General features: G+C 56.1%; 50 protein-coding genes and 5 tRNA genes (1 of these 55 running past the window's edge). 23 read left to right on the forward strand and 32 right to left on the reverse strand.

Features of this window, described 5'->3' with window-relative positions; genetic code table 11:
* From ACJBF3_RS17900 to ACJBF3_RS17920, 5 genes are all read right to left on the reverse strand, one after another.
* The coding region (locus tag ACJBF3_RS17900; RefSeq protein ID WP_032439543.1) for a GTP-binding protein at positions 1 to 232 on the reverse strand (232 nt) is incomplete at its 3' end.
* A 118-nt stretch (positions 233 to 350) separates the two neighbouring features.
* A tRNA-Thr gene (locus tag ACJBF3_RS17905) sits at positions 351 to 426 on the reverse strand.
* Positions 427 to 432: 6 nt separating this feature from the next.
* Positions 433 to 507: transfer RNA gene (locus ACJBF3_RS17910), tRNA-Gly, on the reverse strand.
* Positions 508 to 624: 117 nt separating this feature from the next.
* Positions 625 to 709, reverse strand: a tRNA-Tyr gene (locus ACJBF3_RS17915).
* A gap of 8 nt (positions 710 to 717) precedes the next feature.
* Positions 718 to 793 (reverse strand) — tRNA-Thr (locus tag ACJBF3_RS17920).
* A gap of 317 nt (positions 794 to 1,110) precedes the next feature.
* Here ACJBF3_RS17920 and coaA point away from each other — a divergent pair.
* Positions 1,111 to 2,061, forward strand: coding sequence for a type I pantothenate kinase (gene coaA / locus ACJBF3_RS17925; protein WP_045331922.1), 951 nt, complete (start codon positions 1,111 to 1,113; stop codon positions 2,059 to 2,061).
* Positions 2,062 to 2,104: 43 nt separating this feature from the next.
* On the opposite strand, the gene dppF is transcribed toward coaA, so the two are convergent.
* From dppF to ACJBF3_RS17995, 14 genes are all read right to left on the reverse strand, one after another.
* Entirely contained in the window at positions 2,105 to 3,118 is a 1,014-nt protein-coding gene (dppF, locus tag ACJBF3_RS17930) for a dipeptide ABC transporter ATP-binding subunit DppF (protein WP_032644494.1), read from the reverse strand.
* Positions 3,115 to 4,098, reverse strand: coding sequence for a dipeptide ABC transporter ATP-binding protein (gene dppD / locus ACJBF3_RS17935; protein WP_045331924.1), 984 nt, complete (start codon positions 4,096 to 4,098; stop codon positions 3,115 to 3,117). Before dppD ends, dppF begins: the two co-directional genes overlap by 4 nt.
* A 10-nt stretch (positions 4,099 to 4,108) precedes the next feature.
* On the reverse strand, positions 4,109 to 5,011 hold the full coding sequence (dppC, locus tag ACJBF3_RS17940; protein WP_045331926.1) for a dipeptide ABC transporter permease DppC: 903 nt from the start codon (positions 5,009 to 5,011) through the stop codon (positions 4,109 to 4,111).
* 9 nt (positions 5,012 to 5,020) lie between these two features.
* On the reverse strand, positions 5,021 to 6,040 hold the full coding sequence (gene dppB, locus ACJBF3_RS17945) for a dipeptide ABC transporter permease DppB (protein WP_014882057.1): 1,020 nt from the start codon (positions 6,038 to 6,040) through the stop codon (positions 5,021 to 5,023).
* A gap of 176 nt (positions 6,041 to 6,216) precedes the next feature.
* Complete coding sequence (gene dppA / locus ACJBF3_RS17950; protein ID WP_045331928.1) at positions 6,217 to 7,824, reverse strand: dipeptide ABC transporter periplasmic-binding protein DppA; 1,608 nt, start codon at positions 7,822 to 7,824, stop codon at positions 6,217 to 6,219.
* A gap of 620 nt (positions 7,825 to 8,444) precedes the next feature.
* Positions 8,445 to 8,521: transfer RNA gene (locus ACJBF3_RS17955), tRNA-Pro, on the reverse strand.
* A gap of 91 nt (positions 8,522 to 8,612) precedes the next feature.
* Positions 8,613 to 10,307: a kdo(2)-lipid A phosphoethanolamine 7''-transferase gene (gene eptB / locus ACJBF3_RS17960; RefSeq protein WP_406545234.1), complete on the reverse strand. Its 1,695-nt coding sequence runs from the start codon at positions 10,305 to 10,307 to the stop codon at positions 8,613 to 8,615.
* A gap of 253 nt (positions 10,308 to 10,560) precedes the next feature.
* A complete protein-coding gene (gene lpfE, locus ACJBF3_RS17965) occupies positions 10,561 to 11,088 on the reverse strand; it encodes a long polar fimbrial protein LpfE (protein WP_045331931.1) in 528 nt (175 codons plus the stop codon).
* A gap of 5 nt (positions 11,089 to 11,093) precedes the next feature.
* On the reverse strand, positions 11,094 to 12,170 hold the full coding sequence (lpfD, locus tag ACJBF3_RS17970) for a long polar fimbrial protein LpfD (RefSeq protein WP_045331933.1): 1,077 nt from the start codon (positions 12,168 to 12,170) through the stop codon (positions 11,094 to 11,096).
* Positions 12,171 to 12,187: 17 nt separating this feature from the next.
* Positions 12,188 to 14,716 carry an outer membrane usher protein LpfC gene (gene lpfC / locus ACJBF3_RS17975; RefSeq protein ID WP_045331935.1) on the reverse strand — a complete coding sequence of 843 codons (2,529 nt, stop codon included), beginning with the start codon at positions 14,714 to 14,716 and terminating at the stop codon, positions 12,188 to 12,190.
* A 22-nt stretch (positions 14,717 to 14,738) separates the two neighbouring features.
* Entirely contained in the window at positions 14,739 to 15,437 is a 699-nt protein-coding gene (gene lpfB, locus ACJBF3_RS17980; RefSeq protein WP_045331937.1) for a long polar fimbrial biogenesis chaperone LpfB, read from the reverse strand.
* Between the two features lie 85 nt (positions 15,438 to 15,522).
* A complete protein-coding gene (lpfA, locus tag ACJBF3_RS17985) occupies positions 15,523 to 16,047 on the reverse strand; it encodes a long polar fimbrial major subunit LpfA (RefSeq protein WP_045331939.1) in 525 nt (174 codons plus the stop codon).
* Between the two features lie 356 nt (positions 16,048 to 16,403).
* Positions 16,404 to 17,606, reverse strand: a complete 1,203-nt coding sequence (locus ACJBF3_RS17990; RefSeq protein ID WP_045331942.1) for an MFS transporter — start codon at positions 17,604 to 17,606, stop codon at positions 16,404 to 16,406.
* A gap of 238 nt (positions 17,607 to 17,844) precedes the next feature.
* Complete coding sequence (locus ACJBF3_RS17995) at positions 17,845 to 18,543, reverse strand: autotransporter domain-containing protein (protein ID WP_045355346.1); 699 nt, start codon at positions 18,541 to 18,543, stop codon at positions 17,845 to 17,847.
* 162 nt (positions 18,544 to 18,705) lie between these two features.
* On the opposite strand from ACJBF3_RS17995, the gene tag reads away from it, so the two are divergent.
* Together tag and ACJBF3_RS18005 are read left to right on the forward strand one after the other, a co-directional pair.
* Positions 18,706 to 19,287 carry a DNA-3-methyladenine glycosylase I gene (gene tag, locus ACJBF3_RS18000; protein ID WP_045328480.1) on the forward strand — a complete coding sequence of 194 codons (582 nt, stop codon included), beginning with the start codon at positions 18,706 to 18,708 and terminating at the stop codon, positions 19,285 to 19,287.
* Positions 19,265 to 19,711 (forward strand): N-acetyltransferase, encoded by a 447-nt coding sequence (locus ACJBF3_RS18005; RefSeq protein WP_045328482.1) that lies wholly within the window; start codon positions 19,265 to 19,267, stop codon positions 19,709 to 19,711. The genes tag and ACJBF3_RS18005 overlap by 23 nt, the downstream gene beginning before the upstream one ends.
* Here the strand turns inward: ACJBF3_RS18005 and ACJBF3_RS18010 are convergent.
* Entirely contained in the window at positions 19,674 to 21,953 is a 2,280-nt protein-coding gene (locus ACJBF3_RS18010; protein ID WP_045328703.1) for a molybdopterin guanine dinucleotide-containing S/N-oxide reductase, read from the reverse strand. The two genes, ACJBF3_RS18005 and ACJBF3_RS18010, sit on opposite strands and share 38 nt — an antisense overlap.
* Before the next feature lie 212 nt (positions 21,954 to 22,165).
* On the opposite strand from ACJBF3_RS18010, the gene ACJBF3_RS18015 reads away from it, so the two are divergent.
* The 6 genes from ACJBF3_RS18015 to ghrB all read left to right on the forward strand — a co-directional run bounded on the left by ACJBF3_RS18015 (position 22,166) and on the right by ghrB (position 28,174).
* Complete coding sequence (locus ACJBF3_RS18015; RefSeq protein ID WP_045328483.1) at positions 22,166 to 22,828, forward strand: OmpA family lipoprotein; 663 nt, start codon at positions 22,166 to 22,168, stop codon at positions 22,826 to 22,828.
* 135 nt (positions 22,829 to 22,963) lie between these two features.
* Positions 22,964 to 23,980, forward strand: coding sequence for a LacI family DNA-binding transcriptional regulator (locus tag ACJBF3_RS18020; protein ID WP_008502761.1), 1,017 nt, complete (start codon positions 22,964 to 22,966; stop codon positions 23,978 to 23,980).
* 103 nt (positions 23,981 to 24,083) lie between these two features.
* Positions 24,084 to 24,833, forward strand: a complete 750-nt coding sequence (locus ACJBF3_RS18025) for a sugar phosphate isomerase/epimerase (RefSeq protein WP_045328485.1) — start codon at positions 24,084 to 24,086, stop codon at positions 24,831 to 24,833.
* A 3-nt stretch (positions 24,834 to 24,836) separates the two neighbouring features.
* The gene (locus ACJBF3_RS18030; RefSeq protein WP_045328486.1) at positions 24,837 to 25,775 is read left to right on the forward strand and encodes a sugar kinase; all 939 of its coding nucleotides are present in this window, start codon (positions 24,837 to 24,839) and stop codon (positions 25,773 to 25,775) included.
* A gap of 117 nt (positions 25,776 to 25,892) precedes the next feature.
* Positions 25,893 to 27,173: an MFS transporter gene (locus ACJBF3_RS18035; protein WP_045328487.1), complete on the forward strand. Its 1,281-nt coding sequence runs from the start codon at positions 25,893 to 25,895 to the stop codon at positions 27,171 to 27,173.
* Positions 27,174 to 27,199: 26 nt separating this feature from the next.
* Positions 27,200 to 28,174 (forward strand): glyoxylate/hydroxypyruvate reductase GhrB, encoded by a 975-nt coding sequence (gene ghrB, locus ACJBF3_RS18040; protein WP_045328488.1) that lies wholly within the window; start codon positions 27,200 to 27,202, stop codon positions 28,172 to 28,174.
* 58 nt (positions 28,175 to 28,232) lie between these two features.
* On the opposite strand, the gene cspA is transcribed toward ghrB, so the two are convergent.
* The gene (cspA, locus tag ACJBF3_RS18045) at positions 28,233 to 28,445 is read right to left on the reverse strand and encodes an RNA chaperone/antiterminator CspA (RefSeq protein ID WP_003860775.1); all 213 of its coding nucleotides are present in this window, start codon (positions 28,443 to 28,445) and stop codon (positions 28,233 to 28,235) included.
* Between the two features lie 246 nt (positions 28,446 to 28,691).
* Positions 28,692 to 29,402, reverse strand: a complete 711-nt coding sequence (locus ACJBF3_RS18050) for a DUF3053 domain-containing protein (protein ID WP_045328489.1) — start codon at positions 29,400 to 29,402, stop codon at positions 28,692 to 28,694.
* A gap of 332 nt (positions 29,403 to 29,734) precedes the next feature.
* Between ACJBF3_RS18050 and ACJBF3_RS18055 the strand changes: the two genes are divergently transcribed.
* Positions 29,735 to 30,022: an HTH-type transcriptional regulator gene (locus ACJBF3_RS18055; RefSeq protein WP_045328490.1), complete on the forward strand. Its 288-nt coding sequence runs from the start codon at positions 29,735 to 29,737 to the stop codon at positions 30,020 to 30,022.
* A 38-nt stretch (positions 30,023 to 30,060) separates the two neighbouring features.
* Here the strand turns inward: ACJBF3_RS18055 and ACJBF3_RS18060 are convergent, their stop codons facing one another.
* The 4 genes from ACJBF3_RS18060 to ACJBF3_RS18075 all read right to left on the reverse strand — a co-directional run bounded on the left by ACJBF3_RS18060 (position 30,061) and on the right by ACJBF3_RS18075 (position 35,392).
* The gene (locus ACJBF3_RS18060; RefSeq protein ID WP_045328491.1) at positions 30,061 to 31,680 is read right to left on the reverse strand and encodes an ABC-F family ATP-binding cassette domain-containing protein; all 1,620 of its coding nucleotides are present in this window, start codon (positions 31,678 to 31,680) and stop codon (positions 30,061 to 30,063) included.
* A 255-nt stretch (positions 31,681 to 31,935) separates the two neighbouring features.
* Positions 31,936 to 34,005, reverse strand: coding sequence for a glycine--tRNA ligase subunit beta (gene glyS, locus ACJBF3_RS18065; RefSeq protein WP_045328492.1), 2,070 nt, complete (start codon positions 34,003 to 34,005; stop codon positions 31,936 to 31,938).
* A 9-nt stretch (positions 34,006 to 34,014) separates the two neighbouring features.
* On the reverse strand, positions 34,015 to 34,926 hold the full coding sequence (gene glyQ, locus ACJBF3_RS18070; RefSeq protein WP_003860141.1) for a glycine--tRNA ligase subunit alpha: 912 nt from the start codon (positions 34,924 to 34,926) through the stop codon (positions 34,015 to 34,017).
* 160 nt (positions 34,927 to 35,086) lie between these two features.
* Positions 35,087 to 35,392: a YsaB family lipoprotein gene (locus ACJBF3_RS18075; RefSeq protein ID WP_045328493.1), complete on the reverse strand. Its 306-nt coding sequence runs from the start codon at positions 35,390 to 35,392 to the stop codon at positions 35,087 to 35,089.
* Between the two features lie 183 nt (positions 35,393 to 35,575).
* On the opposite strand from ACJBF3_RS18075, the gene ACJBF3_RS18080 reads away from it, so the two are divergent.
* Complete coding sequence (locus ACJBF3_RS18080; RefSeq protein ID WP_045328495.1) at positions 35,576 to 36,571, forward strand: acyltransferase; 996 nt, start codon at positions 35,576 to 35,578, stop codon at positions 36,569 to 36,571.
* Here the strand turns inward: ACJBF3_RS18080 and ACJBF3_RS18085 are convergent.
* From ACJBF3_RS18085 to xylA, 4 genes are all read right to left on the reverse strand, one after another.
* On the reverse strand, positions 36,564 to 37,484 hold the full coding sequence (locus ACJBF3_RS18085) for a GlxA family transcriptional regulator (RefSeq protein ID WP_045328497.1): 921 nt from the start codon (positions 37,482 to 37,484) through the stop codon (positions 36,564 to 36,566). The genes ACJBF3_RS18080 and ACJBF3_RS18085 overlap by 8 nt on opposite strands.
* Complete coding sequence (locus tag ACJBF3_RS18090; protein WP_045328498.1) at positions 37,484 to 38,023, reverse strand: isochorismatase family protein; 540 nt, start codon at positions 38,021 to 38,023, stop codon at positions 37,484 to 37,486. The genes ACJBF3_RS18085 and ACJBF3_RS18090 overlap by 1 nt, the downstream gene beginning before the upstream one ends.
* A gap of 103 nt (positions 38,024 to 38,126) precedes the next feature.
* Positions 38,127 to 39,581 (reverse strand): xylulokinase, encoded by a 1,455-nt coding sequence (gene xylB, locus ACJBF3_RS18095; RefSeq protein ID WP_406545235.1) that lies wholly within the window; start codon positions 39,579 to 39,581, stop codon positions 38,127 to 38,129.
* Between the two features lie 102 nt (positions 39,582 to 39,683).
* Positions 39,684 to 41,006 carry a xylose isomerase gene (gene xylA / locus ACJBF3_RS18100; protein WP_088475397.1) on the reverse strand — a complete coding sequence of 441 codons (1,323 nt, stop codon included), beginning with the start codon at positions 41,004 to 41,006 and terminating at the stop codon, positions 39,684 to 39,686.
* 371 nt (positions 41,007 to 41,377) lie between these two features.
* Between xylA and xylF the strand changes: the two genes are divergently transcribed.
* The 4 genes from xylF (at position 41,378) to xylR (ending at position 46,354) form a co-directional block, all read left to right on the forward strand.
* Positions 41,378 to 42,370, forward strand: coding sequence for a D-xylose ABC transporter substrate-binding protein (gene xylF / locus ACJBF3_RS18105; RefSeq protein WP_045328502.1), 993 nt, complete (start codon positions 41,378 to 41,380; stop codon positions 42,368 to 42,370).
* 72 nt (positions 42,371 to 42,442) lie between these two features.
* The gene (locus ACJBF3_RS18110) at positions 42,443 to 43,984 is read left to right on the forward strand and encodes a xylose ABC transporter ATP-binding protein (protein ID WP_045328504.1); all 1,542 of its coding nucleotides are present in this window, start codon (positions 42,443 to 42,445) and stop codon (positions 43,982 to 43,984) included.
* Positions 43,962 to 45,143: a xylose ABC transporter permease XylH gene (gene xylH / locus ACJBF3_RS18115; RefSeq protein ID WP_045328505.1), complete on the forward strand. Its 1,182-nt coding sequence runs from the start codon at positions 43,962 to 43,964 to the stop codon at positions 45,141 to 45,143. Before ACJBF3_RS18110 ends, xylH begins: the two co-directional genes overlap by 23 nt.
* Before the next feature lie 32 nt (positions 45,144 to 45,175).
* Positions 45,176 to 46,354 (forward strand): D-xylose utilization transcriptional activator XylR, encoded by a 1,179-nt coding sequence (xylR, locus tag ACJBF3_RS18120; protein WP_021242460.1) that lies wholly within the window; start codon positions 45,176 to 45,178, stop codon positions 46,352 to 46,354.
* Between the two features lie 39 nt (positions 46,355 to 46,393).
* Here xylR and ACJBF3_RS18125 read toward each other — a convergent pair whose 3' ends face one another.
* Positions 46,394 to 47,218, reverse strand: a complete 825-nt coding sequence (locus ACJBF3_RS18125) for a protein bax (protein ID WP_045328506.1) — start codon at positions 47,216 to 47,218, stop codon at positions 46,394 to 46,396.
* A gap of 314 nt (positions 47,219 to 47,532) precedes the next feature.
* Between ACJBF3_RS18125 and ACJBF3_RS18130 the strand changes: the two genes are divergently transcribed.
* The 5 genes from ACJBF3_RS18130 (at position 47,533) to ACJBF3_RS18150 (ending at position 54,390) form a co-directional block, all read left to right on the forward strand.
* The gene (locus ACJBF3_RS18130; protein ID WP_045328507.1) at positions 47,533 to 49,563 is read left to right on the forward strand and encodes an alpha-amylase; all 2,031 of its coding nucleotides are present in this window, start codon (positions 47,533 to 47,535) and stop codon (positions 49,561 to 49,563) included.
* A gap of 205 nt (positions 49,564 to 49,768) precedes the next feature.
* Complete coding sequence (gene avtA, locus ACJBF3_RS18135; protein WP_045328509.1) at positions 49,769 to 51,025, forward strand: valine--pyruvate transaminase; 1,257 nt, start codon at positions 49,769 to 49,771, stop codon at positions 51,023 to 51,025.
* Between the two features lie 318 nt (positions 51,026 to 51,343).
* On the forward strand, positions 51,344 to 51,709 hold the full coding sequence (locus ACJBF3_RS18140) for a hypothetical protein (RefSeq protein ID WP_127902842.1): 366 nt from the start codon (positions 51,344 to 51,346) through the stop codon (positions 51,707 to 51,709).
* A 29-nt stretch (positions 51,710 to 51,738) separates the two neighbouring features.
* A complete protein-coding gene (locus tag ACJBF3_RS18145; protein ID WP_223239949.1) occupies positions 51,739 to 52,581 on the forward strand; it encodes a collagen-like triple helix repeat-containing protein in 843 nt (280 codons plus the stop codon).
* A gap of 90 nt (positions 52,582 to 52,671) precedes the next feature.
* A complete protein-coding gene (locus ACJBF3_RS18150; RefSeq protein ID WP_045328512.1) occupies positions 52,672 to 54,390 on the forward strand; it encodes a ShlB/FhaC/HecB family hemolysin secretion/activation protein in 1,719 nt (572 codons plus the stop codon).
* Positions 54,391 to 54,428: 38 nt separating this feature from the next.
* Here the strand turns inward: ACJBF3_RS18150 and yiaJ are convergent, their stop codons facing one another.
* Positions 54,429 to 55,247: an IclR family transcriptional regulator YiaJ gene (gene yiaJ / locus ACJBF3_RS18155; protein WP_021242452.1), complete on the reverse strand. Its 819-nt coding sequence runs from the start codon at positions 55,245 to 55,247 to the stop codon at positions 54,429 to 54,431.
* A gap of 225 nt (positions 55,248 to 55,472) precedes the next feature.
* Between yiaJ and yiaK the strand changes: the two genes are divergently transcribed.
* The 3 genes in view from yiaK to ACJBF3_RS18170 are tightly spaced (at most 33 nt apart) and all read left to right on the forward strand, a layout consistent with a single transcriptional unit that may run on beyond the window.
* On the forward strand, positions 55,473 to 56,471 hold the full coding sequence (gene yiaK, locus ACJBF3_RS18160) for a 3-dehydro-L-gulonate 2-dehydrogenase (RefSeq protein WP_045328513.1): 999 nt from the start codon (positions 55,473 to 55,475) through the stop codon (positions 56,469 to 56,471).
* Between the two features lie 10 nt (positions 56,472 to 56,481).
* Positions 56,482 to 56,949: a YhcH/YjgK/YiaL family protein gene (locus ACJBF3_RS18165; protein ID WP_045328515.1), complete on the forward strand. Its 468-nt coding sequence runs from the start codon at positions 56,482 to 56,484 to the stop codon at positions 56,947 to 56,949.
* A gap of 33 nt (positions 56,950 to 56,982) precedes the next feature.
* Positions 56,983 to 57,671: the 5' portion of a DUF4862 family protein gene (locus tag ACJBF3_RS18170; protein WP_045328516.1), read on the forward strand. Its footprint extends 238 nt past the window's final position; only the first 689 of its 927 coding nucleotides appear in the window; the start codon lies at positions 56,983 to 56,985; its stop codon lies beyond the right edge, outside the window.

Here is a 57,671-nt window from a genome sequence, read left to right on the forward strand (position 1 = left end):
CGTAGTGGCGAGTCGGGGTGTCGTATTCAACGTGGGAAGTGTTGATGGTGATACCACGAGCTTTTTCTTCTGGTGCGTTATCGATCTGGTCGAATGCACGAGCAGAACCACCGTAGGTTTTTGCCAGAACGGTAGTGATTGCAGCGGTCAGCGTTGTTTTACCATGGTCAACGTGGCCGATAGTACCGACGTTAACGTGCGGTTTTGTACGTTCAAACTTTTCTTTAGACATCGATTGTCCCTCTAAGACACGGATAAATCGGTGATATCACCACATCAACCAGGCGAAATGCCTGAATTGTTGAATACAGTAAAATTGAAACAGAGAGAAACGGGAAGGAGAAGTGAAGTGGTGCTGATACCCAGAGTCGAACTGGGGACCTCACCCTTACCAAGGGTGCGCTCTACCAACTGAGCCATATCAGCACGTATTGGAGCGGGCAGCGGGAATCGAACCCGCATCATCAGCTTGGAAGGCTGAGGTAATAGCCATTATACGATGCCCGCATCCTGAAACTCGGCTACCCAGTTCTTTCTGTAACAAAAAAAGAGATTTCTCTCTTTTTCAGTTTGAGCTGGCTAATTTTTCCAACCAGCTCCGGCGGCATTTACGCTGCCAGAAAGTGGTGGTGGGGGAAGGATTCGAACCTTCGAAGTCTGTGACGGCAGATTTACAGTCTGCTCCCTTTGGCCGCTCGGGAACCCCACCGGACTTGATGGTGCCGACTACCGGAATCGAACTGGTGACCTACTGATTACAAGTCAGTTGCTCTACCTACTGAGCTAAGTCGGCATCAAGTAGCGCGCATTCTATGGATCCCTGCGCGGTCATGCAACTAAAAATTTGCATAAAACGTTCTTTCGCTCACATTTTATGCGAAGAGCGCATCAAGCGCTGTAAAAGTAGTCATTCGAGGTCAAATATTCAACATTTCACCGTGATTTGCACCGTATTCACCGTAGCGTGACGGCTTCCGCGTAACGCAGCGCTTTCCATCTTTTTTCTTATTATTCCTGCCATCTGGTGTTAACCTCCTGCCCATTGTCCAAAATTAACTGTGTGATGAGCCACGGTCCGGCAGTATTGAGCGGGCTCACTAAAGCATGCTTATGAGCAAAAAAGAGCAAACGTTAATGACGCCTTATCTTCACTTTAACCGCAGCCAGTGGGCTGCCCTGCGTGATTCCGTCCCTATGACGCTGACGGAAGGTGAAATCGCACGGTTAAAAGGGATAAACGAAGATCTGTCCCTTGAAGAGGTGGCAGAAATTTATCTCCCCCTCTCTCGCTTGCTTAACTTCTATATCAGCTCGAACCTGCGCCGTCAGGCCGTGCTGGAGCAGTTTCTCGGGACGAACGGTCAACGCATTCCTTATATCATTAGCATCGCAGGCAGCGTGGCCGTGGGTAAAAGTACCACCGCGCGTGTCCTGCAGGCGCTGTTGAGCCGCTGGCCGGAGCACCGCAGCGTGGAGCTGATCACGACTGACGGCTTCCTGCATCCGAACGAAGTATTAAAAGAACGCGGCCTGATGAAGAAGAAAGGCTTCCCGCTCTCTTATGATATGCATCGTCTGGTGAAATTTGTCTCTGACCTGAAATCCGGCGTGCCGCACGTCACTGCCCCCGTCTATTCGCATCTGATCTACGATCGCATCCCGGGTGGAGATAAAACGGTGGTCCAGCCGGACATCCTGATTCTGGAGGGTCTGAACGTACTGCAAAGCGGCATGGACTATCCTCACGACCCGCATCACGTATTCGTCTCGGATTTCGTCGACTTCTCTATTTATGTCGATGCGCCGGAAGAGCTGCTGCAGAACTGGTACATCAACCGCTTCCTGAAGTTCCGCGAAGGGGCGTTCACCGATCCTGACTCTTACTTCCATAACTATGCGCAGCTCTCGAAAGAAGAGGCCATCAAGGTAGCCACCGGGCTGTGGAATGAGATCAACTACGTGAACCTGAAAGAGAACATCCTGCCGACGCGCGAGCGCGCGAGCCTGATCCTCACCAAGAGCGAGAAGCACGCCGTCGACCAGATTCGCCTGCGGAAATAATCAGGCAGAGTAAAAAAAACCGGCCTGGCGCCGGTTTTTTTCGTTATGCGTGTGGCTTCTCGCCGTTTTCATCCTGATCGACGGCAAAGCAGGCCACCAGCTGGCCGCCATAATCCTTCAGCTGCGGCTGGAGCTGGGTGCACGGACCAAAGCGGCGGCTGCAGCGGGCGTTGAATGCACATCCCGGCGGTGGATTCAGCGGGCTTGGCAGCTCGCCCGTCAGCTTAATACGCTCACGACGATCGTCCGGGTTCAGACGCGGCGTCGCGGACAGCAGCGCCTGGGTGTACGGATGGCGAGGGTTATTAAAGATCTGGTCTTTGGTTCCCTTCTCCACGCAGCGTCCCAGGTACATCACCATCACCTCATCGGCAATGTGTTCCACTACCGACAGGTCGTGGGAGATGAACACGTAAGAGAGCCCCAGCTCCTGCTGGAGATCCATCATCAGGTTTAGCACCTGCGCACGCACGGAAACGTCGAGGGCGGAGACCGGCTCATCGGCAATCACCACGTCCGGATCGAGCATCAGCCCGCGGGCGATAGCGATACGCTGACGCTGGCCGCCGGAGAACATGTGCGGGTAGCGGTCGTAATGCTCGGTTTTCAGGCCGACCTTTGCCATCATCGCCAGCGCTTTTTCCCGGCGCTGCTCTTTGCTCAGATTGCTGTTAATCAGCAGGGGCTCTTCCAGAATCTGCCCCACTTTCTTACGCGGGTTCAAAGAACCGTACGGGTTCTGGAACACAATCTGGATTTTCTGACGACGCAGCTTCTGCGCCTGCGGATCGTGCTTGAGCAGATCCTGGCCCTGATAATAAAGCTCGCCGCCGGTCGGCACTTCAATCATCGTCAGCAGACGGCCCAGCGTGGATTTCCCGCAGCCCGACTCCCCCACCACCGCCAGCGTTTTACCGCGTTCGAGGTTAAAGGAGACGCCGTCCAGCGCTTTCACCAGGCGTTCAGGGGCAAACAGCCCCTTCTTCACCGGGTAGTATTTTTTCAGATCGATGGCCTGCAGCAGCGGCTGTTGCGTGGTGGCCTGTTGCGTACTCATAGTGTTGGCCTCCCGGCATCATCGAGTGGGTAGTGGCATTTCGACTGACGACCGTCAGCAAGCGTGTTCAGCTCTGGCTCTTCTGCCCGGCACTTGTCCGTTGCATACGGACAGCGCGGATTGAGCAGACAGCCCTGCGGACGGTCATATTTACCCGGTACCACACCCGGCAGCGACGCCAGGCGCGCTTTGTCCTGGGCAAACTCCGGCAGCGCGCGTAAAAGCGCCTGGGTATACGGGTGACGCGGCGCGCGGAAAATATCGTGCGAGCTTCCGGCCTCGACCACCTGGCCGGCATACATCACGATAATCTTGTGCGCGGCTTCGGCCACCAGCGCCAGATCGTGCGTAATCAGCACTAACGCCATATTCTCTTTCTGCTGCAGCTCCAGCAGCAGTTCGATGATTTGCGCCTGAATGGTCACGTCCAGCGCCGTCGTCGGCTCATCCGCAATCAGCAGTTTGGGTCGACAGGCAATCGCCATGGCGATCATCACGCGCTGGCTCATCCCACCGGAGAGCTGGTGCGGGTAAACGTCCAGACGCGACGCCGGGTCAGGAATACCCACCTGGTTCAGCAGGTCGATCGCGCGCTGGCGACGGGTTTTCTTATTCCCGCCCTGATGCACCTTAATCGCTTCCATAATCTGGAAACCCACGGTGTAGCACGGGTTAAGGCTGGTCATCGGGTCCTGGAAAATCATCGCCACTTCGGCGCCCACCAGCTGGCGGCGCTGTTTTTCAGAAATGCGCTTCAGATCCTGACCGTTGAACTGCAGGTTTTCCGCCATCACGCGGCCCGGGTAATCAATCAGCCCCATGATCGCCAGCGAGCTCACTGACTTACCGGAACCGGACTCCCCGACAATGCCCACCACTTCGCCCTGATTTACGCTGTAGCTGATGCGGTCCACGGCGCGAAACGGGGTGCCCTCGTCACCGAAGTGCACCGATAATTTATCTACATTTAATAACGCCATCTCGTGCCTCTTACTGCTTCAGTTTGGGATCAAGCGCATCACGCAGGCCATCACCCATCAGGTTAAATGCCAGCACCGTCAGCAGGATTGCCAGACCCGGGAAGGTGACAACCCACCAGGCGCTTTGTGCGAACTGCAACACGTCGGAGAGCATGGTGCCCCACTCCGGTGTTGGCGGCTGCGCACCCATGCCCAGGAAGCCAAGAGCGGCCATATCAAGAATGGCGTTAGAGAAACCGAGCGACGCCTGAACAATCAGCGGCGCAAGGCAGTTAGGGAAGATATTCACGAACATCTGACGCATCGCCCCGGCGCCCGCGACGCGAGACGCGGTGACGTAATCGCGGTTCACTTCCACCAGCACCGCCGCACGGGTCAGGCGGACGTAGTGAGGAAGCGCCACGAAGGTCAGCGCCAGCGCGGCGTTACCAATCGACGGACCGAAGATCGCCACCAGCACCAGCGCCAGCAGCAGGCTTGGCAGCGCCAGCATGATGTCGACGATACGCATGATGATGTTATCAACGATACCGCCGAAGTAGCCGGCAACCAGGCCGAGTACGACGCCCATGATCAGCGACAGCACAACAACGAGACAGCCTACCAGCAGCGAAAGGCGCGCGCCGTACATCAGGCGCGACAGCACGTCGCGGCCCACGTCATCGGTCCCCAGCAGGTGCGCCAGGCTGCCGCCATCCTGCCACGCAGGCGGGGCGAGCAGCGCATCGCGGAACTGGTCCGCCGGGTTATGCGGTGCGAGGAAGTTCGCAAACACCGCAATCAGGATCATGATAACGACATACACCAGCCCTACTACCGCGCCTTTATTGCGCTTGAAGTAGTGCCAAAATTCCTGCAGCGGCGTCATTGGAACCGGTGCAGCGACCACTTTATTTTGAGTGACTTGTGACATGATGGCCCCTTACTTCTTATGACGAATACGCGGGTTCACCACGCCGTACAGCAAATCGACCAGCAGGTTGACGAGGATAATCATCGTCGCGACCAGCAGCACACCGCCCTGCACAACCGGATAGTCACGGCGCTGCAGCGCGTCAATCAGCCAGCGTCCAAGACCCGGCCAGGAGAAGATGGTTTCGGTCAGGATCGCCCCCGCCAGCAGCGTCCCCACCTGCAGACCGATAACGGTCACCACCGGCAGCATGGCGTTACGCAGCGCATGGACGATAATGACGCGCATACGGGTTAACCCCTTAGCGCGCGCGGTGCGAATATAATCCTCGCCCAGCACTTCCAGCATGGATGAACGGGTCATACGCACGATCACCGCCAGAGGAATGGTGCCCAGCACCATGGCAGGCAGGATCATGTGCGCCACGGCGTCAATGAAGTTGCCCTCTTCACCCCAGATAGCCGTATCAATCAGCATAAAGCCGGTCAACGGATTGGTATCGTCGAGGAAGACCATATCGCTGACGCGCCCGGAGACCGGCGTCAGGTTGAGCTGCACCGAGACCAGCATGATCAGCATCATGCCCCACCAGAAGATAGGCATGGAGTAGCCGGTCAGCGCCAGGCCCACGGCAGTATGGTCAAAAATAGAGCCACGCTTGACGGCCGCCAGAACCCCGACAGGAATACCCACCGCAGTGGCGAAAATCATGGCGCAGACGCCAAGCTCGAGCGTCGCTTTAAAGCGCGGCACGAACTCGTCCCACACCGGAAGACGGCTTTTCAGGGAAATCCCTAAATCACCGTGCAGCACGCCCCAGATATAGTGGAGATACTGCTGCCACATCGGCTTATCGAGACCGAGTTCCGCCAGCAGCTGTGCATGGCGCTCAGGGGAAATACCACGCTCGCCCGCCATAATCATTACCGGGTCGCCGGGGATCATATGGACGAAGGCAAAAGTGAGAAGGGTGATACCGATAAACGTGGGGATAACAAGTCCCAGACGTCGGAGGATGAACTGCAACATAACCCGGATTCTCTCTGATGACGCACGACTCATGGCGTGACGTCTGTATTGCTCACAAATCTTATTCCCTCCCTTTTAGGGAGGGAATAAAGCACTGCTGCCGGGTGGAGCTACGCTTACCCGGCCTACATACCGTAGGCCAGTGCAAGCGCAGCGCCGCCTGGCGTTGCTTTTAATTATTCAACCGATACGTTTTCGAAGTGGTGTTTGCCCAGTGGATCAACCACGTAGCCCTTCACTTCTTTACGCACTGGCTCGTACACGGTGGAGTGAGCAACAATCAGCGCCGGAGCCTGATCGTGCATAACAACCTGAGCCTGCTTGTACAGTTCAATACGTTTGTTGTGATCGTCGGTCGCACGCGCCGGCTGGATCAGATCTTCAAACGGCTTGTAGCACCAGCGGGAGTAGTTAGAACCGTCTTTCGCCGCTGCGCAGCTGAACAGGGTGGCGAAGAAGTTGTCCGGATCCCCGTTATCACCGGTCCAGCCCATCATGACCGCCTGGTGCTCACCCGCTTTGGCGCGCTTCAGGTACTCGCCCCACTCGTAGGTTACAATCTTGGCCTGTACGCCAACCTTCGCCCAGTCAGCCTGAACCATTTCGGCCATACGGCGTGCGTTCGGGTTGTACGGACGCTGTACCGGCATCGCCCACAGCTCAACGGTAAAGCCTTTATCCTGGCCCGCTTCTTTCAGCAGCGCTTTCGCTTTCTCAGGATCGTAGGTGTAGTCCTTAACGTCGTCGTTATAGCCCCACATGGTTGGTGGGATCAGGTTCTTGGCGGCAACGCCCGCGCCCTGATAAACGGCTTTGATGATCGCTTCTTTGTTCACCGCGTAGGTCAGCGCCTGACGCACCTTCACGTCATCAAACGGTTTCTTCTCGGTGTTGAAGGAGAGATAGCCCACGTTCAGGCCAGCCTGCTCCAGCAGGTTGATGTTCTTGTCCTGCTTCATGCGGGCGATATCAGCCGGGTTCGGGTACGGCATCACCTGGCATTCGTTTTTCTGCAGCTTGGCATAACGCACGGAAGCGTCAGGCGTAATGGAGAAGACCAGACGGTCAATCTTCGGCTTGGTGCCCCAGAAGCCTTCGAATGCTTTATACAGAATGCGGGAGTCTTTCTGGTACTGCAGCAGCTGGAACGGGCCGGTACCGATTGGGTTCAGGTCCACTTTTTCCGGCGTACCGGCTTTCAGCATATTGTCCGCATACTCTTTAGAGAGAATAGAGGCGAAGTCCATGGCCAGGTCAGCCAGGAACGGCGCTTCCGGACGCGTCAGCACGAACTGAACGGTGTTATCGTCCACTTTTTTCACTTCTGAGATCAGGTCCGGCAGACCCATCCCTTCGAAGTATTCATAGCTGCCGCCAGACACTTTGTGATACGGGTTCTGGGCATTTTTCTGACGGTCGAAGGAGAACACCACGTCGTCGGCGTTCAGGTCGCGCGTGGGTTTGAAATCTTTGCTGTCCTGCCACTTCACGCCCTGGCGCAGGTGGAAGGTATACGTTTTACCGTCTTCGCTGACGTCCCACTTCTCGGCCAGACCCGGAATCACTTCCGTAGTACCGGTTTTGAATTCAACCAGACGGTTATAGATCGGTACAGAGCTTGCGTCGTACGTCGTACCAGAGGTAAAGAGCTGTGGGTTAAAGCCTTCCGGCGAGCCTTCAGAACAGTAAACCAGGGTTTTTGCCTGTACGCTTGCTGCCACGGTCATAGCCACCAGGCTCAGACCAAGCTTCAGCATCCCTGACTTCTTCAAGGAAATACTCATTATTCTGCTCCAATGTGATGTTTTGCTTTGTTGTGTTACGCCGCCAGACCTTTATTTATTTTTTACCCGGTCCGGTCGGTGGTGCCCGAAGGCAGTAAAGGGATGGAGAATCCTTTCAGAAGAGCGTTTGAGTTGCAGCGCAGATCGTCCCTGAAATGCCCCTCATGCCCTACAATCTGTCAACAGAATGTGAAAACGTCAATACAGGTGACGGGCATTTACGCTGAGTGTGAGAAACCGCAAACAAAGATTAAAAAAACTCTATGCGCCAGTTTTCAGCAGGGAAATTTATGCTACTCACTATCTTGCAGCACAACTATCTTCATATTTCGCAACAATCAGTGATTAACTTTTATTCAGAATGGGTAAATTTTCTTGCAGAATGGTGATTATCTGAGCACTAAATACCGCGAACGTTAAAACGCACAGCGAAAAATGCTGAGGTTATCCATAAGTAACGCGAAAAAAGATCAATCTATATATAAAAAAATACAATGGATTATGTCACAAAATCGTTAACAGGCAGGCTTAAGCGAGGATAAGGGACATTTTGCAGGGTCGAATGGAGTAACCCGCTAATGCAAAAAGGGCTAACCTTACGGTTAGCCCTTTTCAGAATGTGGTCGGCGAGAGAGGATTCGAACCTCCGACCCACTGGTCCCAAACCAGTTGCGCTACCAAGCTGCGCTACTCGCCGAATGCGGAGCGCATCTTACTGCTGAGGTGCGCCCCCGTCAATCCCTTATTTTCAAAAAGCCATTCAACTGGCGATATTCTCGCCAGAGCAGCTACTGCGCGGCTTTTGCGGTGTTATCAGGGAGTTTACACCAGTTGTTGTTTTCGTTAATCCCACCGTTCGGTGAGGTATAGCCGAGACAACCCATAATGGTGTCGTACAGCTCAACGTGACGGCGCGGCACCTTCATTTCCGCCGCTTTCTTCAGCTGAGCAAACATCTTCGCCTTCTCCGGATTTTCCAGATACTTATCAGACATCCACATGATCATCGGCACGCGGAACTGTTCTGGCGGCGCCAGCTTGCGCGGCGTACAGTGCAGATGCTCTTTCTCGTTGATGGATTCACCGTGGTCTGCTGCGTAAATCACAATCGCTTTTTTATCCCGCAGCTGGTCGATGACCCGGCTCAGGAAGGTATCCACGTACAGCACCGAGTTATCATAGGCATTGATCAGCTCCTGCTTGCTGCAGTCTTTGTTAATGCCCACGCACTCCGGCTGCCACTTCGCGAAATCACGCGTATAGCGCTGGTAATAGCTGTAATGCGACCCTTTAGTGTGCAGAATAACCAGATGCTTACCCTGGGGATGGCTCTTGAGGGACTCCGACATCTCTTCCAGCAGCAGCATGTCGTCGACGTTTTTACCGCGGTTACGCGGCTCGGCGCCAATCTGCTCGCGGTACGCGATGTTGTCTGCCAGCGTGTTGGTGTAGAACCACATCTCACTTTGCATAGCGAACAGGTCAGCGCTAAACCCAAGCTGCTTCAGTACGGCAAACACGTTTTGCTCTTTCAGCGTTCGCTGCGGGTTATCGCTCGCACCGCCCTCACGCACAAACATGCAGCGCAGCGAGAGCTTCGTTGCGGTATCGCAGGAGTAGCCACGATAGGCCACCAGGTTCTTTTCCTGCGCCAGCTTCGGCGTGGTATCCCGGCCATAGCCCAAAATGCCCATATGGTCCCAGCGCGTCGTTTCGCCGATGACAAAGACGACGTAGGTATCATCCAGGCCGTCAGACGGGGCCTGATAGGTGAATTTTTTGGTCGGGTTAATCAGTGATTTCACATCGCTGGACTCATCCGCCTGCGCCCAGGCATACAAGCCTAGCGCAGACAGCCAGTTAGACGGCAGATAGGAGTTTGCCACCACGCCGCCATAGCTTGGCATATCCACGCCCGTCGCTTTCTCAAAGCGTTTTTGCTGCGTTTCCATCAGGCGAATAGGCGCCCATACCAGCAGACCGGCCAGCAGCACGATGACGATATTGCGGATCCGCTGTCCACGCGTGCGCAGCTGGCGTAACAGCGTATAGCGGCAGGTATTGCTCCAGATAAAGAACAGCGGGATCAGACAGGTTAAAACCGTCCAGACGATAAAGCCTGTCCCAACCACCTCTTTTGAGAGATCGATATCCGTGGTCATCACCGAGGCCACGATACCGTAACCAATGACCACGTTCATAAAGGTCATGTAATAGCTTGCGGCAGCAGAAATAATCACCACCAGCGAGGCCAGAATTTGCCACGTACGTCGGCCAAAGAGGGAGAGCAGGCGCAACAGGAAGAAGGTCGCCAGAACAGAGCCAAACAGTTCAATCGCCGCGAAAATCCCATTTCGTACGGTGAAGTGTTCTAAATAACCTTCCACTCTTCTGAACAGCACCGCGCCATTCAGAAACAAACCAATATAGACAGCCAGCATCAGACACAATCGCTGCTGGGTAAGAGACCTAATGTATTTCATGCAAACAACCCTGGGGGAAGGGGTATAAAAACCCGCCGAATCTCATCGAGAAAGCAGACAGAGTAAGTAGGTGCTGGAGAAACCGTTATCAGAAACGTCTACAAGCGCGGTAAGTAGACCACAGCGGGGAAAAAAAGTGGCATCAGAGAGTGTGATCGATGAAGATTTTTACAAAAAATCAGAACCCGAAGAAAAAATTCGCGGACGCGAGCGCGTAAAAACGGGAAAGGGCCAGCGTACTGGCCCTCGGTAATTACTCGTATGTGACGCTAAAATTCACCGTTGCATTCGCCTTGCCTACGGTGGCATCAGGCTTCACAGGAACATAGCTGGCGATGTAGTTCAGCTTGTTCGTCCCATCAAACCAGACGGTGTGCTCCACCGGCGTGCTATCCGTACTGGAGGGGAACTGCTGCACCCCACCAGAACTTTGGATTTTCAACGCCACGCCGGTCGCTCCACCGCTATCAAGGGCAAAGAGCGATGGATTGGTGGCATCTGCCGCACCGTCCATCGTGACATAGGCCTTCGAGGCATACTCACAATTTTTTAAACCAATACTAAAGCTTTTCTGGTTCAGCTCCTTACCCACTTTCACCGGACGCTGGAGCACCACGGTATCCATATTGACGTCAATGTTGTCGTTTTCCAGCTCGCAGGTGGCCGCCTTAATGGTGATGGTAAAGTGAATATCACCCGCTGAACCGATATTTGTCGGGGCTGCCATCGCTGAGGCTGTAAACAGCAAACACGCAGGCATAAACGTATGAATGGTTTTCATCCTGCTTACTCCACATCAATACGCATGGTGGCAATCCCTTCGAACTCCCCGGCGGCCGGCACTTTACCGGTAGTGCTGATTGGGTAGGCCGAAATGGTCGTCGAGGCGGTACGGTGCGTATCATCAACCAGAGCAGATACGGTCAGTTGCTGATTAACACTGCTATCATTGGGGACCAGAATTTCACCGTTCGCGCCTTCAATCACTGCGCCGATATCCGGATTACCCATATCAATAGCACTTGAATCATTGACGTTTGGCACGCCCTCAATATGCAGGAAGATTTTTACGCCATCGGAAATATTGGTGCATTTAAACTGCAGCTCTTTGGTGAATTTCGTGGCGTTCTTTGCAATTTGCCCTTTGCGGTCCTTGAAATCGCTGCCCTTAAATTCACCAAACGGTATTTCCAGCGTATTGCCGCTGGAGAGTTCACACCCCTGGGGAACAATAATTGTGCCGCTCAGATTTACCGCAGCAAGAGGTGTAGCACCATAAACACCGCTCTTACGACTACCATATATCTCCCAAATTTTTGTTTGGGGAATGGTCATTTCACCGACGAAAGGGTGGTTAATATACATGGTCAGCTTGCCCTTACCGCCGGTCTCAAACCCCATTCCTGGATCTGAGTTGTCCACATCACATAGCGCTCGATCGGCTCGCTTGTTAGAGATATTGTCGAAGGGGACTTTTTTGTAATCACCTACGCCGCCGCCAATGTAAACCTCAGATGCTATCTGGATATTATTGTTAACAACATAAAAGGTGCTGCTGCCAGAAATATGCCCAATTGGCAGAGATGAAACCGTCTTGTAAAAGAATTCGCTGGTACCTGTTCCTGCTGGACATTCACAGACGCCAGGATACTGCTTACCCAAATTCCATGAATAAAAATCAGGGAAGGTCGCACCTGCAGTATTGTCTTTAATATTCGTCACAGTCTCATTCATTAAAGCACTGAAGATCTGTGTCCCGTTAGTCGGTGAGCATGGCCCCCAGTCAGCCGCCGCCAGCGCCTGGCTTGAGAACAGCGCTGACCCACCTAGCAGGCCAGCAATCATCGTAAGTTTTTTAAACATATTAAAATCCTTCCCTGTTACCGGCAGACGGCCTTCGCCATCACCACGCCGGAGTTATCCTTTTGCTCGGGCAGCGTAAACGCTACTCGGCACTGCTTAGTCTGATCCTTACCCCAACTTACCTGCAGCGCACCTTCATCCGGCATCCCGCTGATGTACAACTGGCCGTCTTCCCCCACGATGCTGCTGGACGCTTTTTTACTGTCCAGAAGCGTGGCGGTGGCACCAAACGGTACCGCTTTGCCGTCGGCCTGCGTGAGGGTCATCAGCACGCGATAGCCCACGCGGGTATCAAAGCGGGCGCGAACAATCGCACCGCGCGTCGGCACCACATTGACGGAAGCGGTATCCAGGTCAACCTGGCTGTTCAGGCTGTCGCTTCGCAGTGAGACCTCGGTTTCGCGATACGGCGTGAGGTAAGGCACCACCGCATTGCCCATCCAGTCCACTTCCACACCGCCGTTGTTGATCACGTGGGCACCCCGTGCGCCCGGCGCGGAGATAATGGCCATCGATTCACCCAGCGGCTGGGAGAGCGTAATGCCTTCACTGTGGGCGATCACCCCGCCGCGCAGACCGTAGTTCACCTGCTGGCCGTCGCGGTTGTAGTTGTAACCCAGGCTGGCGCTACCTACGCCGCCCTGGTAATCCAGGTTCACGCTGCCGCTGTTACCCACGCCGTTGCTGCCGTAGCCTTCCTGCACGCTGTAGTTCAGGTTGCGGTCCTCCAGCGCGGCGCCACTGACGCCCATCTGCTGGTTGGTGCGGCCATGCTGGTCGGTAGTGAGGTGGTAGTTACTCCACATGCTTCCCAATGGAATCGACATCGAGAATGACAGCAAGCGGTCGCTTTCATCCCACTCCGGGCTTTTCGTCCAGGTGTAGGCAATGCTGTAGTTCACGCGTCCAATACGGCCGTTATAACCGGCGTTCAGCGAGCGCTGTTTACCGTTATCGTTCCAGTAGTCCTGCTGCGTGACGTTAAAGTAGACCGAGCCCCAGGTGCCCAGCTGCTGCGTCACGTTGCCCTGGATCTGGCTACGCTTGTGGTACTGGCTGTACGAGCTGTCCGCATCGCTGCGTACATCCGTCGCTTCCTGGAAGGTGTAATAGCCGCTGGTCGAATACTTGTAGCCCAGCAGACGGAAATCAGTACCGCTGTTGAAGCTCTTGGAGTAGAGGAAGCGGTAAGACTGACCTTCCGCGCTCTCATTGTTTGCCAGGTTGCTTTTCGCCTGCGTCACGTCGATGGAGACCGCACCGATATAGCCGAAGTTTTTACCGACACCACCCGCCAGCGAATAGTAGTCGTCGGAGAAGATCGAGCCGCCGTAAACGGTAATGCCGTGCGGCAGACCATACATGGCATCCAGCTGCCCGAACTTCGGCTCGGCGCTGTTATAGTTCCCGGCACGGTATTCCCCTGCGGAGAGGCTGTACTTCAGATGGCCTTCTCGCTGGAGGATTGCCACCGCGGAGAACGGCTGAACGAACTTTTGCTCGCTGCCATCTGCTTCTTTAATCGTGACCGTCAGGTCACCGCTGTTTGAGGTGGGGTACAGGTCATTAATTTCAAACGCACCCGGCTGAACAAACGTACGGTAGATCACGTAGTTGTTCTGCTCGACGGTCACTTCGGCGTTACCTTTAGCAATACCGCGGATCACCGGCGCAAACCCGCGCTGGCTGTCTGGCAGCATCTCTTCGTCGGACGTTAGCTGCGCACCGCGCATCTGGACGCTGTCAAAGATATCCCCGGAGGTGGAGGTATCCCCCAGCGTCAGCTGCGATTTCAGCGGCACAATGGCGCGGCTTAATGAGGTGCCGATGTTATCCCATTTGTTGCTGCCGTCGTTTCGCGTCCAGGTACTGTAGTTACGTAACCGCCATGCGCCCAGGTTCATACCGCTGCGCAGGTTCAGATAGTAGCTGTCGGTGTTGTAGCTGGTATCGCTGTCATGTGCGTCATAGCTGGCGTTGCTGCCGGTGAAGTTGTAATCCAGCAGCAGGGCATTCACCCCTTCGTCCCACTGGGATTCCGGTACCGTACCGCGCGCCGTCTGCTTCATCGCGGCCTGCGGGAAACTCATGATCAGCGTCTGGTCCGCAAAATCGAAATGGCTGGCGGCCTGAGGAATAATGTCGTCAAAGGCGACGCAGGCTTCCGGCGGTGCCATTTTCAGCGCCGGGAAGCTGTCAATACGCACGCCCATGTCCTCAAGCTGCACGCGGCTTAGGCACGGCACCAGGCTTTCACCCATTTTTACGCGCTGAGCCTCGGTCGCGGCCTTAAACTCCAGGGTGCGAGACTCCATTTTTTTATCGTTGACCACGACCGACACGCGGTATTTACCCGGCAGCTGTTCGGCTTTATTGGATTCATACATTGAAAGGTCAACGTGCTGGTCAATACCCGGCACATCTTCCAGAAAGCGCGGGTTAAATGTTCCCGCATACGCGGGGAGCGAGCCCGCTACCATCAGCGCAAGCGCGGATAGTGGGAAACGCGGGGCCTTATTGACCTGAGGAAGATGCGTCCATGGCATAGTAAAAAACCTTCAAAACGGATTAATTAACGCGCTGAGTCAGCATGTCGCCAGCCGTACCGAAATCATTAATAATGTTGTATTTGACTTCGTTTACCTTGCCGGTACCGGATGGCAGTTCAATATTCAACGAGCCTTTTGCAGGCACCATTCCCGCTTTTTCAATATCGCGGCCGTTGACATAAAATTTATTAAAGGTGAGGTTAAAGGCAGAGGGGTTGTTGACTTTGATCTGGTTCGCCCCTGCGTTTGTAAACTGCAGTTTGCTCCAGCCATCCATGCTGTTGCCTTTCAGGCCAGCCGGACGATAGAACAGTTTTAAGCGCGTGCGTACGGCAATTTGCAGAACGTTTTTACCTTCCGCGCCTTCGCTTTGGGCAGGAATAGATTTCACGTTAACCCAGTAAACGGACTCACGATCCTGCGGCAAGGTGTTAGACGTATTCACAATACGCAAAACGTTATTTTTCGTCGGGCTTAACTTAAATAAAGGTGGGGTGATAATAAATGGCGTCTTTTTATTACCATTAGCATCATCAATCCATGACTGAATGAGAAATTCATCCGTCGTGCTTTTGTTATTGACCGTCAGAGAGGCTTCCTTTCTGCTGCCGTCATAAATAACACGCGTACTGCTTAATGCTACGCCGCCTGCAAAACTGTTTTGTGAAATCAGCGCCAGCGCCAGTGCTGCGCAGGATGTCAAACGTGAGCGGTTCATGATTCTCTCCCTGAGTCTCCGCTGGAAAAAATGGCAACGGGATTCCCGTTGCCATTGTGATTGTCTTCTACTGACGAAAAGTCGATTATTCGTAAGACAGGTTGAAGTCCACTTCTGCGTTACCGTAACCGGTAGTCACAGCTGTTTTGGTGGCAACGTAGTTAGCGGTGTAGTACAGCACGGTCTGACCAGCAGCCAGCGTGGTGGTGGATTTACCGGTATTCATATCAACCGCTTTGTTAGCGTTGTCGTAGATACCGATGCCCACACCAGTTGCCGCGCCTGCTTCCGTGTTAACGGAGATCAGCTTCGCGTTGTCTGCATCAGCAACGCCGGTGAAGCTCACGTTCACTTTGGTCTTGGTGCTGATGTCACAGTCTTCCAGTTTGATCTGGAAAGGCTTGGAAACAGACTTGTCGCCAACGGCAGCGAAGGTAGATTTCTTAACCTGACCCAGCACAACTTCCTGGTTCTGAGAGTCAGTAGAAATTACGCATGGCGCGTCAACGATTTCACCGGTGAATTTAACGGTGCCATCACCAGATTGTGCAGCGAAAGCGGAAGTGGAAACAACAGCGAGAGCAGACAGTGCAAAAACAACCTTTTTCATTAAAAACTCCATTTATGACGGTAGATGACAGAATGCATCCTTAGGAATAACCTGCATTCTGTGAGGAAATGGAGTATATAGACGGCAATTTGGATTTTAAAATTAGAAGAAATGAAGCTAACTTTTAGCCAAAGTTAAAACTAAGTAAATTCATAAAGATATAAGACAGTCCGTATAAACAGGCGTTTTATTAGGAATAAACCAATATTATTTATATATTATTTTGGATAATCTATAAATCAGCCAAATGACTTAGCCTCATTATTAAACATTTCTTTTGTGACAGCCCATTATGTATTTGTGCTTAATCAAAAAAAAAGCGCCCAACGGGCGCCTTATGTCTGGCACATCATACGCTATGCATGGACTTCTTTAAAGATTTCGCGCTGCGGCTGACGAATCGTGGTAGAGAGCGCCAGGGAGATAATCAACAAGGCGAAGATCACGCAGAAGGTCACGTAGAACCCGCCGAACAGGGAAGCAATCAGCGAGCCGCAGATACTGCCGATGCCGAAGCCGAGGTAGATAACGCCGTAGTTTTTCGCCAGGTTGTTCAGGCCAAAGAACTCGCTCACCAGTGACGGGAAGACGGTAATGGTGCCGCCAAAGTTGAAGGCCACGCAGGCAATCGCCGCGAAGAAGGTGGCTTCATTCAGCGGAGCGAACAGCAGCGCCGCCATACCGACCAGCGAAACCACCTGCCCAAGGGTAATCACACGGATGCGGGCGATTTTGTCAGACAGGATACCGAGCACCAGACGACCAGAAAGGTTAGCAATGGAGATTACGGTCACCGCATTGGCCGCCGTGGCCGCGTCCAGCTTCACCATCCCCTGCGCAATATCCTTCGCCACGCCGATCACATACAGACCGCTCATGCAGGCCGTCAGGAACATCACCGCCAGCATCCAGTACTGCGGCTTACGCATGGACTGCGCGAGGGTAAAGTCGTTCTCCACCACGCCGTTAACGGATTTCACCTCCTGCTGCGGCGCATCGGTCATCAGCGTGGCGCCGAACAGAATCATCACCAGCACGATGGCACCCCAGATCATAAAGGTTTTTTCGAGGCCAACGGACGCCAGCAGATGGGAATCGATAAATTTGAAGCCGAGGCTGCCCAGGCCATAAGAGCCGATGGCAAACGCGGAGATTAAACCTTTACGCTCCGGGAACCACTTCACGCAGTTCGACAGGGTCAGCAGGTAGCCTGCGCCATCGGCCAGCCCGACCAGCACGCCGGCGCTCAGCCACAGCATCATCAGGTTGCTGGAATGTGCCGTCAGGAAAAAGCCCAGCCCCAGCAGAATGCCGGAGGCCATGGTCACACGCTTCACGCCGAAACGCTCCTGCAGCTTGCCCGCGACGGAGGACGAAATCGCCAGGCCCAGGCTCAGCAGGCCAAAGGAGAACGCAACCTGGCTCACCGGTGCGCCGAGCTTGTCGGAAAGCGCGCTGTTAAACAGGCTCCAGGTATAGACCGAACCCAGCGCAAACTGGGTAACGATGGTGCCAAAGAGCGTGAGCCAGCGCGTGCGGTTATAAGTTGATGTGTTCATGGCAGTTGTCCTGCAAGAGAAATTAAGGAAGTTCGCTGAGGACAACGATAAATAAAACCTTAATACGCCAGGGGTAAAACGGCATGAAATGCAGGGAGAACGGAATGAAATGCCTGGAATCGGGAATGAATGACCTGGTGCGAGAATAAAGCGACAGCGTGTTAGTACCTGCTATCGCTGTGAAGCCCGTGGTTATTGTATTCGAGATGTTATCGTAACGTTTAAAAAAGTAACAACTCTAGAAATTCGCGCTGACGCCGAGGGTGTACAAAAACTCCTCACCGGTGGTGGTGTGCTCCCCCTGAGCAAGCGACGCATAGGCCGCCATGTGCGTATTAAACGGAATATCCGTTCCCACGGTGACGTCCATCCAGCCACCGTTTTGGGCAGGGGCTGGCGTTTGCGGCATGCCAAACTGCGATTTCCACTGGTTTTCACCAAACTGCTGGTTATAGCTAATCTGCGCCCACGGGCGAAGATCGCCGTACTGGGTATTCACGCGCCACCCCAGGGTGCTGACGCTGGCGTGCCAGAGCGGGTCGGTGAGCGCCTGGGTCGACGCGCTATCACCAAACTCGTTGATCATCATCGGCGCCGTGCCGTCGTACCGCCACGCCACCACCGGCCCGGTGGTGATCCGCGCTGAAACCGGAAAATTCCAGCCCACGCTCATTGCCCCGTCCGTCGCGCTGCCGGACGGGAGATTCAGGGCAAGGCCCGGCGCGTTTTGCGAGGACTGAATACGCTCAGCCAGAATATCCTCATAACGCGGTTGGTGATCCGCGTCCCATGTATAGCGTTCCGCCGTATTATTGTGGGCGTCTGAAACGATATATTCCTGTTGCCAGGCAGACGCTGTATTACAAAAAAACAGGCAGGCTGAAATTCCCACCAGGCCAGAAGCAGCATGGCGACCACTGATTTTTTTTATCATCATCAACGCGACCCCAGAGAGAGCCGAATTCGGCGATATTTGTCGTTATTCAGGAAGAGCTAAAGGTTCATATGGTTCTGTATTAACTATTGTCTTTATAGTAAACACGTCAAGCCAGTCAGAATGAAAATTTTGCGAAATCAGCATCAATAAGGGAGATGACGGATGGAACGTTGCGGTTGGGTAAGCCAGGATCAGATTTATATTGATTATCACGATCGGGAGTGGGGCGTGCCGGAAACGGATGGCAAAAAGCTCTTTGAGATGATCTGCCTGGAGGGCCAGCAGGCGGGCCTGTCATGGATTACGGTGCTGAAGAAACGCGAAAACTACCGCAACGCCTTCCACCAGTTCGACCCTGTCGCCGTGGCCGCCATGACCGATGAGGACGTGGAACGGCTGGTGCAGGATGCCGGTATCATCCGCCATCGCGGTAAGATCCAGGCGATCATCGGTAACGCACGCGCTTACCTGGCGATGGAGCAGAACGGCGAACCGTTCTCAGAATTTGTCTGGACGTTTGTGAACAACACGCCGCAGCTCACCCGGGCCGCCACGCTGGCGGAGATCCCCGCGTCCACTCCGGCCTCGGATGCGCTCTCGAAGGCCCTGAAAAAACGCGGCTTTAAGTTTGTCGGCTCCACCATCTGCTACGCCTTTATGCAGGCCTGTGGCCTGGTCAACGACCACGTTACCGGCTGCTTCTGTCATCCGGGAGGTCATCATGATCCGCAAATGGCAAAGTGAGAATACCGCGCCGCTTCTGAGCCTGTGGCTGGAAAGCACGACGGAAGCGCATCCGTTTATCGCGCCGGGTTACTGGAAAGAGAACGAGGCCATGGTGCGGGACGTTTACCTGCCGTCGGCGGAAACCTGGGTCTGGGAACAGGACGGGGAACCGTGCGGATTTATCAGCGTGATGCAGTCTCAGTTTGTCGGCGCCCTGTTTGTGGCGCCGTCATGCATCGGGAAAGGCATCGGGCGCGCGCTGCTGAACCATGTTCAACAGCGCTTCCCGCACCTCACTCTGGAGGTGTATCAGAAAAACGTGCGGGCGGTGAATTTCTACCATGCTCAGGGCTTTCGCATTGAAGACAGCGCCTGGCAGGATGATACCCAGCACCCGACGTGGATCATGAGCTGGCAGGCGGATCAAACGCCGTTAAGATAAGCTCGGGCCCCGTATATTTCTCGACCCAGGCCAGCGCCGTGTTCCCTGCGCAACCGTTCCCCAGCTTCGAGCTGGGGAGATCTTTGGTCAGCACGTTAACCGCCCCGTTTTTACAGATGCCGCCTTCGGCGAGATCAAGGTCAGGCCATGCGCCCTGATGGATGCAGATCACGCCCGGCTTAATCCCGTCGCTCACCACCGCCCCTGCCAGCACCTGCCCGCGCGCATTCCAGACGCGCACCACGTCGCCGTCCGCAATCCCGCGGGCTTTCGCATCAAGGGTATTCAGGGTGATCGGCTCTCGCCCGGCGACCGCATACCGCTCGCGCAGGGACGTATAGTTAAGCTGGCTGTGCAGACGGTGCGCGGGATGCGCTGACAACACCTGCAGCTGCTCCGGCTCTGCGTTGCCGTGCCACTCGTCCGGCTCGAGCCACATAGGATGCGGCGGACAGTCGGCGTAGCCAAAGCTGGCGATGCGCTCGCTGTAGATCACAATCTTGCCGCTCTCGGTTTTCAGCGGATGGTTCTCCGGGTCGCGGCGGAAATCCGCGAAACGGACAAACTGCGCGTTCTGTTCGCTCTCCGGCATTTCGATAATCTGGTTCGCCTCCCAGAACGCCGCAAAGGGCGGCAACGTGACGCCCTGCGCCGCACCGCGCTGTCCGGCAATCTGGTAGAAGGTCTCCAGCCATTGCAGGTCGTTTTTCCCTTCGGTAAAACGCTCGCGACCGCCCGCTTCCCACCGTTCGCTCAGCTCAGCAAACACGTCGAAGTCATCACGCGCCTCATCGCGCGGGGGCACCACGCGCTTCATCGGGACCATATGCTGGTTGCTGTAGTCGCCGGTCATGGTGAGATCGTTACGCTCAAACGAGGTGGTCGCCGGGAGTACGATATCGGCATGCTTAGCCGAGCCGGTCCAGAAGCACTCGGAGATCACCACCAGCTCCGGCTTCTGCCAGGCGCGTATCAGGCGATTGGTATCCTGATGATGCGTGAAGTTTGACCCGCCCGCCCACCAGACAAACTTAATATCCGGGAAGTGGCGGTCGAGACCGTTGTGCTGATAAAAACCGCCGGGGTTTTCCAGCGCTTCAACGATCCGCGCCACCGGAATTTTATCCACGGCATCCACGCCGCCCTGCACCGATCCTTGCAGAGACGCCAGCACCGCCGCTTTGCGCGTCGGGTTACCGCCGTTGGCAAAATGATACGAGAGACCAAAACCGCCGCCCGGCGTGCCGATCTGCCCAAGCATTGCGGCCAGGGTGACCAGCATCCAGTGCTTCTGCTCGCCAAACTGCTGGCGCTGCATCCCCCAGCCGGACATTAACATAGTGGTGTTTTTATAGAACAAGCCCGCCAGTTCACGGATTTTCTCCGCAGAAACGCCACAAATCTCTGCCGCCCATTCTGCCGTTTTCGCCACGCCATCGGACTGACCCGTCAGGTAGTCGGCGAATTTATCGAAGCCGGTGGTACAGCGCGTCAGGAAGTCGGCATCGTGCCAGCCGTTTTCGACCAGCGTATGGGCGATACCCAGCATCATCGCCACGTCGGTGCCCATGTGGGGGGCAATCCACTCGGCGCTGTCGCCGAAGAAATCCAGGGTTTCAGAGCGCATGGGGTCGATGCAGATAATGCGCTTGCCGCTTTTGCGCAGCGCGTCGAAATAGCCAATGCCCTGCTCGTCGCTGGCATTCCAGGCAATTTTCAATGTGTTAAGGGGGTTAGCACTCCAGAGCACGACTACGTCAGTGTGCTTCAGCACCAGCGGCCAGCTGGTCTGCTGCTGGTACACTTCGTTTCCTCCCACGACGTACGGCATGATCGCCTGCGCCGCACCGGTGGAGTAGTCTCCCAGATGTCCGGTATAGCCACCCGCCAGGCTCATATAGCGCTGCAGCAGCGTCGAGGCTTTATGCAGCACGCCGTTTGAACGCCAGCCGTAGGACCCGGCGAAAATAGACGACGGACCGTAGCTGTCGCGAATGCGCTTGTGCTGGGCGTGGATCAGCGCCAGCGCGTCATCCCAGCTCACGCGAACAAACTCATCCTGCCCGCGAATACCCTGCGGTTTATCCGGCGAGGCCAGAAAACCTTTACGCACCATCGGCCAGCGCACGCGCGTTTTGCTGTGCACCTGATCGCGAACGACGGTCTGTAGCGAGTTGGGATGTTGGGTTGGCAGTGCTCCGCGGGACGACAGAACATTTTCGCCATCGGTTTCGACCAGCATCGGCCCCCAGTGGGCAGCGGTCAGAATGGTTTTCGTTGAGGTGCTCAAGCGTGCGCTCCTGGTTGCGTGCAGGTTTTACGGCCTTCTTGCTGAGGCCGTTTATGGTTTGTCACAAATTTCAGAGTTATACCCGGAATTTTCTCCGTATCTGGACGTCATAATCAACTGCCACGCGCGTCGTGGCAAAGAATAAAAAGGATTAAGGAAAGAAGATGAAAAAACGCGTACTCGTTATTGCCGCTCTGGTGAGCGGTGCCCTGGCTGTTTCTGGCTGCACAACCAACCCTTACACCGGTGAGCGCGAAGCGGGTAAATCCGGCATTGGCGCGGGTATCGGCTCGCTGGTCGGCGCAGGCGTTGGGGCGCTCTCCTCCTCCAAGAAAGACCGCGGCAAAGGCGCGCTGATTGGCGCGGCGGCGGGGGCAGCGCTGGGCGGCGGCGTCGGCTATTACATGGACGTGCAGGAAGCGAAACTGCGCGACAAAATGAAGGGCACCGGCGTGAGCGTGACGCGCAGCGGCGATAACATCATCCTGAACATGCCGAACAACGTGACCTTCGACAGCAGCAGCGCGACGCTGAAACCGGCGGGCGCGAACACCCTGACCGGCGTGGCGATGGTGCTGAAAGAGTACAACAAGACCGCCGTGAACGTGATGGGCTACACCGACAGCACCGGCAGCCAGGATCTGAACATGCGTCTGTCCCAGCAGCGCGCCGACGCCGTGGCCAGCTCGCTGATTACCCAGGGCGTGGACGCGAGCCGCATCCGCACCCGCGGCATGGGCCCTGCCAACCCTATCGCCAGCAACAGCACGGCGGAAGGTAAAGCGCAGAACCGCCGCGTAGAGATTACGTTAAGCCCAATTCAGTAGGTAAAAGCAAAACGGCAACCCCGTTGCCGTTTTTAGGAACGTAGGCCGGGTAAGGCGAAGCCGCCACCCGGCAAAATGCTTGATTCGTCCGATTTTCCCGCTAAGGTATTCTCACTAATTTCAGGGAAATCAGCGATGAGCAAACCAGCCCGGGCCACCATCAGCGACGTGGCGAAAGCCGCCAAAACCGGTAAAACCAGCATTTCGCGCTACCTTAACGGCGAAAAACACCTGCTGTCCGATGCACTGCTGGCGCGTATTGAACAGGCCATCGCTGATCTCGACTACCGTCCCAGCCTGATGGCGCGCGGGCTCAAACGTGGCCGCACCCGCCTTATCGGGCTGATTATCGCCGATATCACCAACCCCTACTCCGTTAACGTGCTCAGCGGGATCGAAGCCGCCTGTCGCGAGAAAGGCTTCACGCCGCTGGTCTGTAATACCAACAACGAAGTCGACCAGGAGCTGCATTACCTCGACCTGCTGCGCAGCTACCAGGTGGAAGGGATCGTGGTTAACGCGGTGGGCATGCGGGAAGAGGGATTAAACCGCCTGCAGCAATCCTCCCTGCCGATGGTCCTCATCGACCGTAAAATCCCGGAATTTGCCTGCGATGTGGTCGGTCTGGACAACACCCAGGCCGCCACGACGGCCACCGAACATCTGATCGAACAGGGCTTCGAGGCCATCCTGTTTCTGAGCGAGCCGTTAGGGATGGTCAACACCCGTCGCGAACGCCTTAGCGCATTTCGCGCCACGCTGGAGCGATATCCCGGCGTGATCGCCGAAAATGCCGAAACGCCGCTTCACGAAGCCGGGCAGCTCGACAATACCCTGCGCCAGTTCCACACGCGCCATCGCGGGATGCGCAAAGCCGTTATCTCCGCCAACGGGGCGCTGACGCTTCAGGTCGCCCGCTCGCTCAAGCGTATTGGTCTGCACTGGGGCAGCGATATCGGCCTGCTGGGGTTTGATGAACTGGAGTGGGCAGAGCTGGCCGGTGTCGGCATTACCACCCTCAAACAGCCCACCTGGCAGATTGGCTATGCTGCTGTTGAACAGGTGGTCCGTCGCATTGAAGGCACCAGCGATGCCGTTCGCGAGCAGGTCTTCTCCGGCGAGCTGATCGTTCGCGGCTCTACCGCGCGTTAATTATCCCTTGTGATACCGATCATAAATTCAACATCCTGACCTTTCCTTTGGAACCGGTTCCATCTAGCGTAATAGTATTGATATGTTGCGATGGAGTTCGAAGATGGGCAGGAAAATTATGGTGGTCACCGCCGCATACGGTGCGGAACAGGTGCGACAGGCGGGCGGTCAGCGGGCGATGCTTCCCGTTATCGCAGGCGCGGGGGCAGACGGCGTGGAGATCCGCCGGGAGCTGTTCAACAGCGAAGAGCTGCTGGCGCTGCCCGCGCTGGGGGAATCCATTGAGCTGCTGGGCCTGCTGGCGTGCTACTCTGCGCCCGCCGCCCTGTTTATGCCCGACGGCACCCTCAACCCGGACCTGCCCCGCTATCTCTCCGAGGCCAGCACCCTGAACGCCCTGTGGCTGAAGGTTTCCCTGGGCCATTTCCGCGACGCGCAGCCTCTCGACGCCCTGCGTACCCTGCTGAACGCAAGCGGCATGGCGCTGGTCGTGGAGAACGATCAGACCGACTGCGGGCAGCTTGCGCCGATGCAGCGCTTCCAGGCCGCCTGCCGTGAAATGGCGCTCCCCGTCACGCTGACCTTCGACATGGGCAACTGGCTGTGGGTGGGCGACTCCCCCGAAGAGGCCGCACGCCATCTGGCTCCTGCGGTGAGCTATATCCACGTTAAGGCCGCCGTGCCGCATAAAGACAACTTCCGCGCCGTGGCGCCGGACCGCGCCGATACCCGCTGGCTGGATCTGCTCGACCAGCTGCCTGCCGATGCCCCGCGCGGTATCGAGTTCCCGCTGGAAGGGGCGGATCTAACCGCCGTGACCCGCCATTACGTCAACCTGCTGCGCGAGGAGTAAACCATGCACAAGACGCTGGATGTCATCACGATTGGCGAAGCCATGGCAATGTTTGTCGCCACTGAAACGGGCGAGCTGAGCGCGGTTGAGCACTTTATCAAACGCGTTGCGGGCGCAGAGCTGAACGTCGCGACCGGACTGGCGCGGCTCGGCCTGAACGTGGGCTGGGTCAGCCGCGTGGGGGACGACAGCTTTGGCCGTTTTGTTCTCGATTCGCTGAAAAAAGAGGGCATTGATGCCGCGGGCGTCACCCTTGACGGACGCTTCCCTACCGGCTTTCAGCTTAAATCTAAAGTCGAAAATGGAACCGATCCCATTGTGGAGTATTTCCGCAAAGGATCGGCCGCCAGCCACATCTCGGTAGAGGACTATCACGCCGACTATTTCGCCTCTGCACGCCACCTGCACCTGAGCGGCGTGGCGGCGGCGCTCTCCGCCAGCTCGTACGACCTGCTGGATCATGCGGCAACGATCATGAAGTCGCAGGGTAAAACGATCTCTTTCGATCCGAATTTGCGCCCGGTGCTGTGGAAAAGCGAAGCGGAAATGGTCGAGAAGCTCAACTGCCTGGCGTTCAGGGCGGACTGGGTTCTGCCAGGCCTGAAAGAAGGGATGATCCTGACCGGCAAAAGCACGCCGGAAGGCATTGCCGATTTTTATCTGAATAAAGGGGTGAAAGCGGTGGTGCTGAAAACCGGTGCTGATGGCGCATGGTTTAAAACGGCCGACGGCGAACAGGGTGCGGTCGCGGCGGTGAAGGTTGAGAACGTGGTCGACACCGTCGGCGCGGGCGATGGCTTTGCCGTGGGCATCATTAGCGCCCTGCTGGAAGGCAAAACGCTGCCGCAGGCCGTCGCGCGCGGAAACAAGATTGGCTCGCTGGCCATTCAGGTGCAGGGCGACAGCGAAGGATTACCCACACGAGCAGAGCTCGGCGTTTAACTTCCCTCTCCCCATGGGAGAGGGCCAGGGTGAGGGCAGCAAGCCGCACCAAATAATTAAGCCACCGTGTACCCTACAGACAACGGCGGTAACAACCTCAACAACAGAGGCAAGCCTATGAACAGTTCGACCAATGCAGTAAAACGCTGGTGGTACATCATGCCAATCGTGTTTATCACGTACAGCCTGGCGTACCTTGACCGTGCCAACTTCAGCTTCGCGTCTGCGGCAGGGATCACCGAAGACCTCGGGATCACTAAGGGCGTTTCATCCCTGCTGGGCGCCCTCTTCTTCCTGGGCTATTTCTTCTTCCAGATCCCCGGCGCGATTTACGCGGAACGCCGCAGCGTGCGTAAGCTGATCTTCGTCTGCCTGATCCTGTGGGGCGCCTGCGCGTCGCTGACCGGCGTGGTGAACAATATTCCTGCCCTGGCCGCCATTCGTTTTATCCTCGGCGTCGTTGAGGCGGCGGTCATGCCGGCGATGCTGATTTACATCAGCAACTGGTTTACCAAATCTGAACGCTCGCGCGCCAATACCTTCCTGATCCTCGGTAACCCGGTCACGGTACTGTGGATGTCGGTGGTGTCTGGCTACCTGATCCAGTCCTTCGGCTGGCGCGAGATGTTTATCATCGAAGGGGTGCCAGCAGTGATCTGGGCATTCTGCTGGTGGGTGCTGGTGAAAGATAAGCCTGCCCAGGCGAAATGGCTTTCCGAAGACGAAAAAGCGGCGCTGCAGGCACAGCTGGACAAAGAACAGCAGGGTCTGAAGGCGGTACGTAACTACGGGGAAGCCTTCCGCTCGCGTAATGTGCTCCTGCTCTGCGCGCAGTATTTTACCTGGAGCATTGGCGTGTACGGCTTTGTGCTGTGGCTGCCGTCGATTATCCGCAGCGGCGGTGAGAACCTCGGCATGGTCGAAGTGGGCTGGCTTTCTTCCGTACCGTATCTGGCCGCAACAATCGCCATGATCGTCGCCTCGTGGGCGTCGGACAAGCTGCAGAACCGTAAGCTGTTCGTCTGGCCGCTGCTGCTGATCGCAGCATTTGCGTTCATTGGCTCCTGGGCCGTGGGTGCAAACCACTTCTGGGCCTCTTATACCCTGCTGGTCATTGCCGGTGCGGCCATGTACGCCCCGTACGGACCGTTCTTTGCCATCATCCCGGAAATGCTGCCGCGTAACGTGGCGGGCGGCGCGATGGCGCTGATTAACAGCATGGGCGCGCTGGGTTCGTTCTGCGGCTCCTGGTTCGTCGGTTACCTGAACGGTGCCACCGGCAGTCCATCCGCATCGTACATCTTTATGGGGGTGGCGCTTTTCGCCTCGGTGTGGCTTACTCTGATTGTTAAGCCTGCTAATAATCAACAGCACCCCGTCGGCGCACGCCACGCCTGAATCCTTAAAAATCAACGGAGATTAGCATGAAGCCGTCCGTCATTTTGTATAAAGCCCTGCCGGAAGATCTGCAGAAACGCCTTGAAGAGCACTTCACCGTCACGCAGGTGAAGAACCTGCGCCCGGAAACCGTGGCGCAGCACGCCGACGCGTTCGCCAGCGCCGAAGGCCTGCTGGGTTCAAGCGAAAAAGTGGATGTCGCCCTGCTGGAGAAAATGCCGAAGCTTCGTGCGACCTCCACCGTTTCCGTGGGTTACGACAACTTCGACGTGGAGGCCCTGAACGCCCGCAGGATCCTGCTGATGCACACGCCGCATGCCCTGACGGAAACCGTGGCCGACACGCTGATGGCGCTGATGCTCACCACGGCCCGTCGCGTGGTAGAGGTGGCCGAGCGCGTGAAAGCGGGCGAATGGACAAAAAGCATTGGCCCGGACTGGTTCGGCGTGGACGTTCACGGCAAAACGCTGGGCATTGTGGGCATGGGGCGCATCGGGCTGGCGCTGGCGCAGCGCGCGCATTTTGGTTTTAACATGCCGATTCTGTACAACGCGCGTCGCCATCACAGTGAAGCCGAAGAACGCTTCAACGCCCGCTACTGCGAGCTGGATACCCTGCTGCAGGAAGCCGATTTTGTCTGCCTGATCCTGCCGTTAACGGACGAAACGCGTCACCTGATCGGCAAATCCGCGTTTGAAAAAATGAAGAAATCCGCCATTTTCATCAACGCGGGTCGTGGCCCGGTAGTGGATGAGCAGGCGCTGATTGAAGCGCTGCAAAACGGTGAGATCCACGCCGCAGGTCTGGACGTTTTTGAGCAGGAACCGCTGCCGGTAGATTCTCCACTGCTGGCCATGCCAAACGTCGTTGCCCTGCCCCACATCGGCTCTGCCACGCACGAGACGCGCTACAACATGGCGGCGACGGCGGTTGATAATCTGATTGCCGCCCTTAGCGGAAAGGTGGAGATAAACTGCGTGAATCCGCAGGTGCAACAGTAGAAACGAAAAAACCCGCCAGAAGGCGGGTTTTTGAATTTTGTGCTACTGGGTTGGAAGCTTACAGGCTTACAACGTTACCAGCTGCTGGGCCTTTAGCGCCGCTTTCGATGGTGAAGGACACTTTCTGACCTTCGTCCAGAGATTTGTAGCCATCGTTCTGGATAGCAGAGAAGTGTACGAACACGTCTTTTGAGCCATCGTCAGGAGTGATGAAGCCGAAACCTTTATCAGCGTTGAACCATTTTACCAGACCAGTCATTTTAGCAGACATAGAATTACCTTAATTAACAAATATATTGTGCCTTCCGGCTTGATGGATTGCGTTACAGATTTTTAAGCGATGAAGGAAGGGTCACTACGAAGGGTATCTATGGATAACAATCTGGACTGCTTAACTAAACTGCTTTAGGTCTGTGTAACAAACCGACGGGAATAGTTATACCGATGTGGTAGCGGAATGACAAGCGTTATTTTCGATATGCATAAAAAAACCCCGCCGGAAGCGGGGTTTTTTATCTTATTCTGTGGCCGCGACTGCGGTACTCCAGGCCTGGCTGAAGGCCTGATGCTGGGAGGCCAGCGGCCCAATCAGCGTATTGTACTGGCTTGCCTGCTGCGAGGTCGGGAACTGAATGCCGTTGGCAACAAAGCTCACCTGCGTATTCTGCTGGGCGATAAAGTCACCCACCTGAACCAGCTGCTGCGTGAAGATTTGCGCGGCCGGAATCAGCGGTTGCAGCGCTTCAGAAGGCTTAGTCACCACTTTCTCATACACTTTGTCGAAGACCGGCTTGAGATCGTCACCCTGCTTCAGGGCAGAACGGGATGCATCAGCCTGCATTTTCGCATTTTGCAACTGCTGGCTCAGCACGCCAAGCGCCCCGTTGGACTGGCGAAGCGGTTCACGCTGCGTCATGTAATCCTGGGGAACGCGGATGGCGTTCACGCTATCTACGACCGGGCGGATACCGGAATCCATCGCCTGGCTCACCTGCTGTGAATACCCATAAAGAATGGCGTAATCGGACACGAAGGGACCAAACTGTTTTTTCTGATCCGCAGTCAGCGTCGGTAACCGCTCGCCGCTGCGCATCACTGTATTCTGCAGAAAATCGATAAACGCTTTGCGCTGATCGCCTTCTTTATCAAAACACCCACTCAGGCTAACAACCATCAACAACGCCGCAATAGGCGCAAACCAGCGAGAGCAGGACTTTCCTGTCGCCATTTTATTACTCCTTTCACCCAAAAAAGCGCACACCGGCACACGCGTGCCCGACGGCTTACAAGGATAGTCCAGGTCAGCCTTGCAAGATACTTTTTTCATGCAAAACGGCTATTGCCGATTTATTTCTTACCATTTACAAAAAAATACCTGACGAAGCTGACGTATGACTAATCAGGGCATTAGCATAACTGTCCATATAGCTGAATCGGATAAAGCGATCGTTACCGCACGATTAATCACATCCGTGACGATCCTGGGTGAGTATTAAGGGCTATTCTTAATTGGCTCTCTGATGTTCTTGATCACGATGTGAGATTTAAGAGGAGTCCTCAATGGAATATAAAGATCCTGAGTTTGAGCTGCTGAGCAGCCTGGAACAGATCGTTTTTAAAGATGTGCCGCAGACGATTACCCTGCAACAAAAATCCAATCCCTTTACAGAATATGAGCAATTGCGCAAAGGGACAGGGCTGAAGACCGAAGAATTCGCCAGAGCGATGGGTGTCAGCGTGGCGATGGTGCATGAGTGGGAGTCAAAACGAGAGAAACCCACTCCAACCGAGCTAAAGCTGATGAGCCTGATTCAGGCTAACCCTGCACTCAGCAAACAGATAGCGTAGTAACGTTTGAATGCCCCCGCCTTTGCGGGGGCTTGTGTTTACAGGCTTTCGCAATGCCAGCCCGCCTCTTCCCACACCAGCTCATGCGTTAACGTTAAGCCTCTTAAAAAAGCCTCATCGTGTGATACCACCAGCAGTGCGCCGGGGAAACCGGCCAGCGCCGCTTCAATGGCCTCGACCGAGGCCAGATCCAGATGGTTGGTCGGTTCATCCAGCAGCAGAAGCTGCGTGGCCTCCGCACGCCACAGCACGCAGGCCAGCGCGGCCTTAAGACGCTCGCCGCCGCTGAGCTCCGCCAGCGGGAGCGTAACTTTATCAGCGCCTAGCTGAAGCTGCGCTAGCCGCGTTCGTAGCACGCCCTCTTCCAGCGGCGTATGACCCAAGTTGAGATGCGTCATAACCGACTGTGAAAGATCGAGCCGGGAGAGATGCTGGTCGAGATAAGCGCAGCTGACTGAAACCTTACAGATGCCCGAACGGGGGGCAATCTCGCCGAGGAGGGTTTTTAGCAGCGTCGATTTTCCGCAGCCGTTTGGTCCCTTTAACGCCACGCGCATCGGTCCGTCCATCCGCCAGCTGAGCGGAGAAACAGGCACATGCGGTAGCACCAGATCCTCAAGCACCAGTACCTGCTTCCCGTCCGGGATCTGACTGCCCGGCAGGGTGAACATTATCGGGTTATCCTCTTCAACACGCTCACGCGCCTTGTTTACCGCGGCGTTGAGGGCGTCATTTTGCTCGCTGTGCTGCTTTTTCCAGGAACCGATCCGCTCCTTTGCCGCGCCTTTGTATTTGACGCGCTCGAACGATGCGATATTCAGGCTGTCGACGGTGCGCACTGTTTTTGCCGAACGCCGCTGGCTGTCATCATGCTCTTTTTGCAGGCGCGCGCGGGTACGTTTGCGCTCGGTTGCGGCATGGTCCAGGGCCGCGCGAGCCGCCTGCTGTTCGGCATCGCGCTGGGCTTGATAACCCGCATAATTCCCGCCGTAACTGCGCAGGCCAGCGCGACTCAGCTCCAGAATTCGAGGTACCTGTGCCAGCAGCTCGCGGTCATGGGAGGCAACCAGCACGCCACCCTGGTAACGGGCAAGCTGGTCGTAGAACCACGCCCGGCCCTGTCGATCCAGATGGTTAGTGGGCTCGTCCAGCAGCATAAAATCCGCGTCAGCCGTATACGCCCCGCACAGCATGGCGCGAATGCGCTCGCCGCCGCTGAGTTCACCGGCGGGTTTATCCGGATCAAAAGGTGGGAGCTTCGCAGTATTAAACGCCTCGCTCAGACGCTCTGCTAAATCCCAGAAGCCATCCAGCGTTTCCAGATCGTCAGGCTGATACTCTCCGCTGTCGATACGCGCTCGCGCCGCGAAGATGGCTTCGTACCCGAGCAGTTCAGCGAGCGTCGTATCCGGCAGAATGTCCTGCTGCTGCGCCACATAGACCTGCGTTCCGGTACGTTCGATATGTCCGCTTGCCGGTTCATCCAGCCCCGCGAGCAGGCGCAGCAGACGCGTTTTCCCGCTACCGTTGCGGCCAACCAGCGCGCACAGCGAGGGTTCCAGCGTCAGATTCAGCGGACCAAAAAGGATATCGCCCGTCGGAAACTGACAGGTGACCTGATGCAAAATAAAAGAAGGGGACTGCGCAAAATGAGCCATAAGCACTCCTGAATGAAATCAAAACATCCCCTGCCGACGCGGTGGCGTTTAGCAAGGATCGAAATTCATCAGTCGTGTTTGTTCATTTTTGGGGGGCACTCCAGCGCGAGAAATTTAACGGGGGTAAGGATAGCGGTAATGGGTTGACCATTTCAAGGTTAAATTTCCAGCAACACACCATAAAAAAACCCGCCGAAGCGGGTTTTTCTCATCAGTAGGCCCGTGCAAGCGAAGCGCCGCCGGGCAACGGGCACATTACTGCAGCAGCGAAATATCCGCCACGCGCAGGAACAGCTCGCGCAGTTTCTCAAGCATAGAGAGACGGTTAACACGCAGCTCTTTATCTTCTACGTTTACCATCACTTTCTCGAAGAACGCGTCAATCACGTCACGCAGTTCCGCCAGCTCCACCAGCGCTTCCTGGTAGCGACCTTCCGCGAAGTACGGCTCGAGTTTGTCGCGCAGCACCACAACCTGCATCGCCAGGGCGATCTCTTCCGGCTCTTTCAGCGTCGCGGCGTTCACGCGCTCGTTCAGCGTCTCGTCGGATTTCGCCAGAATGTTGGAGACACGCTTGTTGGCCGCGGCAAGAGCAGATGCCGCTTCCAGCGTGCGGAAGTGGGACACCGCCTTCATACGTGCATCGAAATCAGCCGGACGGGTCGGACGACGCGCCAGCACCGCCTGAATGGTGTCAACGGTGTAACCTTCGTCCTGATACCACGCGCGGAAACGACCGAGCATAAAGTCGATCACGTCATTTACCACGTTCGCGTTGGTCAGCTTGTCGCCGTACAGACGCACCGCTTCTTCGGTCAGGGTCTGCAGATCGAGGTTCAGGTTCTTCTCAACGATGATACGCAGCACGCCCAGCGCGGCACGACGCAGCGCAAACGGGTCTTTGTCGCCTTTCGGATGCTGGCCGATACCAAAGATACCCGCCAGGGTGTCCATCTTATCGGCAATCGCGACAGCGCAGGCAACCGGGTTAGACGGCAGTTCGTCACCCGCAAAGCGCGGCTGATACTGCTCGTTCAGGGCAACAGCCACGTCTTCCGCTTCGCCATCGTGACGCGCGTAGTGCATGCCCATCACGCCCTGGGTGTCGGTAAACTCGAACACCATGTTGGTCATCAGGTCGCATTTTGACAGCAGGCCCGCACGGGTCGCGTGGTTGACGTCGGCACCGATTTCGCGGGCAATCCAGCCGGACAGCTCCGCAATGCGGTCGGTCTTGTCGCGCAGCGTACCCAACTGCTGCTGGAACAGCACGGTTTGCAGGCGCGGCAGGTTATCTTCCAGACGCTTTTTACGGTCGGTATTGAAGAAGAACTCCGCATCCGCCAGACGCGGACGCACCACTTTCTCGTTACCGGAGATAATCTGGATCGGATCTTTCGATTCGATGTTTGCCACGAAGATAAAGTTTGGCAGCAGCTTGCCATCGTTCGCATAGACCGGGAAGTACTTCTGGTCACCCTTCATAGTGTACACCAGCGCTTCTGCCGGAACGGCCAGGAACTTCTCTTCGAACTTCGCGGTCAGCACTACCGGCCATTCCACCAGCGAGGTCACTTCTTCCAGCAGGCTGTCGCTCAGATCGGCATTACCGCCAATCTTACGCGCCGCTTCTTCGGCGTCTGCTTTGATTTTCGCTTTACGCTGTTCGTAGTCGGCAATGACCTTGCCGCGCTCAAGCAGGATCTGCGGATACTGGTCGGCATTGTCGATGGTGAACTCTGGCTCGCCCATAAAGCGGTGGCCGCGGATCACGCGATCGGACGCGACGCCCAGAATGGTCGCCGGAATAACGGTGTCGCCCAGCAGCAGGGTCACGGTGTGAACCGGACGCACGAAGTGCACGTCAGACGCGCCCCAGCGCATCAGCTTAGGAATTGGCAGCTTCGCCAGAGACGTGGCAATCATGTCCGGCAGCAGCGCCTCTGCGCTTTCGCCTTTCACATGGGCACGATACAGCAGCCATTCGCCTTTGTCGGTGGTCAGACGCTCGGCCTGATCGACGGTGATGCCGCAGCCGCGCGCCCAGCCTTCCGCCGCTTTGCTCGGCTTGCCTTCCGCGTCGAATGCCTGGGCAATCGCCGGGCCACGTTTTTCGACTTCGCGATCCGGCTGAGACGCCGCCAGATTTGCTACCTTCAGCGCCAGACGGCGCGGTGCAGCAAACCACTCAATTTTACCGTGTGCCAGGCCAGCGTTATCCAGCTCGGCGGTCACGTTCGCAGCGAAAGATTCAGCCAGGCTGCGCAGGGCTTTTGGTGGCAGCTCTTCGGTGCCGATTTCCACCAGGAAAGTTTTCTCAGACATGGCCGCCTCTTATTTGTTTCGGTTGCACATCGGGAAGCCAAGGGCTTCACGGGACGCGTAGTAAGCTTCTGCAACGGCTTTGGTCAGGGTACGAATACGCAGAATGTAGCGCTGACGTTCAGTCACGGAGATGGCTTTGCGGGCGTCCAGCAGGTTGAAGCTGTGGGCGGCCTTCAGAATACGCTCGTAGGCAGGCAGAGGCAGCGGAGTCTCCAGCGCCAGCAGCTGCTGCGCTTCTTTCTCGTACTGCTCGAAGCAGGTGAACAGGAAGTCCACGTCCGCGTATTCGAAGTTATAGGTGGATTGCTCCACTTCGTTCTGATGGAACACGTCGCCGTAGGTGGTTTTACCCAGCGGGCCGTCGCTCCAGACCAGGTCGTAAACGCTGTCTACGCCCTGAATGTACATTGCCAGACGTTCCAGACCGTAGGTGATTTCACCGGTGATCGGCTTACATTCCAGACCACCCACCTGCTGGAAGTAAGTGAACTGGGTCACTTCCATGCCGTTCAGCCACACTTCCCAACCCAGACCCCAGGCACCCAGCGTTGGGTTTTCCCAGTTATCTTCCACGAAACGGATGTCGTGGATGGTTGGATCCATACCCAGCTCTTTCAGCGACCCGAGGTACAGTTCCTGAATGTTGTCGGGTGATGGCTTAATCACCACCTGGAACTGATAGTAATGCTGCAGACGGTTCGGGTTTTCACCGTAACGACCATCGGTCGGACGACGTGAAGGCTGCACATACGCGGTCGCCATTGGCTCAGGCCCCAACGCGCGCAGGCTGGTCATCGGGTGTGAAGTGCCGGCGCCGACTTCCATGTCCAAAGGTTGAACAATGGTACAGCCCTGACGAGCCCAGTAATCCTGTAAGGTCAGGATCAGGCCCTGGAAGGTCTTGGTATCAAACTTTTGCATAGTATTTCGTGCTGGATACGTGTGGTTTTAAATGGAAGGGACAAGTATACCCGCTGGCTGCAAGATATACAGTACGAAACGGGGTTGTTTAGGGAAAATTGGGAAATAAGCCTTCAGGCCAGAACGCTGACGGCGTCTGGCTGCTGATTATACGAGCAGGCTAGCGCATCGAGAGGTGTAAAAACTGACCGTCCGCATCAAACGAGCAGACAAAGCCCTCTTTGCGCGCAGTATAGCCTTTGAGTTCATAGCTCCCCTGAAAGCGCTCAAACCCGGTAACATGAATCTTTTGGATTTCCGAGTTATAGCGGCGCGCGGCCTGGCCTTTACAAAGCTCTTCCATGTTCAGCGAACGTTCCGGGCTCATTTTGCCCTGCTGCGCTTTTTGCTCAGGTGCTTCTTGCGGCGCACTGCATCCCGCCAGGATTAACAGCAGAAAGAGTGACGCCACACGCTTCATCATCATTTTTATTACCGCCCTGGTCAGTGGCTGTTATTTTTAGTATCAACGCTTTTATAGATTATGGTCCGGCATTCTGCGAATCTCGCGGCCTCCCGACAAGTCTGCTGAATAAAACTCAGAGTTTTCCAGGAGAAGACTTGTGGACAATGGCAGTCATACTCAATTTACAGGGAAAATGAGGAACTGATGCAGTCAAAAATTAACTGGATTGATAACCTGCGAGGAATAGCGTGTCTGATGGTGGTCATGATCCACACGACGACCTGGTACGTCACGAATGCCCACAGCGTCAGCCCCGTTAACTGGGATATCGCCAATATTCTTAACTCTGCGTCGCGCGTCAGCGTGCCGCTGTTCTTTATGATTTCCGGCTTTCTCTTTTTTGGCGAGCGCAGCGCGCAGCCGAGGCACTTCATCCGCATCGCGGCCTGCCTGGGGTTCTACAGCGCCGTTGCCCTGCTCTATATCACCCTGTTCACCTCCATTAACGCCGGGCTATCGCTGAAATACGTGCTGCAAAAACCGGTGTTCTACCACCTGTGGTTCTTCTTCGCCATTATCGTTATCTATCTGGTCTCTCCCCTTATTCAGGTGAAAAACGTCAGCGGGAAAATGCTGCTGGCCCTGATGGTGGTGATTGGCATTATCGCCAACCCGAATACGGTCCCACAGAAAATCGACGGATTTGAGTGGCTGCCGGTGAACCTCTATATCAACGGCGATACCTTCTACTACGTGCTGTACGGCATGCTGGGGCGCGCCATCGGGATGATGGACACGCAAAAACGCGGTCTGAGCTGGCTCTGCGGGGCGCTGTTTATCGCGGGCGTGGCGGTGATTTCGCGCGGGACGCTGCACGAGCTGCAGTGGCGCGGCAATTTTGCCGATACCTGGTATCTCTACTGCGGCCCGATGGTCTTTATCTGTGCCGTTTCGCTGCTCACGCTCGCCAAAAACACCCTGAACGCGCGTCCCCTGCCCGTGCTGAGTCTCATCTCGCGCCACTCTCTCGGAATTTACGGCTTTCACGCGCTGGTGATCCACGCCCTGCGCACCCGAGGCGTGGAGCTAAAAAGCTGGCCGGTGCTGGATATTGTCTGGATTTTTGCCGCCACGCTGGCGATCAGCCTGCTGCTGTCGATGCTGCTGCAAAAAATAGACGCTCGCCGCTTCGTCAGCTAATGCTTCGCTGGCAGGCGCGATGGTACTGGCGCGGGGAGGAAAACCCTGCTGCCAGTGAAGCCTGCTCAACGCCACGCCCCTGCAAGAGCCACTGCTCAGCCACCGCCAGACGCAGCTGCTCCAGATAGTCGCGAACGCTAATGCCTAAATGTGACTGAAACAGCCGGGTGAGATGGCGCGGGCTAACGTGCGCCAGGGCGGCGATATCAGGCACGCTCCACGCTTTTTGCGGCTCGGCGGTGAGTGCGTCCTGCGCCCGATGGATCGCCGGGTGAAGATGGTTGCGGTAGCGTAGCCACGGCGAAAGCTGGGGATCGTCACCGGAACGGCGGAACCAGACCACCATCTCACGCGCCACGGCCAGCGCCTTTTCGGGACCGCACAGGCGGTTAATCATGTGCAGCGCCAGATCGATACCCGAGGTGATCCCCGCGCTGGTCCAGATGTTCTCATCCTGCACAAAGATGCGGTTTTCTTTGATCGTCGCCGTCGGGGCCGCGGTGCGTAAACGGCTGATCACGTCATGGTGGGTTGTGCACTGCCGGTTGTTCAGCAGCCCGGATTTCGCCGCCAGCAGCGCGCCTGAACAGACGCACATCACCGTGATGTCCCGGCGCTGGATCTGCGGCTGCAGGCGCATCAGCCAGTGCTGGATCAGCTGCGCCTGTTGCGTGGAGAACTGAGTACGGGAGTCGCTGACGCCGGGTAATACCAGCAGGCTGCCTGCCGGGAGACGCTCCGGCAGCGGCTGGATGCCGCCCATCGTCAGGCCTATCGACGTTGGAACGTCCGGTTGCGGGCCAATGTAATGCAGACGAAACGCGTCGCCCGCCAGCACAAAGGTTTCTGCCGGGCCGGTCATGTCTAATGACAGCACCCCGGGCAACATCACGAACCAGACGTCGATGCGCATTACAGTGACTCCAGCGTCTCCGCTACCGTTTTAATATCGGCAAATCGCCCGGCCAGGACCGTTTCGGTACGATGGCGAATTTCCGCAGCGCTAAGGGTAATGCCCTTGTAGGTCATGGGAAACGTCAGCGTTGCCTCGCTCACAAAGGTCACAGCATACCCCAGATCGGATGCCACCCGAGCGGTGGTTTCACAGCATTGTTCCGTGCGGATGCCGCAGATAATCACGTGGTTGATATCACGCTCGCGCAGCCAGCGGTCAAGCCCGGTATCCGTGAAGGCATTATGGACGTGTTTCTGGAAAACCACATCCGGCTGATGACGTAAAAAGGCCATCGGTTTAACATAGCCGCTTTGCAGCGTGAAGGGGCCGTCTTCGTCGACATGAAAAATATCCACGACCGGAATACCGCGCGCCTGGCAGCCTTCAATCAGCCCCAGCATCGCCTGCTGAAAGGCGGGAATATCCTCTTCCTGCCAGTAATTGCGATGGTGAAATGACTGCTGGGTATCGATGTTGACTAATGCAGTACGTGACATGATGAATCTCCTCGCCAGTGGGTGTAACACCATACTGGCAAGGAAAGGAAGGCACGCACAGACCAAAAAAGGACATCCTCGTGCCTCTGTCGGACAACCGTATTTACGACATCAGCGGCAGCAGCTGCTGGTAGATTTTACGGAACACATCGCGCCTTTCCGCATACCGCGCATGGCGTGCCGCATCAGGCAAGTGCGCCTGTTCAAGCGGGAGCTGCGGCAACAGCGTTGAAAGCGGTTTTTCGGGGTTCATGGCGATTTGCGCCAGCCGCGCGGCGCCCAGCGCGGGCCCGACATCCCCTCCGGTGCGGAAATCGAGCTGCAATCCGCTGATGTCGGCCAGCATCTGTCGCCAGTAAGGGCTTCGCGCACCGCCGCCAATCAGGGTGACGCTCGTGGGCTTCAGGCCGCAGTCGTGCACCACGTCCATCCCGTCAGCCAGCGCATAGCCTACCCCCTCAAGAACCGCACGCGCCAGCTCTGCCGGGCCATGCTGATGGGTTAAGCCAAAGAACACCCCTTTCGCTTCCGGGTTGTTGTGCGGCGTTCGCTCGCCGGAAAGATACGGTAAAAACCAGACCGTGCCCGCAGCGTCATCCGCCTGCTGCGCCGCAGAGATGAGCGACGGCACGTCGGCCATGCCGGTGAGTTTTGCCGCCCAGTCCAGGCAGGACGCCGCGCTGAGCATCACTGACATCAAATGCCATTTCCCCGGAAGGGCATGGCAGAAACTGTGCACAGCGCTTTCGGGGTTGCTGCGATACCCGTCGCTGACGGCAAAATAGACGCCAGACGTTCCCAGCGAAAGCATCGCCTGCCCCGCCTCAACCATGCCGACGCCGACAGCCCCCGCCGCGTTATCGCCGCCCCCGGCCACCACCGGTACGGCAGGCATGTTCCAGCGTTCAGCAACGGCTGGCAGCAGCGTGCCCGTCACCTCGCTACCTTCGAACAGCACGGGCATATGTCCGCGGGTCAGATGGCAGGCATCCAGCATCGCCTCGCTCCAGTCGCGTTTCGCCACGTCAAGCCACATCGTGCCGGCGGCATCGGACATGTCGGAGGCAAAATCGCCCGTCATGCGAAAGCGCAGATAATCTTTCGGCAGCAGGACTTTCGCCACCTGACGGAAAATCTCCGGATCGTGTCGCTGCACCCACAGGAGTTTGGGCGCGGTAAAGCCGGGCATCATCAGGTTGCCGGTAATTTCACGCGACGTGGGTACACGCGTCTCAAGAAGCGCGCACTCTTCCGCACAGCGGCCATCGTTCCAGAGAATAGCGGGTCGCAGCACGCGATGCTGGCTATCGAGCAGCGTAGCGCCGTGCATTTGTCCGGCAATGCCCAGCGCCTTCACGTGACGAAGGCTATGCTTCTCACCTAAAGCTTTGATTGCGCGATCCGTCGCCTGCCACCACTGCTCCGGATCCTGTTCCGACCACAGCGGATGCGGACGTGAAACCTGCAGCGTTTCCGTCTGCGTGGCTAACACGTCGCCCTGCTCGCTTAACAGGATGGCTTTCACACCCGATGTGCCAAGATCGATTCCGATGTACATTGCGGTGACTCCTTTAACAGAAATGCCCGGTGGCGCTAACGCTTACCGGGCCTACGTGCTGGAAATGCCCGGTGGCGCTGCGCTTACCGGGCCTACAGGGTGTTATTTATCGAACAGGTAGTGATTGACCAGGTTTTCCAGCAGCTCCTGGTGCCCGCTCTGGTGCTGCGGTGCCAGCTGATGTTGTTCAGCGTACTTCGCGATGTCCGCCAGCGATAACTGCCCTTTCAAAATTTGCTGGCCCAGCTCACTGTTCCAGCCGCTGTAGCGCTTCGCCACGCGTTTATCCAGCTCACCGTCTTCAATCATGCGAGCCGCCACCTTCAGCGCCAGCGCCATGGTGTCCATTGCGCCAATGTGGCCGTAGAACAGATCGTATTTGTCGGTGCTCTGACGACGAACCTTGGCGTCAAAGTTCAGGCCGCCGGTGGTGAAGCCGCCCGCCTTGATGATTTCGTACATCACCAGCGCATTCTCTTCCACGCTGTTCGGGAACTGATCGGTGTCCCAGCCCAGCTGCGCGTCGCCTCGGTTAGCATCCACAGAGCCGAAGATGCCAAGGGCAATCGCAGACGCGATCTCGTGATGGAAAGAGTGGCCCGCCAGCGTGGCGTGGTTGGCTTCAATGTTAACTTTAATCTCTTTTTCCAGACCGAACTGCTTCAGGAAGCCATACACCGTCGCCACGTCGTAATCATACTGGTGCTTCGTCGGTTCCTGCGGTTTCGGCTCAATCAGCAGCGTGCCGCGGAAGCCGATTTTGTGCTTGTGGTCGACAACCATCTGCATAAAGCGGCCAATCTGTTCGCGCTCCTGGCGCAGGTCGGTATTGAGGAGGGTTTCATAGCCTTCACGGCCGCCCCACAGGACATAGTTTTCGCCGCCCAGCTGATGCGTGGCGTTCATGGCCGTCACCACCTGCGTGGCCGCCCAGCTAAATACTTCTGGGTCCGGGTTGGTTGCCGCACCCGCGCCGTAGCGAGGATTGGTGAAGCAGTTTGCCGTACCCCAGAGCAGCTTCACGCCGCTTTGCTGCTGTTTCGCCGCCAGCACGTCCACCATCTGCGCGAAGTTGTTCAGATACGCTTTCAGCGACGCGCCTTCCGGCGACACGTCCACGTCATGGAAGCAGTAGTACGGCACGTTCAGCTTGTGGAAGAACTCAAACGCCACATCGGCTTTGCGCTTTGCCAGCTCGATAGCCTCACCCGGCTGCTGCCACGGGCGGTCAAAGGACCCCACGCCGAACATATCGGCGCCGTTCCAGCAGAAGGTATGCCAGTAACAGGCGGCAAAGCGCAGATGATCTTCCATGCGCTTACCCAGCACCAGCTCATCCGGGTTGTAGTGACGAAATGCTAAAGGATTGGCCGTTTTGGGGCCTTCGTAACGAACGCGATCGAGTTGGTCGAAATAAGCTTGCATATTGAGCTCCATAATCAGGGTATGCGGCGAGTCGTTGATACAGGAGTAATAGTGAATAGACATTTTGGGTTGCTCAATTACGTTATTTCACACTGCTATTGAGAGAATGCACAACTGTGCGCTGGCTCGCAAAATAATGCGCAAACGAACTATTTTTCGGCGCGCATTCCAGAATCAAATGTAATTAAGACGTTACGATTTTTAAAATCCGATCGCGGTCATAAATTCAGAAATAAACCAAATATCGTAACGAGAAGATAAAAATCTGTAATTGCCAGCCCGCCTTTCCGCGTTAAAAATTTGCTGCGTCTCAGCAGTGAATGTTTCTTTTATCTCAGCAACACATACCCCTACAAAAAGGCCTGATAATTATGAAGATAAAGAACCTGACCCTTACGCTCTGCACTACGCTCCTCCTTGCAAGCTTTGCAGGACAGGCCAAAGAGGTCAAAATTGGCATGGCCATTGATGACCTGCGCCTGGAGCGCTGGCAAAAAGATCGCGATATTTTTGTGAAGAAAGCAGAATCCCTCGGCGCCAGCGTGTTTGTACAGTCGGCTAACGGCAACGAAGAAACGCAAATGTCGCAGATCGAGAATATGATTAACCGTGGCGTGGATGTGCTGGTTATTATCCCCTATAACGGCCAGGTATTAAGTAACGTGGTGAAAGAAGCCAGGCAGGAAGGCATAAAAGTGCTGGCCTATGACCGCATGATTAATAATGCGGATATTGATTATTATATTTCGTTCGACAATGAAAAAGTCGGTGAATTACAGGCGCAAAGCCTGATCGATAAAGTGCCTCAGGGGAATTATTTCCTGATGGGGGGTTCGCCGGTGGATAACAACGCCAAGCTGTTTCGTGCGGGCCAAATGAAAGTCCTTAAGCCGTACATCGACAACGGGAAAATTAAGGTGGTCGGCGATCAGTGGGCCGACGGCTGGCTGCCAGAAAACGCGCTGAAGATTATGGAAAACGCGCTGACGGCCAACAACAACAAAATTGACGCGGTCGTGGCCTCCAACGATGCCACCGCAGGCGGCGCCATTCAGGCGCTAAGCGCTCAGGGTCTGGCGGGGAAAGTCGCCATCTCAGGGCAGGACGCCGATCTGGCCGGGGTAAAACGCATTATTGCAGGCACCCAGACCATGACGGTCTACAAACCGATTACCCAGCTTGCCAATACGGCGGCAGAAATTGCCGTGGAGCTGGGCAATGGCAAGCAACCTAAAGCAGATGCGACCCTGAATAACGGGCTTAAGGACGTTCCGGCTCGTCTGCTCACGCCAATAGAAGTCAATAAAGAGAACATTGACGCCACCGTCATCAAAGATGGTTTCCACAAGAAGAGCGAACTGTAATCCGGCGCGGCCCCTGCTCTGCGGGGGCGCATCACGTTGTGCTGTTCTTCCCTCGGGTTATGTGGAGCGGTTATGCCTTATTTACTTGAAATGAAAAGCATCACCAAACGCTTCGGCGCGGTGAAAGCCGTCGACAACGTCAGCCTCCGGTTGAATCCCGGCGAAGTGGTTTCGCTGTGCGGTGAGAACGGTTCGGGCAAGTCAACGCTGATGAAAGTGCTGTGCGGGATCTACCCGCACGGGAGCTACGAAGGCGAAATCGTCTTTGCCGGTGAAGTTATCCAGGCGACACACATCCGCGATACCGAACGTAAAGGCATCGCCATCATCCACCAGGAGCTGGCGCTGGTGAAGCATCTCACCGTGCTGGAGAACATTTTCCTCGGGGCCGAAATTTCCCGCCACGGCGTGCTGGACTACGACACCATGACGCTGCGCTGCGAAAAGCTGCTGGCGCAGGTGAGCCTCCACATTTCACCCAATACGCGCGTGGGGGACCTGGGGCTGGGACAGCAGCAGCTGGTTGAAATCGCTAAGGCGCTCAACAAACAGGTCAGGCTGCTGATCCTTGATGAGCCCACGGCCTCGCTCACCGAACAGGAAACCGCGGTTCTGCTCAATATCATCCGCGACCTGCAAAACCACGGTATCGCCTGCATCTACATTTCACACAAGCTGAACGAGGTGAAAGCCATTTCGGACACCATCTGCGTGATCCGCGACGGGCAACACATCGGCACGCGTGAAGCCGCGGGGATGAGTGAAGATGACATCATCACCATGATGGTGGGCCGCGAGCTGACGGCGCTCTACCCGAGTGAACCTCACGCAACGGGCGATGAAGTCCTGCGCGTGGAAAACCTGACCGCGTGGCACCCCGTTAACCGCCACATCAAGCGCGTGAATAACGTCTCGTTTTCCCTTCACAGCGGCGAAATTCTCGGTATCGCCGGGTTAGTCGGCGCCGGGCGCACGGAGGCCGTGCAGTGTCTGTTTGGCGTGTGGCCGGGGCGCTGGGAGGGCTCGATATTTATCGACGGCCAGCCGGTGAAAATTGACAACTGCCAGCAGGCAATTGCCCACGGCATTGCTATGGTCCCGGAAGATCGCAAAAAAGACGGCATCGTACCCGTCATGGCGGTGGGGAAAAACATTACGCTTGCGGCACTCGATCGGTTCTCCGGCGCGCTGAGCAGCCTGGACGATGCCGCAGAGCAGCAGTGCATTCTTCAGTCGCTTGCCCGGCTGAAGGTCAAAACCTCCTCACCGGAACTGGCGATTGGCCGCCTGAGCGGCGGCAACCAGCAGAAGGCGATTCTGGCACGCTGCCTGCTTCTCAACCCACGCATATTAATCCTTGATGAGCCGACGCGCGGGATTGATATCGGTGCCAAATATGAAATCTACAAACTGATTAATCAGCTTGTACAGCAAGGGATTGCCGTCATTGTCATTTCATCTGAGCTACCCGAAGTGCTCGGCCTGAGCGACCGCGTGCTGGTCATGCACGAGGGAAAACTGAAAGCCAACCTGATTAACCATAACCTGACGCAGGAGCAGGTGATGGAAGCCGCTTTAAGGAGCGAACGTCATGTCGAAAAGCAATCCGTCTGATATCAAAGTCGCCGTTCCGACGCCCGGTGCGTTCGCGGGGCTCAAAGCGCTAAACCTGCAGGTTTTTGTCATGATCGCGGCAATTATCGTCATCATGCTGTTCTTTACCTGGATGACCGATGGCTCGTACCTGAGCGCGCGTAACGTCTCCAACCTGCTTCGCCAGACCGCTATCACCGGCATTCTGGCCGTGGGCATGGTGTTCGTGATTATCTCTGCGGAAATCGACCTGTCGGTCGGTTCGATGATGGGGCTTCTCGGCGGCGTGGCGGCCATTTTTGACGTCTGGCTCGGCTGGCCGCTGCCGCTGACCGTGGCGGTCACGCTGGTATTGGGGCTGGTACTGGGCGCCTGGAACGGCTGGTGGGTTGCCTACCGTAAGGTGCCATCGTTCATCGTCACCCTGGCGGGGATGCTGGCCTTCCGCGGGATCTTAATCGGCATCACTAACGGCACCACCGTCTCCCCGACCAGTGCGGCTATGTCGCAGATTGGTCAGAGCTACCTCCCGGATGGCGTCGGCTTTATCCTCGGTGTGGCGGGGCTGCTGGTGTTTGTCGCATGGCAGTGGCGGGGACGCATGCGTCGCCAGGCGCTGGGGCTGGCCTCTCCTGCGTCAACGTCGGTGGTGGGACGTCAGGCGCTCACGGCAGTCATCGTGCTGGGTGCCATCTGGCTTCTGAACGACTATCGCGGCGTCCCGACCCCCGTCCTGCTCCTGGCGCTTTTACTGCTGGGCGGCATGTTTATGGCCACACGCACCGCGTTTGGTCGCCGTATTTATGCCATCGGCGGCAATCTTGAAGCTGCCCGCCTCTCGGGTATCAACGTTGAGCGTACCAAGCTGGCGGTCTTCGCCATTAACGGCCTGATGGTCGCTATCGCCGGGTTGATCCTCAGCTCGCGTCTGGGGGCCGGCTCTCCCTCCGCGGGTAATATCGCCGAGCTGGATGCGATTGCCGCCTGCGTCATTGGCGGCACCAGCCTTGCAGGGGGGATCGGTAGCGTCGCGGGCGCGGTGATGGGGGCATTTATCATGGCATCGCTGGATAACGGGATGAGTATGATGGACGTTCCGACGTTTTGGCAGTATATCGTCAAGGGGGCCATTCTTTTACTGGCAGTCTGGATGGACTCGGCCACCAAGCGGCGGGCCTGATACGGTATTGTGACTTAATTGGGAAGTGAGCCATGTTTGAAAAGCGTCACCGCATTACGTTGTTATTCAATGCCAATAAAGCCTATGACCGTCAGGTGGTGGAAGGCGTTGGTGAATATTTGCAGGCGTCGCAATCCGAGTGGGATATCTTTATTGAAGAGGATTTCCGCACCCGTCTCGAGAACATCAAAGACTGGCTGGGCGATGGCGTCATCGCCGACTATGACGACCCCGTCATTGAGCAGCTGCTGACCGACGTCGACGTTCCGATTGTGGGCGTCGGCGGCTCCTACCATTCCCCCGAACACTATCCGCCGGTTCACTATATCGCCACCGATAACCATGCCCTGGTCGAGGCCGCCTTTCTCCATTTAAAAGAGAAAGGCGTCCATCGCTTCGCGTTCTATGGTTTACCCGCCACCAGCGGCAAGCGCTGGGCCGTTGAGCGTGAACACGCGTTCTGCCAGCTGGTCGCGCAGGAGAAGTATCGCGGCGTGGTATACCAGGGGCTGGAAACGGCACCGGAAAACTGGCAGCACGCGCAAAACCGCCTCGCTGACTGGCTGCAAACGCTGCCGCCGCAAACCGGGATTATTGCCGTGACGGACGCTCGCGCGCGCCACGTGCTGCAGGTCTGCGAACATTTACACATTCCGGTGCCGGAAAAGCTGTGCGTGATTGGCATTGATAACGAAGAACTTACCCGCTATCTGTCCCGCGTGGCGCTCTCCTCCGTTGCGCAGGGCACGCGTCAGATGGGTTACCAGGCGGCGAAGCTGCTGCATCGTCTGCTGGATAAAGAATCTTTGCCGCTTCAGCGCCTGCTCGTGCCGCCAGTCCGCGTCGTAGAACGCCGCTCAACCGATTATCGCTCCTTAAGCGACCCGGCCGTCATTCAAGCCATGCACTATATTCGCAACCACGCCTGCAAAGGAATTAAGGTCGATCAGGTGCTGGATTCGGTGGGCATTTCCCGTTCGAATCTGGAGAAGCGTTTTAAAGAAGAGGTAGGCGAAACCATCCATGCCGTTATCCATGCGGAGAAGCTGGAGAAAGCCCGCAGCCTGCTCATTTCCACATCGCTGTCGATCAACGAAATCTCGCAGATGTGCGGTTACCCGTCGCTGCAATATTTCTACTCGGTGTTCCGCAAAGAGTATGACACCACGCCGAAAGAGTACCGGGATCGCCACAGCGAGGTGCTGATTTAGAAAAGAAAACGCCTTCCAGTGGAAGGCGTTTTTTTGAGATTACATATGGGCGGCGATTAAGCGCTGGTTATCCTGGTACATTGCGAACAGATAGTTGTTATAGCTCTGTCCCTTCGTCGAATACCCTTTCAGCTTGTGGATCATCGTGGTGGCCGTCACTTCCTGATCCGCTTTACGCAGCTGAGCGCGTGATTTGCGGAAAGAGGAGTAGGCCGGATGCGTGTTCAGATTCACCACGTAGGCACTCACGGAATCCTTCACGGATTCAAACTGCGAATAGCCTTTCACCGTACCAGGCGCATTGTTACAGCGCCCTTTCACGCATTTCATGCCGAAAAGATTGTTGTTGCTGCGCGCCAGCTTTGACGTGCCCCAGCCGCTTTCGGCTGCTGCCATGGTCGCAACCATGCTGTTCGGAATGATATCTACACGCTCGAGGAGAGCATTCCACGGCACACGACGCGTGTTACCGTTCCAGCTCAGCTTGTAGCGCTTGGTGATATCTTTCAGGCGCGCGCGTTCGGACGGCGACCAGCGGCTATCGTACTGTTTAGAGATCAGCCAGTTACGATCCGCAGTAATCGCGGCATTTTGACTCGTGATGTAAGGCATTACCGTCCGGAGAAACGCTTTTTTCCTTGGTGTCCCGGAAGGGTATTTTCGCAAATCAGGAAGTGAACTACTCTTTGCACTATTGCGAGAATACTCTTGTTTACTGCTAACCTTACTACTTGTCGTCTTTATTACGTGGGCTTTCTTACTCGTTGTATCCGTGTGCGTCTTCGCAAGCACCTCACCCGAAAATGCCGTGGTGAGTAACATGAGTATCGCAGCCCCATATCGTCGGATGGGAGTCGATATCATTAGGTCTCCTGGTCGGATGTAACCATCCTAACACCTTATTTTTTTCACAAATTTGAGAGCGGAATCTCAAATCATATCAAAAATAGACTTCAAGAGCACGTATAGAAATAGTCCAATTCCGAAACTATGTCACCTGAAACTTGCTCATAAAAAAATCATTCCACAAAAAATGTGTTCACTATCGCAGATAACTGCCTAATTTTGCGCGAGATCACTCATCCTCACGCATCCTCCTGGCAGAAAGCGACAGGGGATGAGTTTTTGCCCAGCCTCAGATGGCACACTGGTCAAAAATACCGCGACAGGAACCAGGAATGAAACGCACCGCACTCGCCTTTCTAATGTTACCCGCACTGGCGCATGCCGACTGGTCATCACCGGGGTTTGACGCCTTTCGCGCCGAAGGCACCGGGGTCTTCACCAGCCAGGCAAAGCTTGCGAAGGGTACGCGTCCTCTGACGCTGAGTTTTGACAAGACGTGCTGGCAGCCTACGGACACGATAAAACTCAACGAGATGCTGTCGCTCAAGCCCTGTGACGGCACACCGCCGCAGTGGCGTCTTTTCCGCGACGGCGAATACCAGATGCGGATTGATACCCGCTCCGGCACGCCCACCCTACTCCTGACGATTCAAAGTGCCGCAGAACAGCCGGTGGCAGACGTCACCCGCCAGTGCCCGAAGTGGGACGGTAAGCCGCTGACGCTGGACGTCAGCCATACCTTCCCGGAAGGCTCCGTCGTTCGCGACTACTACAGTAAACAGACGGCGACGGTGCAGAATGGAAAAATTACCCTGCAGCCAGCCGCCAACGGTAACGGCCTGCTGCTGCTTGAGCGCGCCGAAACCGACAAGCCCGCGCCGTTTAGCTGGCAGAACGCCACCGTCTATTTTGTGCTGACCGACCGTTACGTGAACGGTGATCCGGGCAACGACAACAGCTACGGTCGCCATAAGGACGGCATGCAGGAGATCGGGACGTTCCACGGCGGCGACCTCAAGGGACTCGCCAGCAAGCTCGATTATTTACAGCAGCTGGGGGTCAACGCGCTCTGGATAAGCTCCCCGCTTGAGCAGATCCACGGCTGGGTAGGCGGCGGCACAAAAGGGGATTTCCCTCACTACGCCTATCACGGCTACTACACCCAGGACTGGACGAAGCTCGACGCCAATATGGGAACGGAGGATGACCTGCGCCAGCTTGTCGATGAAGCGCACAAGCGCGGGATCCGCGTTCTGTTCGATATCGTCATGAACCACACGGGCTACGCGACGCTTGCGGACATGCAGGAATATCAGTTTGGTTCCCTGTACCTTCAGGGTGATGAGCTGAAAAAGACGCTGGGGAAACGCTGGACGGACTGGAAGCCGGGCGCGGGCCAAAGCTGGCACAGCTTTAACGACTACATCAACTTTAGCGACAAAGCCGCATGGGAAAAATGGTGGGGCAAGAAATGGATCCGTACCGACATCGGTGATTATGACAACCCTGGCTTTGACGATTTGACGATGTCGCTGGCGTTCCTGCCCGACCTGAAAACGGAATCCACCGTTCCTTCCGGGTTACCCAATTTCTATCAACACAAGTCCGATACCCACGCGAAAGCTATTCCGGGCTATACCCCGCGCGATTATCTGACCCACTGGCTCAGCCAGTGGGTACGTGACTACGGCATCGACGGTTTTCGGGTCGATACCGCGAAACACGTTGAGCTTGCGGCCTGGCAACAGCTGAAAGACCAGGCGAGCCAGGCCCTTGCCGCCTGGAAAGTGGCGAACCCTGACAAAAAACTCGACAACGCGCCTTTCTGGATGACCGGGGAATCCTGGGGCCACGGGGTGATGCAGAGCGATTATTACCGCCACGGTTTTGACGCGATGATTAACTTTGACTATCAGGAGCAGGCGGCAAAAGCGGTGGATTGCCTGGCCGATATGGATCTCACCTGGCAGCAGATGGCGGAGAAGCTGCAAAGCTTCAACGTGCTGAGCTACCTCTCGTCACACGATACGCGCCTGTTCCGTGAAGGGGGTCAGCGCGCGGCGGAACTGCTCCTGCTGGCACCGGGCAGCGTGCAAATCTATTACGGGGATGAGTCCGGGCGCCCGTTCGGGCCGACAGGCTCCGACCCGCTGCAGGGCACCCGCTCGGATATGAACTGGCAGGACGTGACGGGCAAGCAGGCCCTAACCGTCGTCCACTGGCAAACGCTGGGTCAGTTCCGCGCCCGCCATCCGGCGATAGGTGAAGGCAAACAAACCACGCTGTCGCTGAAAGAGGGGTATGGCTTTGTGCGCGAGCACAAGGACGATAAGGTGATGGTGGTATGGGCAGGTAATCAATAGCCCCCTTAAACCGCATGGAGTCGTCTTTTCCCCTCACCCCTTTGGAGAGGGCCGGGGTGAGGGGAAAAGCACCAGAACTATTCACTGCATAAAGCCACTACCGCCAGATAAAACAACAAATCCGACCACATCACCCGATTTGCACCAGCACGGTGCTAGCGTTATGGTTACCCACTTTCAAAATAAGCTCGACAGATCACCTGCTATGACGTTTTCACTTTTCGGCGACAAATTCACCCGCCATTCAGGCATTACTCGCCTGATGGAGGACCTCAACGACGGGCTGCGCACACCGGGCGCAATCATGCTCGGCGGCGGAAACCCGGCTCAAATCCCGGAGATGAATACCTATTTCCAGACGCTGCTCGCTCAGATGCTGGAAAGCGGCAAAGCAACCGATGCGCTTTGCAATTACGACGGCCCGCAGGGTAAAACCGAACTGCTGGCACTCCTCGCCGACATGCTGCGTGATGAGCTTGGCTGGGATATCGACCCACAGAATATTGCACTAACAAACGGCAGCCAGAGCGCGTTTTTCTACTTGTTTAACCTGTTCGCTGGACGTCGCGCCGACGGCACGACCAAAAAGGTGCTGTTCCCGCTGGCTCCGGAGTATATCGGCTACGCCGATTCCGGCCTGGAAGAGGATCTGTTCGTCTCCGCGCGCCCGAATATTGAGCTGCTGCCCGAAGGCCAGTTCAAATATCACGTCGATTTTGAACACCTGCATATTGGCGAAGAGACGGGCATGATCTGCGTATCGCGCCCGACTAACCCAACGGGCAACGTGATCACCGATGACGAGCTGATGAAGCTGGATGCGCTGGCAAATCAGCACGGCATTCCACTGGTGATTGATAACGCCTACGGCGTGCCGTTCCCGGGCATTATCTTCAGCGAAGCACGCCCGCTGTGGAACCCGAACATCGTTCTCTGCATGAGCCTCTCTAAGCTGGGTCTGCCGGGCAGCCGCTGCGGCATTATCATCGCGAACGAGAAAATCATTACCGCCATTACCAACATGAACGGCATTATCAGCCTTTCACCGGGAGGCATTGGCCCGGCGATGATGTGCGAAATGATCAAACGCAAGGACCTGCTGCGTCTGTCGAACGAGGTGATCAAACCTTTCTATTACCAGCGCGTTCAGGAGACGATTGCGACGCTTCGTCGCTATTTGCCGGAAGAACGCTGCCTGATCCACAAACCGGAAGGCGCAATTTTCCTCTGGCTGTGGTTTAAAGATTTACCTATCACCACCGAACTGCTCTACCAGCGCCTGAAAAAGCGCGGCGTATTAATGGTGCCGGGCGACTATTTCTTCCCGGGTCTGGACAAGCCGTGGCCGCATACGCACCAGTGCATGCGCATGAACTACGTGCCCGATCCGGAAAAAATTGAAGCGGGTGTCAAAATCCTCGCCGAAGAAATTGAAAAAGCCTGGCGCGAAGGCAATTGTTAAAAAATAAGGCTCTTCGATTGAAGAGCCTTATTTTTCTGTGATCTAAATCTTATATTAAGGATATATCCTGTAGCGTTACATTTAGCATCCACATTGAGTTTTCTTCGGAATATTCCTGTATTTTACGCCCACTAATTTCCTCCTCGATAATTAAGCAAAAGTTAAAAATACTAACCCTTTGTTATTCTGAAATAACCACTAAAAGCATGGCCAAATACCGCTTAAAGTCACTTTCAGGCATATTTAAAAATAATGCTTATACTCACTAATACGCCGCTCGGCGTTCTTCTGCGTGGAGTATTCATATGCTACCTAATAATGTTAGTCGCATCAGCGCTATCGCTGTTGCGGTACTGCTCGCGTTCTCTCTTTCTGCCTGTAGTGGAAGCGGTGGCGGATCTCATCACTCAACGGCCAAAAATAACCCTGCGACGGGAAGCAGCAGCGGCTCAGGTGATGGAAGCGGCACGACCGCGAGTAATGGCGGTTCGGGCAGCAGCGGATCGGGTACCGGAACGAGTTCGGGCTCGGGTTCTGGTACCGGGACAGGCGCTGGTGGCGGAACGGGTTCTGGATCGGGCTCTGGCTCAGGTTCTGGAACGGGCTCTGGTTCTGGAGGCAACGGCAGCGGAGGAACCGGAACAGGCAACACGGGCGGTGGCGGAACCACTACCGCAGGCGTAAATACCATACTGGGTGATGCCGGGAAAACAGTGACCAGCGTCGGCTCTACGGTGGATGGCCTCGGAAGCCAGCTTCCGACCAATAATCCCGTCACGTCAACCGTTTCAACTACCGTCAGCGGCGTTGGCAGCGCCGTATCCACGGTGGGGACAGGCGTCACGACTGGGGTGGGTAATCCCAGCAACGCGAACGGTGTAGGGACCACGCTTAAAGGCGTAACCACGTCGGTCACCTCCCTTGGCAACACCGTTTCAACGGTAGGCACGGGGCTGGCGAGTTCCACTTCCGGTACCCCGGTCAGCGGCGTAACCGGCCTGACGGGCAGCGTGGTAAACAGTACCGGGCAACTGGTCAGTAACACCGGCACGGGTCTCACCAATGCGGTAAGCAGCCCTGCGGTCACCCAGATAACCACCGATACCACGACCGTGGCTAACAAGACGCTGGGCGGAGTACAAGGCGTCACGCAAAGCGTGGGCACCACAACGGGTCTCGGTACCCCGGTCAACGGTCTGCTGACCCAGGTCGGCAACACCGTCAGCGGCGTGGGGACCAACGTCAGCAACAGTAATAGCGGGCTTAACGGCGTGGGCCAGGTCGTCCAGAACGTCGGTCAGACGGTGACGGATAGCGGCACGCTGGTGAAACCGGCGTCTTCAACAAGCGGAGGAGGTTCAGGATCGCTGACAGCCAATGCCAACGTGGCGGCCACCAATAACAGCCTGGGTGCAACGGTCAATACGACCCTCAATACCCTGACTGCGGGCGTTACGGCCAACGCAGCGACAACATCAGGTCAAAATACGTCAACAGCGAATCCGGTTAACGGACTCACCACCCTCACCACCGGCCTGCTGACGCCAAAACACTAAACGGCTTATTGTCATTCTGCGCCCCTGGTTCAGGGGCGCTTTATACAGCGACACTGACCCCAATCGGGGATGACGAACAGGGATAGCGCGATGAAACACCACTTCCTTTTTTCGCTGACGGGGCTGGTTGTGCTAAGCATGGCCCGCGCCGATACACTGCCCTCTATTATTAACCCTGATAACCCGGCGCAAGCCTCTCGTAACGTTGCCCCAGAGCAGACGGGGGGCGTCTCACAGCCGAAAGTCAAAATAGAAAAACCGCAGTCAACGCTGACCCCTGAAACGCCTATTACCATTAATCACATCCAGTTTATTGGCGGTACGCGTTATCCCTTGCAGGAATTACTTAAGCCCTTCCGGCCTTACGCCGGAAAAACCGTGCCGCTTAAAACGCTCACGGGGTTAGTAAATGATATTACGGCGCGCTATAAGGCCGACGGTTTTCCGCTCTCCTATGCCTGGCTGCCCGATAATAATTTCCAGCAGGGCAATATTAAAATTGTGCTGGTTGAAGGGTATGTCGCTCACAGCGACGTTATCAGTAATAACCCTCACATTGCCGAACGCCTGAAACGGCTGTCCGAAAAAATCATGGCGGAAAAACCGCTGTCGCAGGATACGTTCGATCGCTATAGCCAGCTGATGACGCGTACCCCGAACGTGCCGGTGACGGCTAACGCGCAGCTGCCAACCAATATCTACGGTGCCGCGGCGATGCAGATAACCGGAAACCAACAGCGGAGTTGGGACATCGGCTCCACGATCGATTCCCGTAAAGGGCAAGATTTAATGATGCTGAACGGCACGCTCAGCAACATGACCAGCTACGGCGATCAGCTTGGCGTGGCAACGCTAGTGCCGTTAGATAGCAACACGCGAAAAAATTATGTCGGCCTGAACTGGCAGCAATTTTTAAACGATGAAGGGCTGACGATGCAGCTCAAAGGCAGCTATTACCGTGAAGATCCGCGGGATTATTCTTTCCTGCTCTCTTTACCGAATAATATCAACGTCGACTCGAAGCAAAAAACAACGCAATACAACGGCGGCGTGACGTTTGGTTATCCCCTTCTCCTGACGCAAAAATCACAAATTAACCTGACCAGCGGCTTTGATTATACCGACCGCCAGGATGATTATGCCCTGCAGGCCAGACTGTTGGGCAAAACCTACAAGCTGGACTCGGTCAACCAGCACGCGCGTTATCCGGCGCTGGAAGTAGGCATTAATGGTGCGCATCAGTTCACCACCGCCAGCATCAGCGGCCGACTCAACGTGCGTCAGGGTATTGATGCGATGGGTGCCGATGTCGTCTCAGCCCCTAAACCCGATATTAATTTTACGCTCACCAAAAGCTATCTGGACGCCGCCTGGCTGTTTGCCGACAAGTGGCGGCTCTCAACGTCCTGGGAGGGAGACTGGTCAAATAATACGTTGCCCGAACCCGAACGCGTGAGCTTCGGTGCGCAGCGGTTTGGCCGTGGATACCAGGACAGTGAAGCTAGCGGTGATTACGGCTACGGCGGGCAGGTAGAACTGCGCTATATCCAGATGCGAAAAGAGAGCACCTGGCTTGCCACCATCCAGCCCTACATCCTGGCAGATACCGCGCAAACATGGTTTAACACCTCCGGTTTGCCCCATCAACGGCTCGGGTCAGTGGCGACCGGGGTGATGGTAGGCGATACGCGCCACTATAGCGTCACGGTTGAGGCGGCCAAACCCGTTGGGGATGTTCCGACAGACAGCCGCAACCGGGACTGGCGCTACAGCCTGACCGTTACCTGGAATTTTAATAATCTCCGGTAAAGGCGTTTGCGCGAAGACGGTCAGTGCGGGTCCGTGCACTACGCCTCGCGCACGTTAAAACCCAGCTCTTTTGAGATAGCCTCGGCCGTTTCGCGCAGCGGCTTGAGCAGGTTCTTTTCACCCACCTGCTTCATGCGCGATGTCGATAGCGAAATGGAAATCGCATACGGGACGCGGCCGTGGATATCAAACACCGGCACGGCAATACAGGAGACGCCCAGCTCGTTCTCTTCTTTGTCCATCGCCATGCTGCGATCGCGAATTTCTGCCAGCTCATCGTACATGGCGCTCAGCTCGGTGATGGTGTTACGCGTCAACGGCTGGATCTGTTCCTGATGGCTTTCCCAGTAGCTCGCCACATAATCCTGGTGGCCAAACGCCATGTAGATCTTACCCATTGCAGAGCAGTAAAGCGGCATATGCTGGCCAATATAGGCGCGCGTGCGCAGCATGCCGGTTGTCGGTTCGAGCTTGTAAATCAGGATCGCGTGGTCGTCTTCCCGGCTGGAGAAGTTCACCGTTTCGCCGGTGGCGATATTTAGCGCCTCAAGGTGCGGCGCCGCCACGTGGATGATGTTGAGCGACGACAGCGCCTTCTGCCCGACGGCGATAAATTTGGTGGTCAGGCGATAACTACCCGCCGCGGGTGCTGGCGTCACGTATCCGCATGACTGCAACCCCTGCAACAGCCGGTGCACGGTACTCTTATTCAGCCCCGCCAGTTCCGATAAATGCGCAAGCGGACACCCGTTCGGATAGTTGCTGAGGATCTCAATCAGCATCAGGCCGCGAAACAAGCTCTGGCTGCCTGCTGGCCTCTCTTTTTCTTGCGTCATTTCGCTCTCTTTCATGCTCATTAGATGGCTCCTTTTTATCGCGCCCTGATGGTAGCGCAAAGTGTGGTTCAGTTCACGATCTCAACAGAAAAAACACAACTATATGATTTTAATAGATTTTGAAAAACATGAATGTCGTTGATCTGACAAAATTTGATCGCTATATTTGAAATCAGATTTCGCATAGTGAAATTTAGCGATAAAAAAGCATTCGCACTTGCCCCTAAGAAGAACAGGAGAACAGGGATGAAGGTGACCTTTGAAGAGTTAAAAGCGGCGTTCAATCGGGTTCTGGTCGAGCGCGGCATAAAAGCGGAAACCGCCGACGCCTGCGCAGACATGTTCGCTCGCACCACGGAATCCGGCGTCTATTCACACGGCGTAAACCGCTTCCCGCGCTTTATTCAGCAGCTTGATGCAGGGGATATCCTTCCTGACGCCCAGCCCAAACGGGTGATGACGTTAGGCGCCATCGAGCAGTGGGACGCCCAGCGCGCTATCGGCAACCTGACGGCGAAAAAGATGATGGATCGCGCCACCGAGCTGGCGTCCGACCACGGTATTGGCCTGGTGGCACTGCGTAACGCGAACCACTGGATGCGCGGCGGTAGCTACGGCTGGCAGGCGGCGGAGAAGGGCTACATCGGCATTTGCTGGACCAACTCCATCGCCGTGATGCCCGCATGGGGATCAAAAGAGTGCTGCATCGGCACCAACCCGCTGATCGTGGCCATTCCCTCTAACCCGATCACCATGGTCGACATGTCGATGTCGATGTTCTCCTACGGCATGCTGGAGGTGAATCGCCTGGCCGGGCGCGAGCTGCCGGTAGATGGCGGCTTTGACGACGAGGGTAACCTCACCCGTGAGCCGGGCGCGATCGAGAAAAACCGCCGTATTCTGCCCATGGGCTACTGGAAAGGGTCCGGCTTATCCATCGTCCTCGATATGATCGCCACCCTGCTCTCCAACGGATCGTCCGTCGCGGAAGTGACTCAGGACAACAGCGACGAGTACGGCGTATCGCAGATCTTCATCGCCATCGAGGTGGATCGCCTGATCGACGGCTCAACCCGCGATGCCAAACTGCAGCGCATCATGGACTTCATCACCACGGCCGAACGCGCGGATGAGAATGTTGCCGTCCGCCTGCCGGGGCATGAGTTCACCCGTTTGCTGGAAGAGAACCGCCGCAACGGCATCACGGTTGACGACAGCGTGTGGGCGAAAATCCAGTCTCTGTAAGGAGTGGACCATGATATTCGGACATATTTCCCAGCCAAATCCGTGTCGCCTGCCGCGGGCGATTGAAAAAGCGCTCGATTTTCTGCGCACGACGGATTTCACCACCCTGAAACCAGGCGTGGTGGAAATTGAAGGGCGTAACATTTTTGCACAGGTTCTGGATCTCACCACAAAGGAACCGCACGAGAACCGGCCGGAAGTGCATCGCCGTTATCTGGATATACAGTTCCTGGCCTGGGGCGAAGAGAAAATCGGTATCGCGATTGATACCGGCAATAACGAAATAAGCGAATCTCTGCTGGAACAGCGCGATATTATTTTTTATCACGACAGTGAAAACGAATCGTTTATCGACATGATCCCCGGCAGCTATGCCCTATTTTTCCCGCAGGATGTGCACCGTCCTGCCTGTATTAAAAACAAGGAAACCGCAATTCGTAAAATTGTGGTGAAAGTGGCAATCAGCGAATTAGATTAATTTTCTGATATACCCTAAATACAGGAACGCGAAATGACCAACACCGGTTTTATTATTGGTGCGTACCCCTGCGCACCCTCGTTTCACCAGAAAGGGGAACAAGAAGAACAGGCATTCTGGCGCCAGCTTTCCGACACGCCGGATATCCGGGGGCTGGAACAGCCGTGCCTTGAAAATCTTCATCCCCTTGGCGATGAATGGCTGTTCCGCCATACGCCAGGTGACTGGCAAATTGTGGTCACGGCGGTAATGGAAACCATGCGCCGTCGCGGCATCAACGGCGCGTTTGGCCTGGCGTCCGCGGACGAAGAACAGCGTAAAGCGTGCATTGAATATTACCGCCATCTGCATCAAAAGATTGATGCCGTTAACACCCGTTTTCCCGGGAAAGTGGTCGCTCTGGAAATGCAGGCCGCACCGCAGGCGGGCAATGGCTCGGTCGAACAAGCCACCGACGCGTTTTCCCGCTCCATCCGTGAAATAGCACGCTGGGACTGGAGCTGCGAGCTTGTGCTGGAACACTGCGATGCCATGACCGGCGCCGCACCGCGTAAAGGCTTCCTGCCCTTAGAGCAGGTGCTGGAGGTGGTGAAAGAGACGGATATCAGCGTCTGCATCAACTGGGCGCGGTCGGCCATCGAAGGCCGTAACACCACCCTTCCGCTTGACCATGTTCTGGCCGCGCTTAAGGCCGGGAAACTGGGTGCGCTGATGTTTTCGGG

The organism is Enterobacter sp. PP-008-ECC_S150, assembly GCF_045257065.1.
Lineage (GTDB): Bacteria > Pseudomonadota > Gammaproteobacteria > Enterobacterales > Enterobacteriaceae > Enterobacter > Enterobacter chengduensis.

Coding starts and splice junctions, on each gene's coding strand:
- xylF (WP_045328502.1), top strand. CDS start 41,378: ATGAAGATAAAGAACCTGACCCTTACGCTCTGCACTACGCTCCTCCTT.
- avtA (WP_045328509.1), top strand. CDS start 49,769: ATGACGTTTTCACTTTTCGGCGACAAATTCACCCGCCATTCAGGCATT.
- ACJBF3_RS18075 (WP_045328493.1), bottom strand. CDS start 35,392: ATGATGATGAAGCGTGTGGCGTCACTCTTTCTGCTGTTAATCCTGGCG.
- ACJBF3_RS18030 (WP_045328486.1), top strand. CDS start 24,837: ATGCACAAGACGCTGGATGTCATCACGATTGGCGAAGCCATGGCAATG.
- lpfC (WP_045331935.1), bottom strand. CDS start 14,716: ATGCCATGGACGCATCTTCCTCAGGTCAATAAGGCCCCGCGTTTCCCA.
- ACJBF3_RS18080 (WP_045328495.1), top strand. CDS start 35,576: ATGCAGTCAAAAATTAACTGGATTGATAACCTGCGAGGAATAGCGTGT.
- ACJBF3_RS18050 (WP_045328489.1), bottom strand. CDS start 29,402: ATGGCGACAGGAAAGTCCTGCTCTCGCTGGTTTGCGCCTATTGCGGCG.
- lpfD (WP_045331933.1), bottom strand. CDS start 12,170: ATGTTTAAAAAACTTACGATGATTGCTGGCCTGCTAGGTGGGTCAGCG.
- ACJBF3_RS18130 (WP_045328507.1), top strand. CDS start 47,533: ATGAAACGCACCGCACTCGCCTTTCTAATGTTACCCGCACTGGCGCAT.
- ACJBF3_RS18090 (WP_045328498.1), bottom strand. CDS start 38,023: ATGTCACGTACTGCATTAGTCAACATCGATACCCAGCAGTCATTTCAC.
- dppF (WP_032644494.1), bottom strand. CDS start 3,118: ATGAGTACGCAACAGGCCACCACGCAACAGCCGCTGCTGCAGGCCATC.
- lpfA (WP_045331939.1), bottom strand. CDS start 16,047: ATGAAAAAGGTTGTTTTTGCACTGTCTGCTCTCGCTGTTGTTTCCACT.
- ACJBF3_RS18125 (WP_045328506.1), bottom strand. CDS start 47,218: ATGATATCGACTCCCATCCGACGATATGGGGCTGCGATACTCATGTTA.
- ACJBF3_RS18140 (WP_127902842.1), top strand. CDS start 51,344: ATGTTAGTCGCATCAGCGCTATCGCTGTTGCGGTACTGCTCGCGTTCT.
- ACJBF3_RS18165 (WP_045328515.1), top strand. CDS start 56,482: ATGATATTCGGACATATTTCCCAGCCAAATCCGTGTCGCCTGCCGCGG.
- ACJBF3_RS18085 (WP_045328497.1), bottom strand. CDS start 37,484: ATGCGCATCGACGTCTGGTTCGTGATGTTGCCCGGGGTGCTGTCATTA.
- lpfB (WP_045331937.1), bottom strand. CDS start 15,437: ATGAACCGCTCACGTTTGACATCCTGCGCAGCACTGGCGCTGGCGCTG.
- tag (WP_045328480.1), top strand. CDS start 18,706: ATGGAACGTTGCGGTTGGGTAAGCCAGGATCAGATTTATATTGATTAT.
- ACJBF3_RS18035 (WP_045328487.1), top strand. CDS start 25,893: ATGAACAGTTCGACCAATGCAGTAAAACGCTGGTGGTACATCATGCCA.
- xylA (WP_088475397.1), bottom strand. CDS start 41,006: ATGCAAGCTTATTTCGACCAACTCGATCGCGTTCGTTACGAAGGCCCC.
- dppB (WP_014882057.1), bottom strand. CDS start 6,040: ATGTTGCAGTTCATCCTCCGACGTCTGGGACTTGTTATCCCCACGTTT.
- ACJBF3_RS17995 (WP_045355346.1), bottom strand. CDS start 18,543: ATGATGATAAAAAAAATCAGTGGTCGCCATGCTGCTTCTGGCCTGGTG.
- ACJBF3_RS18060 (WP_045328491.1), bottom strand. CDS start 31,680: ATGGCTCATTTTGCGCAGTCCCCTTCTTTTATTTTGCATCAGGTCACC.
- dppC (WP_045331926.1), bottom strand. CDS start 5,011: ATGTCACAAGTCACTCAAAATAAAGTGGTCGCTGCACCGGTTCCAATG.
- xylH (WP_045328505.1), top strand. CDS start 43,962: ATGTCGAAAAGCAATCCGTCTGATATCAAAGTCGCCGTTCCGACGCCC.
- glyQ (WP_003860141.1), bottom strand. CDS start 34,926: ATGCAAAAGTTTGATACCAAGACCTTCCAGGGCCTGATCCTGACCTTA.
- ACJBF3_RS18020 (WP_008502761.1), top strand. CDS start 22,964: ATGAGCAAACCAGCCCGGGCCACCATCAGCGACGTGGCGAAAGCCGCC.
- ACJBF3_RS18010 (WP_045328703.1), bottom strand. CDS start 21,953: ATGCTGGTCGAAACCGATGGCGAAAATGTTCTGTCGTCCCGCGGAGCA.
- ACJBF3_RS18110 (WP_045328504.1), top strand. CDS start 42,443: ATGCCTTATTTACTTGAAATGAAAAGCATCACCAAACGCTTCGGCGCG.
- eptB (WP_406545234.1), bottom strand. CDS start 10,307: ATGAAATACATTAGGTCTCTTACCCAGCAGCGATTGTGTCTGATGCTG.
- ACJBF3_RS18015 (WP_045328483.1), top strand. CDS start 22,166: ATGAAAAAACGCGTACTCGTTATTGCCGCTCTGGTGAGCGGTGCCCTG.
- coaA (WP_045331922.1), top strand. CDS start 1,111: ATGAGCAAAAAAGAGCAAACGTTAATGACGCCTTATCTTCACTTTAAC.
- lpfE (WP_045331931.1), bottom strand. CDS start 11,088: ATGAAAACCATTCATACGTTTATGCCTGCGTGTTTGCTGTTTACAGCC.
- ACJBF3_RS18055 (WP_045328490.1), top strand. CDS start 29,735: ATGGAATATAAAGATCCTGAGTTTGAGCTGCTGAGCAGCCTGGAACAG.
- xylB (WP_406545235.1), bottom strand. CDS start 39,581: ATGTACATCGGAATCGATCTTGGCACATCGGGTGTGAAAGCCATCCTG.
- ACJBF3_RS17990 (WP_045331942.1), bottom strand. CDS start 17,606: ATGAACACATCAACTTATAACCGCACGCGCTGGCTCACGCTCTTTGGC.
- cspA (WP_003860775.1), bottom strand. CDS start 28,445: ATGTCTGCTAAAATGACTGGTCTGGTAAAATGGTTCAACGCTGATAAA.
- ACJBF3_RS18005 (WP_045328482.1), top strand. CDS start 19,265: ATGATCCGCAAATGGCAAAGTGAGAATACCGCGCCGCTTCTGAGCCTG.
- xylR (WP_021242460.1), top strand. CDS start 45,176: ATGTTTGAAAAGCGTCACCGCATTACGTTGTTATTCAATGCCAATAAA.
- ghrB (WP_045328488.1), top strand. CDS start 27,200: ATGAAGCCGTCCGTCATTTTGTATAAAGCCCTGCCGGAAGATCTGCAG.
- ACJBF3_RS18025 (WP_045328485.1), top strand. CDS start 24,084: ATGGGCAGGAAAATTATGGTGGTCACCGCCGCATACGGTGCGGAACAG.
- dppD (WP_045331924.1), bottom strand. CDS start 4,098: ATGGCGTTATTAAATGTAGATAAATTATCGGTGCACTTCGGTGACGAG.
- glyS (WP_045328492.1), bottom strand. CDS start 34,005: ATGTCTGAGAAAACTTTCCTGGTGGAAATCGGCACCGAAGAGCTGCCA.
- yiaJ (WP_021242452.1), bottom strand. CDS start 55,247: ATGAGCATGAAAGAGAGCGAAATGACGCAAGAAAAAGAGAGGCCAGCA.
- ACJBF3_RS18150 (WP_045328512.1), top strand. CDS start 52,672: ATGAAACACCACTTCCTTTTTTCGCTGACGGGGCTGGTTGTGCTAAGC.
- yiaK (WP_045328513.1), top strand. CDS start 55,473: ATGAAGGTGACCTTTGAAGAGTTAAAAGCGGCGTTCAATCGGGTTCTG.
- dppA (WP_045331928.1), bottom strand. CDS start 7,824: ATGAGTATTTCCTTGAAGAAGTCAGGGATGCTGAAGCTTGGTCTGAGC.